Genomic DNA, 54,673 nt, shown 5'->3' on the forward strand with positions numbered 1-54,673 from the left:
GCGTCGGCGAGCACGACCGCGTTCTTCTCCATGGCCTTCTTCAGGGCCTCGATGTCGTCACGCAGCCGGGCGGCCCGCTCGTACTCCATCTCCTCGGCCGCCTCGCCCATACGCTTCTCCAGGCGGCGGATGTAGGTGCCGGTGCGGCCGGCCATGAAGTCGCAGAACTCCTCGGCCAGTTCGCGGTGCTCCTGGGGGTCGACGCGGCCGACGCAGGGCGCGGAGCACTTGCCGATGTAGCCCAGCAGGCAGGGGCGGCCGGTGCGGGAGGCGTTCTTGAAGACGCCGGCCGAGCAGGTGCGCACGGGGAAGACGCGCAGCAGCAGGTCGACGGTGTCCCGGATGGCCCACGCGTGCCCGTACGGCCCGAAGTACCGGACGCCCTTGCGTTTGTGGCCGCGCATCACCTGCACGCGCGGGAACTCCTCGTTCATCGTCACCGCGAGGTACGGGTAGCTCTTGTCGTCGCGGTACTTGACGTTGAACCGGGGGTCGTACTCCTTGATCCAGGAGTACTCCAGCTGCAGTGCCTCGACCTCCGTGGACACCACGGTCCACTCCACGGACGCGGCGGTGGTGACCATCGTCCGGGTGCGCGGGTGCAGGTTCGCCAGGTCCTGGAAGTAGTTCGCCAGGCGCTGGCGCAGGCTCTTCGCCTTTCCGACGTAGATCACCCGGCGGTGCTCGTCACGGAACCTGTACACCCCGGGAGAGTCCGGGATCTGTCCCGGCTTGGGGCGGTAGCTGGAGGGATCGGCCATGTCTCACACCCTACTGGCGAGGGCTGACACCGCGACGGGCCTGTGGACAACGCCCGACGCGTCGCCCCGTTGCCTGGGGCTTCGAGGCATCCGGCGCCGGCCGTCCGGCCCGCGGGTCTCGGCCAGGCGCGCGGGGCCGTTGAGCTTCAGGTGTTGTCGGGACTTGGTCAACACGCTTCAATGCGGGGGAACTCGGGGCCGTGAACGACGGCGTACGGATGTGAAGACGCCCCGACGCCGACGGGGTGACCCCGACACTCAGCGCGAACCCGGCCCGACCAGCCGTAGCGAGCATTCACAGAAAGGCCCCTGCATGCCGCACGCCACACAGCACGCGGACGTCGCCGCCGTCGCCACCGCGGAACTGGACTCGGCCCTGCGAGGCGGCCCCTTCCACGTCGCGCTGCGCGCCGCCATCGCCGCCCGCGGACTGCCGCTGCAGCGCGTGCAGCACCATCTTTCGCGCCACGGGGTCAAGGTCGGTGTCACGAGCCTGAGTTACTGGCAGCAGGGCGCCCGGCGACCGCAGCGACCGGAGTCCCTGCGGGCCGTGCGGGTCCTGGAGGAGATCCTCCAGCTGCCGGAGGAGTCCTTGATCCGACTGCTGGCCGAGACCGACGGGGGCGGGCCGGGGCAACGGCCCGGGAGCCGGTCCTACCGCTCCCTCGTGGAGGCCTCGGACGTCCTGGACCGGCTCCTGGCCGAGCTGCGCCTGCCGCCGGACGGCGGCCTGCACACCCTCGGGCACCACGAGCTGATACGCATCGGGCCGCACCGCGAGCTGGCCGGACGGGAGTCGCACCACATCGTGCGCGCCCACAAGGACGGCGTCGACCGCTTCGTGGCCGTCCACCACGGCGACCCGGGGTGCGCGCCGGAACGCATGCGGGTGCACGCCGTGGAGAACTGCCGCACGGGACGCGTGCGCGTGCACCGGGACAGCGGTGTGCTCGTGGCCGAGCTGCTGTTCGACACGCGGCTGCGGGCCGGGGACACCTTCCTCTTCCGCTACGACGTCGAGGACGGCACCGCCGGTGTCTCCCGTGAGTACGTCCGGGGCTTCGGACCGGCCGGCGGCCAGTACGCGCTGCAGGTGCGCTTCGACGCGCGCGCCCTGCCCGTACGCTGCCACCGCTTCGCCCAGCACTCACCGGCCGCGCCCCGCAGCGGCCGCCAGGAACTCCCCCTCAGCGGCCGCCACCACTCGGTCCACCTCGTCGAACCGCGGGTGCGCACCGGGGTCGTGGGCATCGGGTGGGACTGGGAGTGACCCGCGCCTGAGTCCGGCCCTCAGGCCCGCGGCCCGGCGACGATCTTGCCGTTCCTGGACTCCACCGGCAGCTCGTGCAGCGGCTCGGTGGCGGGCGAGCGCAGCACCTTGCCGGTCCGGGCGTCGAACTGGCTGCCGTGGCAGGGGCAGACCAGCGTCGTCCCCTGCAGCCTGTCGATCGGGCATCCCGCGTGCGTGCAGATGGTGCTGTACGCCTTCAGCGAGCCGTTCTCGGCCCGGCTGACCACGACGTCGTGCTCCCGGTACAGCTGGGCTTGCCCCTTGGCGACCTCGCCGTCCTTGCCGAGTTCGACCGGTGCGGTCGGCGTGGCGGGCGCCGTGGTGCCGCCGGCCGCTCCGCAGGCGGTCAGGCCGAGCCCGGCGACGGGGGTGAGCGCCGCTCCGCGCAGGACGGTACGACGGCTCGGGGAAGGGCGGCCGGGCATGCGGTTCTCCACTGTTCGGGGGTGGTGCACGTCGACGATATCGGCGGCCGGTTCTTCCCGGTTCGGCGGGGTTGGGGTGAGGTGAGCCGGGGTTGACCGCACGTAAACGCTTGCGCAAACGTTTACGTGCGTCGCCTGATGGGATACGTTCCGCGCCGGAGGGCTGCGGAGGCCAAGGCGCGCGGGCCGCGAGCCGCGCAGGCGGAGGGACCCAGAGGTCCGTGGGAGGGGAGACGCCATGCCGACGATGGCCGACGTGGCGCGCAGCGCCGGGGTGTCCGTGGCCACCGTCTCGCACGTCCTCAACGACACCCGGCCGGTCCTCCCCCGCACCCGTCAGGCGGTCCTGGACGCGATCGACCGGCTCGGCTACACCCCGAACACTCTCGCCCGCTCCCTGGTGACCTCGCGCACCCGCTCCATCGGGCTCGCGGTGTCGGCGATCAGCAACCCCTACTTCACGGAGATCCTCCAGGGCGTCGAGGCCGCGGCCCTGGAACACGGCTACAGCCTCCTCATCGCCGATCCGCACGACGACCCCGAGCACGAACGCAAGGTCGTCCAGCTGCTGCACGAGCGACGCGTGGACGGCATGATCGTCGCCCCTTCCGCGAACCCGCGCGAGCTGGTCGCCTACCTCGCACGCCACGAGGTCCCGGCCGTCTTCCTCGACCGGCTCGTCGACCCACCGGCCGACGGCGCGCCGCGCTGTGACCAGGTCTGCGCCGAGAGCGCCGAACCGACCGCCCGGCTCGTCACCCACCTCGCAGAGCTCGGTCACCGCCGTATCGCCCTGGTCGCCGGCCTGCCCGGGCTCAGCACCACCGGCGAACGCGTCGCCGGTTACCGCCAGGGCCTGACCGCCGCCGGGCTGCCCCACGACGAACGCCTCGTCGTGCACGGCGACTCCGAGTCGCGCGGCGCCGAACGCGCCACGTCGGCCCTGCTCTCCCTGGCCGCCCCGCCCACCGCACTGGTCACCGCCAACAACGCGATGACCATCGGCGCGCTGCGCGCCCTGCGCGACCACGGTCTGTCCGTGCCCGACGACATCGCCCTGTGCTGCTTCGACGACTTCGCCTGGGCGGACCTCTTCTCGCCCCGGCTCACCGCGGTCGCCCAGCCGAGCAGGGAGATCGGTGCCCAGGCGGTACGGCTCCTCCTGGACCGCCTCGCCGCCCCGGAACGCCCTGCCCGTACCCTGCGGCTCCCGTGCGCCGTCGTCCACCGCAGCTCGTGCGGCTGCCCGCAGGGGGCACCTCCCACACCGCCCGATCAGCTCCCGCAGTCCTCGCACTCCTCGCAGTTCTGGAAAGGAACCGTCTCGTGATCGTCGTCGCCGGTGAGGCCCTGATCGATCTGGTACCGCAGGGCACGGGTGCCCTCGCGGCACTGCAGCCGGCGCTCGGCGGCGGCCCCTACAACACGGCCGTGGCCCTCGGCCGCCTCGGCTCCCCCACCGCCTTCTGCTCCCGCACCTCGTACGACGCCTTCGGCGAGGCTTTGTTGCACGGGCTCCGACAGGCGGGCGTGGACGTGTCCGCCGTGCAGCGCGGCACGGAGCCGACCACGCTCGCGGTCGCCACCGTCGACGGCACCGGCTCGGCCGCCTACTCGTTCTACGTCGACGGCACCGCCGACCGGTTCTTCGCGGCGCCCGAGTCCCTGCCCGCAGGGACGCGAGCCGTGTCCTTCGGCACCTGCTCGCTCGTCCTGGAGCCCGGCGCCACCGCCTACGAGACGCTGCTGCGGACCGCGGCTTCCCAGGGTGTCTTCACGGCACTCGACCCGAACATCCGGACGGGGCTCATTCCGGACGCGGACGCGTACCGGGCGCGTTTCAAGAGCTGGCTGCCCTCGGTGTCCCTGCTGAAGCTGTCCGAGGAGGACGCCCGCTGGCTGGGCGGCACCCCGAAGGAGTGGCTGGCCGCCGGACCGGCGGCCGTGGTGATCACCCACGGCGGGGACGGGCTCACCGCCTTCACGCAGGGGGGCGCGGTGTACCCGGTGCCGGGCGAGATGGTCGACGTCGTCGACACGATCGGCGCCGGCGACACCGTGAACGCGGCCCTGCTGCACGGCCTCGCCGCGCAGGACGCCCTGTCCGCCCAGGCACTCGCGGATCTGGGCCGCGACGGCTGGACCCGACTGCTGGGGTTCGCGGCGCGCGCGGCCGCGATCACCTGCTCCCGGGCGGGCGCCGAGCCGCCGTACGCGTCCGAAGTGGGCGAGCTGTAGCGGCAGTTCGTGGACCTGGACCCGCGGTTCGTCGGACCGTCGGGCCAGGACTGCTGATCATGGAACGAGCGGCGCCCCGCAGGGAGTTCCTGCGGGGCGCCACAGCGGTTCTCACGCCATGTCCGGACAGCCGGTTCAGGCCTTCCGCGCCCGCGTCGTCTTCTTCGCGGGAGCGGCCTTCTTCGTGGCCGTGTTGTCGGCCCTGGCCGTGGCCGTCTTCTTCGCCGGTGCCTTGGCCGCCACGGTCTTCTTGGCCGCCGTCCGGCGCGGAGCCGGCACCGAGGCCGCGTCGCTGACGCGGTCGGCGCCGAGGACCTCGCGCAGGAACTTGCCGGTGTGGCTGGCCGGGACCCCCGCGACCTCCTCGGGCGTGCCCTCGGCGACGACGAGTCCACCGCCGGCGCCGCCTTCGGGCCCCATGTCGATGATCCAGTCGGCGGTCTTGATCACGTCGAGGTTGTGCTCGATGACGATGACGGTGTTGCCCTTGTCGACCAGGCCGGCCAGGACCTTCAGCAGCTTGCTGATGTCCTCGAAGTGCAGACCGGTGGTCGGCTCGTCGAGGACGTAGACCGTGCGTCCGGTGGAGCGCTTCTGCAGCTCGCTGGCGAGCTTCACGCGCTGTGCCTCACCGCCGGACAGCGTGGTCGCGGACTGGCCGAGCCGGACGTAGCCGAGACCGACGTCGTTCAGCGTCGTGAGGTGGCGGTTGATCGCCGGAACGGCCTCGAAGAAGTTCATGGCCTCTTCGATCGGCATGTTCAGGACCTCGGAGATGGACTTGCCCTTGTAGTGGACCTCCAGTGTCTCCCGGTTGTAGCGGGCGCCGTGGCAGACCTCGCACGGGACGTAGACGTCCGGCAGGAAGTTCATCTCGATCTTGATGGTGCCGTCGCCCGCGCAGTTCTCGCAGCGGCCGCCCTTGACGTTGAAGGAGAAGCGGCCGGGCTGGTAGCCGCGAACCTTCGCCTCGGTGGTCTCGGCGAACAGCTTGCGGATGTGGTCGAAGACACCGGTGTACGTCGCCGGGTTCGACCGCGGGGTACGGCCGATGGGCGACTGGTCGACGTGCACGACCTTGTCGACGAGGTCGTCGCCGTCCACACGCGTGTGCCGTCCGGGTACGCTGCGCGCGCCGTTCAGCTCGCGGGCCAGGTGCGTGTACAGGATGTCGTTGACCAGCGTCGACTTGCCGGAGCCGGACACACCCGTGACGGCGGTGAAGACGCCGAGCGGGAAGGACACGTCGATGTCCTGCAGGTTGTTCTCGCGGGCGCCGTGCACGGTGAGCCGGCGGGACGGGTCCTGCGGACGGCGGATGTCCGGGACGGGGATCGCCTTCTTGCCGGACAGGTACTGGCCGGTCTGCGACTCGGCGTTGGCGAGCAGTTCCTTCAGGGAGCCGCTGTGCACGACCTTGCCGCCGTGCTCGCCCGCGCCGGGGCCGATGTCGACCACCCAGTCGGCGACCTTGATGGTGTCCTCGTCGTGCTCGACGACGATGAGCGTGTTGCCCATGTCGCGCAGTCGGACCAGGGTCTCGATCAGCCGGTGGTTGTCGCGCTGGTGCAGTCCGATGGAGGGCTCGTCCAGCACGTACAGCACGCCGACGAGGCCGGAGCCGATCTGGGTGGCCAGGCGGATGCGCTGGGCCTCGCCGCCCGAGAGGGTGCCGGCCGCGCGGTTCAGCGAGAGGTAGTCCAGGCCGACGTCGACCAGGAACCGCAGCCGCTCGTTGACCTCCTTCAGCACCCGCTCGGCGATCTTCTTGTCGCGGTCGCTCAGCTTGAGCTCGCCCAGGAAGTCCGCGCAGTCGCTGATGGACATCGCGGAGACCTCGGCGATCGACTTCTCCATGATCGTGACCGCGAGGACGATCGGCTTCAGACGCGTGCCCTCACAGCTGGGGCAGGGCACCTCGCGCATGTAGCCCTCGAAGCGCTCACGGCTGGCGTCGCTCTCGGCCTCGCTGTGCCTGCGCTTCACGAAGGGCACGGCACCCTCGAAGGGCGTGGTGTACACGCGCTCGCGGCCGTACCTGTTGCGGTAGCGCACCTCGATCTGCGTCTTGTGGCCGTACAGCAGGGCCTTCTTGGCGCGCTGGGGCAGGCCCGCGAAGGGGATGTCGGTCCGGAATCCCAACGCGTCCGCGAGGGCGCCGATCAGACGGCCGAAGTAGTCCTTGGTGTGTCCGTGCGACCAGGGGTGGATGGCGCCCTCGTCGAGCGTCTTGTCCTCGTCCGGGACGATCAGCTCGGGGTCGACCTCCATGCGGGTGCCGATGCCGGTGCACTCGGGGCAGGCGCCGAAGGGCGAGTTGAAGGAGAAGGAGCGGGGCTCCAGCTCCTCGAAGGACAGGTCGTCGTACGGGCAGTACAGGTGCTCCGAGTACATGCGCTCGCGCTCGGGGTCGCCCTCGGGGAGGTCGACGAAGTCGAGCACGACCATGCCGCCGGACAGCCCCAGGGCGGTCTCCACGGAGTCGGTGAGGCGGCGCTTGGCGGAGTCCTTCACCGTGAGGCGGTCGACGACCACCTCGATGGTGTGCTTCTCCTGCTTCTTCAGCGTGGGAGGGTCGGAGAGCTGGATGGTCCCGCCGTCCACGCGCGCGCGGCTGTACCCCTTGGTCTGCAGGTCGGCGAAGAGGTCGACGAACTCGCCCTTGCGCTCCCGCACCAGCGGGGACAGCACCTGGAAGCGGCTGCCCTCCGGCAGTTCGAGGACCTTGTCCACGATGGCCTGCGGCGACTGGCGCGAGATCGGGCGACCGCACTCGGGACAGTGCGGCTTGCCGATGCGGGCGAAGAGCAGGCGCAGGTAGTCGTAGACCTCGGTGATGGTGCCCACCGTCGAGCGCGGGTTGCGCGAGGTCGACTTCTGGTCGATGGAGACCGCCGGCGACAGGCCCTCGATGAAGTCGACGTCCGGCTTGTCCATCTGGCCGAGGAACTGTCGGGCGTACGAGGAGAGCGACTCGACGTAGCGCCGCTGCCCCTCGGCGAAAATGGTGTCGAAGGCCAGCGAGGACTTGCCCGACCCCGACAGGCCCGTGAAGACGATGAGCGAGTCGCGCGGCAGGTCGAGCGAGACATTCTTCAGATTGTGCTCGCGCGCGCCACGGACGATGAGACGGTCGGCCACGCCGGTCCGCACCTTTCTTGAGAGAAGTGACAGGGGCGGGGCCCCCGTGCTTCTTCAGACTAGGGGGAGCCACTGACAACGCCGGTCGGATTCCCGGATGGATAACAATCCCCGGCCCTCCAGCATGCCCGACGCCACCGCCGACCATATAGCACGCGCATTCGATTTACGGCACGGCTTCACCACCTTCACCCAAAGGTGTGGCCGGGCTAGGGTCAGCACCATGATTGATCACGGTCATGACCTGGCGTCTGTACGTGACGCGACGGACCGGCTGCTCACCGCAGCCGCCGAACTGGACAACGCCTCGGTGGCCGAGCCGTCACGGCTTCCCGGCTGGAGCCGCGGCCACGTCCTCGCCCACCTGGCCCGCAACGCGGAGGCCCTCGTGAACGTCCTGGAGGGCCGGCCCATGTATCCGTCGGCCGAAGCACGCGACGCCGACATCGAGCGGGACGCCCCGCGCCCCCTGGACGTCCAGCTCGCCGACCTGCGGGAGAGCGCGGCGCGCTTCCAGGAGGCGGGGGCCGTACCGGCCGACTGGTCGCGCACGGTGGAGCTGCGCAACGGGGTAACCGACTCGGCGTCGCAGGTGCCGTTCCGCCGCTGGGCCGAGGTGGAGCTGCACCATGTGGACCTCGGCACCGGGTACGAGCTGGAGGATCTGCCCGCCGAGTTCGTGCGGCGGGAGATCGACTTCCTCGCCGAGCGCTTCTCGGGGCATCCGGAGGTGGCCGCCGCCCGGCTGACGGACGGTACGCGCGCGTGGCGCACGGGACGGGAGGCGGCGGCGCCGGAGGTCACCGTCACCGGCTCGGCGCCGGAGTTGCTCGGCTGGCTCGCCGGGCGGCGCGACGGCTCGGGGCTGACGGCGGAAGGCGGCGCGCTGCCGAAGCTCCCGCCGCTGTGACGGGCCGGAGTCCCCGCCGTGGTTCTGCCGTGCCCGCACGGCCCTTTGCGGGGACTCCGGCGCGCTCCCCCGCTATAGGCTGACCGCCATGACGTACAGCGGACAGGTGACGGTCGGCGGCCCGGCGGACGTGCACGAGCTCAAGGACCTGATGATCACCAAGATCGCGGTCGGCCCGATGGACAACAACGCCTATCTGCTGCGCTGCCGTGCCACGGACGAGCAGTTGCTGATCGACGCGGCCAACGACGCGCACACCCTGCTCGGCATGATCGGCGACGACGGCATCGCCTCCGTGGTCACCACGCACCAGCACGGCGACCACTGGCAGGCACTCGCGCAGGTCGTCTCGGCCACCGGCGCCCGCACCTACGCGGGCCGGGACGACGCCACCGGCATCCGGGTGCCGACCGACGTCCTCGTCGACGACGGCGACACCATCCGGGTGGGCCGGGTGGAGCTCACCGCGCGCCACCTCGTGGGGCACACCCCGGGTTCCATCGCCCTGGTCTACGACGACCCGCACGGGCATCCCCATGTGTTCACGGGAGACTGCCTGTTCCCCGGCGGCGTCGGCAACACGCGCAAGGATCCCGAGGCGTTCGCCAGCCTGATCCACGACGTGGAGACGAAGATCTTCGACGTGCTGCCGGACGAGACCTGGGTCTACCCGGGACACGGCAACGACACCACCCTGGGCGCGGAGCGCCCGCACCTTCCGGAGTGGCACGCGCGCGGGTGGTGAACGTTGGGCCGGCCCGGCCGAGGGGGCGCGCTTCGGTGCGCGCGCCCCGTGTGAACCCTTCGCACGCGCCGGTGTCATGCGCGCGCTCCCGGTGTACTTGGTTGCGCAGTCAACTGGAGGGAGCCCCGCACAGGATGACGGCTCCTGCGCGGTACGGGGCCGCCGGTCTTTCGAATCCCCGCCCTCGGCCGGCGGCCCCGGCGTCCGTCGGGAACTGTTCACAGGACTGCAACACCCGTTCCCACTATGCGGACAATTACGGTCGTGACCTCGACAAACGGGGCGATCGGCTGTCAATCTCCCGCCATGCATCTCGCCCCCAGCGCACTGCGCCGCGCCGTAGCCGCGGCAACGATCACCCTGCTCGCCACCGCCGTCGGCTGCGCTCCGCAGCCCGAGGGGAAGGCGGCCGCCTCGCCGTCCGGGTCGGCCGGAAACACCTGCGCCAAGGGCAAGTTGGCAACCAAGACGTCCGGCAAGCTGACGATCGCCACCGACGAGCCTGCGTACGAGCCGTGGTTCAAGGACGACAAGCCCGCCAACGGCCAGGGCTTCGAGTCGGCGGTGGCGTACGCGGTGGCGCAGCAACTCGGGTACGCCAAGAGCGCGGTCGTCTGGCAGAGCGTGCCCTTCAACAAGGCCTTCGCGCCCGGTGCGAAGACCTTCGACTTCGACATCAACCAGGTGTCCATCAGCGACGAGCGCCGAAGGGCCGTGGACTTCTCCTCCGGCTACTATGACGTGCGCCAGGCCGTCATCGCCCTCAAGGGCTCCAAGGCCGCGAAGGCGACCAGCATCGCGGACCTGAAGAACCTCAAGCTGGGCGCCCAGGTCGGCACGACCAGCCTGAACTACATCACCGACGTGGTGAAGCCGAAGCAGCAGGCCGCCGTCTACGCCAAGAACGACCAGGCCAAGTCCGCGCTGAAGAACGGTCAGGTGGACGCCATCGTCACCGACCTGCCCACCGCCTTCTACATCACGGCGGCCGAGGTCACCAACGCCAAGATCGTCGGCCAGTTCGAGAACCAGGGCCGTACGCCGGAGCAGTTCGGGCTGGTGCTCGACAAGGACAGCGCGCTCACCTCGTGCGTGTCGGGCGCGGTCGACGCCCTGCGCAAGGACGGCACGCTGGCGAAGATCGAGAAGCAGTGGCTCTCGGACGCCGTCGACGCACCGGTGCTCAAGTGACGGTCGCCAAGGAGGAGTCCGGCCGGGAGAGCGCGGACGGCAAGGGTGGGCTGCCCGGCGGAGGCGACGGATACGTGCCGTCGCAGCGGCGTGTCGAGCGCGAGGCCTCCAAACGCGCGCGTGCCCGTCGCGCGACGGCGGTCGCCGCGCTCTCGACCCTCGTCACGGCCGTCGTCCTCTACCTGGTGGTCGTCAACGCGCCGGGCTGGCCGCGCACCAGGGAGACGTTCTTCAACGGGCAGTACGCGCGCGAGGCGTTCCCCAAGGTCCTCGAAGGGCTGTGGCTGAACGTCCGGCTGCTGCTGGTCTGCGGCGTGGCGGTCCTGGTCCTCGGCATGCTGATCGCCATCGCGCGCACGCTGCGCGGTCCGGTGTTCTTCCCCCTCAGGGTGCTCGCCGCCGCGTACACCGACTTCTTCCGCGGGCTGCCCCTGCTCATCAACCTGATGATCGTGGTCTTCGGCGTCCCGGCGCTGCGCCTCCAAGGCGTGACCGTCGACCCGGTCCTCCTCGGCGGTACGGCGCTCACGCTGACCTATTCGGCGTACGTGGCCGAGGTGTTCCGGGCCGGCATCGAGTCCGTGCATCCCTCGCAGCGCGCGGCGGCCCGTTCGCTGGGTCTGACCAACCGGCAGGCGCTGCGGTACGTGGTGCTGCCGCAGGCCGTGCGCCGTCAGGTGCCGCCGCTGCTGAACGACCTGGTGTCGCTGCAGAAGGACACGGGGCTGGTCTCGATCGGCGGCGCGATCGACGCCGTACGGGCGGCCGACATCATCGTGGGCCGCAGCCTCAACTACACGCCGTACATCGTGGCCGGGTTGGTCTTCGTGGCGCTGACCATTCCGATGACCCGCTTCACGGACTGGGTGACGGCCCGGATGGACCGCAGGCAGGCCCAGGGAGGATCGATATGAGCGACACGCCCGTGCTGCGCATGGAGTCCGTGCGCAAGACGTTCGGCGGCTCGGTGGTCCTGCGGGACGTCGACCTGGAGGTCGCTCCGCACACGGTGACCGCGCTGATCGGAGCGTCCGGTTCCGGCAAGTCGACGCTGCTGAGGTGCGCGAACCTCCTGGAGGAGATCGACGACGGCGCGATCTGGCTGGACGGCGAGGAGATCACCGACCCCCGCGCCGACCAGGACGCGGTTCGGCGCCGTATCGGCGTGGTCTTCCAGGCGTACAACCTCTTCCCGCACATGACGGTCCTGGAGAACATCACGCTCGCCCCGCGGCGAGTGCACGGCGTCTCCCGTGCGGAGGCCGAGGAACGCGCCAGGGAGCTCCTGGAACGGCTCGGGCTGTCCGGGAAGGCGGGCGAGTACCCGGACCGGCTGAGCGGCGGTCAGCAGCAGCGTGTGGCGATCGTGCGCGCCCTCGCCGCACGGCCCCGATTGCTGCTGTTCGACGAGATCACCGCGGCCCTCGACCCGGAACTGGTCGGCGAGGTCCTGACCGTCGTCCGCGACCTCAAGGACGACGGCATGACCATGGTGCTCGCCACGCACGAGATGGGCTTCGCCCGCGATGTCGCCGACCAGGTCTGCTTCCTGGACGCGGGTGTCGTCCTGGAGCGCGGAAGTGCCGAACAGGTCTTCGGCGACCCGCAGCAGGAACGCACTCGGCAGTTCCTGAAGCGGATCGTGGAGGCGGGGCGCCTGTAAGGGGCGCGCGCCATGGCGGCCGGGGCTTACGCCTCGGCCCGCGCCGCCCCCACCAGCGCCACGACCCGCTCCACGCCGAACACGTATCCCTGCACGCCACACCCCGCGATGACCCCGTCGGCGCGCAGCGAGACGTAGGAGTGGTGCCGGAAGGACTCGCGCTGGTGGATGTTGGAGATGTGCACCTCCATCACCGGCAGCCCGTCGCAGGTGTTGAGCGCGTCCAGAATCGCGACCGAGGTGTGCGAGTAGGCCCCCGGATTGATGACGATCCCGCAGTGGTTCGTCCGCGCCTCGTGGATCCAGTCGACCAGTTCGCCCTCGTGGTTGGACTGCCGGAAGTCCACGGTGCCGCCGTGCGCGGCCGCCGCCTTGACGCACAGGGCCTCGACGTCGGCCAGGGTCTCCCTGCCGTAGATCTCCGGCTGGCGCTGGCCGAGGAGGTTCAGGTTGGGCCCGTTGAGGATCATGATCGGGGCATTGGCCAGGCTGCGGGGCACGGTTCCTCCGGTCCGGTGCGGGTGGGCTGCTCGGACCCGGTTTATCACGCTGCGCCGTGCACCCGGCGGCCCGTACCCTCCCGCCATGACGACGATCTCGTATCCGCCCAAGCCCACGCCCGGCGACCGCATAGCCGTCATCTCTCCGGGCAGCGGCCTGCCCGGGCTGTTCCCGCGCCCCCACGAACTGGGCCTGGAGCGGCTGCGCAAGGAGTACGGCCTCGAACCGGTGGAGTATCCGGCCACCCGCACGATGGGTTCGACGCCCCGGGAGCGGGCCGACGACATCCACGCCGCGTTCGCCGACCCCGACGTCAAGGCGGTCATGGCCTCCATCGGCGGTGACGACCAGATCACCGTTCTGCCGCTGCTGGACCGGGAGTTGATCCGGGCGAACCCCAAGCCGTTCTTCGGGATGAGCGACAACACGAACCTGCTGGCGTACCTCTACAACACCGGAATCGTCGGATACCACGGCGCGACGGTGATGACCGCCCTGGGCCGTCCCGGCGCCATGAACGAGCTGACCGCCGACTCGCTGCGCGCCGCGCTGTTCACCTCCGGCCCCTACGAACTGCGGCCCGCCGACCGCTGGACCGACGTCAACCGCGACTGGGCCGACCCCGCGACCTTCGAGGCCGAGCCGGAGACCGTCCCGGGCGCCGGCTGGACCTGGGTGAACGCCGACCGGGTGGTGGAGGGCCGCAGTTGGGGCGGCAACCTGGAGATCCTCGGCTGGCTGCTGATGGCCGACCGCGAGGTAGCGCACGACCTGAGCGTGTACGACGGCTCGGTGCTGTTCCTGGAGACCTCCGAGGAACTCCCCAGCGCCACCGAGGTCTTCCGCACCCTGCGCAACATGGGCGAGCGCGGCCTGCTGCGACGTTTCTCCGCCCTTTTGATGGGAAGGGCCAAGACCTGGTCCTTCGAACGCCCCAACAGCCCCGAGGAAGGCGCGCGTTACGCCGCGGAGCAGCGCGAGGCCGTGCTGCGCGCCATGCGTATGTATGCCTCCGACACCCCGATCGTCTTCGACGTGGACTTCGGCCACACCGATCCCCAGCTCGTCATCCCTTACGGCGGCACCGTCCGCGTCGACGGCCCCGCCCGGCGCATCACGGTCACCTACTGACAAGCGGACGCCTCCGCACGCCCCCGTAACCGGTGGTCACGGTGGGTAGTTGACGCGGCATGCACGACGTACGCTCCGTAAGGCCGCCTTCCATGCTGCGACTCGCGACCGCCTCGCTCGCCGGCACGGCCATCGAGTTCTACGACTTCTTCGTCTACGGGACGGCGGCCGCGCTGGTGCTGGGGCCGCTGTTCTTTCCGACCTTCTCGCCGGTGGCGGGCACGCTGGCCGCCTTCGGGACGTTCGGGGTGGGATTCGTCGCCCGCCCCCTGGGATCGGTGCTGTTCGGGCACATCGGGGACCGGCGTGGCCGTCGCCCGGTCCTCGTCGGTTCCCTGCTGCTGACCGGCGCCTCGACGGTCGCGGTGGGCTGCGTGCCTTCGTACGGCTCGATCGGCGTGGCCGCCCCGGTGCTGCTGCTGGTGCTGCGGTTTCTGCAGGGACTGGGGGTCGGCGGGGAGTGGGGCGGGGCCGTGCTGCTGACCGCGGAGCACGCGCCCGCCGAACGGCGCGCCCTGTGGTCGAGTTTCCCGCAGGTCGGTCCCGCCCTGGGGTTCCTGCTCGCCAATGGCGTGGTGCTGGCCCTGTCCGCCGCGCTGCCCGAGGCGCAGTTCGCGGCGTGGGGCTGGCGGGTGCCGTTCTGGACGGCGGGGCTGCTGGCCGCTGTGGGCCTGTGGCTGCGGTCGTCGCTCGCCGAGAGCCCCGGTTTCCTCGGCCTCGACGACCACGCGCGCGTGCCGCTCGCGGAGGTCGTGCGCGAGCACTGGCGACTCGTCCTGCTGACGGCCGGAGCTCTCGCGGTCGGGTACGCCATCTTCTACTCGGTCACGACCTGGTCCCTCGCGTTCGGGACGGAGCGGCTCGGGGTGAGCCGTACCCTCATGCTGACCTGCGTCATGGCCGCCGTGGTGGTGAAGGGTGCGCTCACACCGGTGGCCGCGCTGCTCGGGGACCGCTTCGGGCGGCGGCCGATGTGCCTGGCCGGCTGCACCGCGGCAGCCCTGTGGATGTTCCCGATGGTCGGCCTGCTCGCGACCGGTGAACCGTTGCTGATGTTCCTCGGCTTCCTGGGCGCCCTGTTGGCTTTCGTCACCATGTTCGGCGTGATCGCGGCGTATCTCCCCGAGCTGTACGAGCCCCGGGTGCGCTGCACGGGCGCCGCCGTCGGCTACAACCTCGGCGGGGTGCTCGGGGGCGCCCTCACGCCGATCGCGGCGACGGCGCTCGCCGGGCACGGGGGCCGGGTGCCGTGGGGTGTCGGCGCCTATCTGACCGGGATCGCGCTGCTGAGCCTCGGCTGCTTCGCGCTGCTGCCGGAGACACGGCCGGTGCGGCCCGGGGTGGTGGAGCCGGTCACCGGATGAGGCGTGCGGGCACGTTCTACGGGTTGATCGCCAGTTCCAGGTACGCCGCGAGCAGGACGAGATGGACGCCTCCCTGCAACGGGGTGGCCCGGCCGGGCACGACGGTCAGCGAACTGACCGCCACCGTCAGGGCGAGCAGCACCATGTGGGTGGAGCCGAGGCCGAGGACGAGCGGGCCGGAGAGCCAGACGGAGGCCAGGGCGACCGCGGGGATGGTCAGTCCGATGCTCGCCATGGCGGAGCCCAGCGCGAGGTTCAGGCTGGTCTGCACGCGGTCGCGGCGGGCCGAGCGCAGGGCGGCGATGGTCTCGGGGAGCAGCACCAGGAGGGCGATGATCACACCGACGACGGCATGGTGCAGTCCTGCGGCCTCGACTCCCGACTCGATCGCGGGCGACACCCCCTTGGCGAGACCCACCACACCGATCAGGGCGAGCCCGAGCAGGCCCAGGCTGATCCAGGCGGTACGCGCGGAGGACCCGTGGGCGTGGTCGTCGGCGGTGATCACCTCGCCGTGGTGGGTGATGGGCAGGAAGTAGTCGCGGTGCCTCACGGTCTGGGTCGTGACGAACAGGCCGTAGAGGATCAGCGACGAGACCGCCGCGAAGCTCAACTGCACGGCGGAGAACTCCGGGCCGGGCTTGCTGGTGGTGAACGTCGGCAGAACCAGGCTGAGCGTGGCCAGGGTGGCCACGGTCGCGAGGGCGGCGCCGGTGCCCTCGGGGTTGAACACGGCCGTGCCATGGCGGAGGGAGGCGACGAGGAGGCAGAGACCGACGATGCCGTTGCACGTGATCATCACGGCCGCGAAGACCGTGTCCCTGGCCAGGGTCGAGCTCTTGTCGCCGCCGTCCACCATCAGGGTGACGATCAGCGCCACCTCGATGATGGTGACGGCGATGGCCAGAACGAGCGAGCCGAACGGCTCACCGACGCGGTGGGCGACCACCTCGGCGTGGTGCACGGCGGCCAGGACGGCCCCCGCGAGGACCAGGGTCACCACGGCGACCACGGCGCCCGGCAGATCGCGCCCCCAGGTGAGGACCAGCAGGACGACCGCCAGTACCGGCACGAAAAGCGTCCACCCGGTGGTGAGCGACCTGAGCCGAGCGATCATGGAGCGATCCTCGCAGAGGGGCACAGCCCCCGCTTTCCGGCATGGCGGGGCCTGGCGCACATCACTTGCGGTCATCCCTTCCAGGTCGCAGTCGGTGAAGGACGGTGGCCGGGTGCACTACGCGGTCACCCGCTGCGCGAACTCGGCCGTCTCCGGGGCGTCGTTGTCGGCCATGGCCTCCTCGCTGTTCCTCCGTCGGGCGTGGTCAGGCTTGGATGCTGTCCTTCGGAGCGCCTTCGCCCCGCGACTGCGCGGCCTCGGCCGCCGCCTGCTTCCTTGACGCCCTCAGGCTGGTTATCGTCGTGACGATCAGAACCGAGCAGATCACGCCCAGGGAAACCGGTATGGAGATCTCCGGGACGTGCACACCCGACTCGTGCAGCGCGTGCAGCACCAGCTTGCCGCCGATGAAGCCCAGGATGATCGACAGGCCGTAACTGAGGTGGACCAGCTTCTTGAGCAGGCCGCCGATGAGGAAGTACAGCTGCCGAAGACCCATCAGCGCGAAGGCGTTCGCGGTGAACACGATGTACGGGTCCTGGGTCAGACCGAAGATCGCGGGGATGGAGTCGAGGGCGAACAGGACGTCCGTGGTGCCGATCGCGAGCATCACGACCAGCATCGGCGTCATGACCCGCTTGCCGTTCTGCTGGATCCACAGCTTGGTGCCGTGGTAGCGATCGGCGACACCGAACCGACGCTCGGCGGCCCGGAGCAGCTTGTTCTCCTCGAACTCCTCCTCGTCCTCATCGGCCCTGGCCTCCTGGATGAGCTTCCAGGCGGTCCAGATCAGGAAGGCGCCGAAGAGGTAGAACACCCAGGAGAAGCTGGCGAGGATCGCGGCGCCCGCGGCGATGAAGACCGCCCGCAGGACCAGGGCTATGAGCACGCCGACGAGCAGCACCCGCTGCTGGTACTGCGAGGGCACGGCGAACTTCGCCATGATCAGGACGAAGACGAAGAGGTTGTCGACGCTCAGCGACTTCTCCGTGATGAAGCCCGCGAAGAACTCGCCGCCGGCCTGGCCGCCGCCGAAGAGGAGCAGCCCGAGCCCGAAGAGCGCGGCGAGGGCGATCCAGACGACGGTCCAGATCCCGGCTTCCTTGATCGAGACGTCGTGCGGTTTGCGGCCGATGAAGAAGTCGACCGCGATGAGGGCGGCAAGGCCCACGATGGTCAGGACCCACAGGGTCGGGGAAACATCCACTGCGCCTCCGGCATACGTAACGGCAAAGGTCAACGTCGTCGCTACCGGAGGTCTCTTCCACCTAGGCACGGGGCCCTGGGCCGACGCCCCGGGATCTGGTTGATCCGTACTGACGGGTGCGCCGCAGCAGGTAGGGAGTACTCCCCTCCGTGAGGAAAACAGTACCCCATTCACCAAGGAAGAGTAAAGATAAAAGTAAAGGAAAAACAAAATTAGCAGGCTAGAGCCACTTTACCAGTGCTTGGCTCGGGCAGCGGCGACCTTTACGAGCACCTGCTGCAGGATCTGGCTGCCGGGCGGCACGAGGGCCGGCTCGTACGTCCAGGCATGGCCGACCCACGGATCCGCGAGATGGTCGTCGGGCAGCGGCGTCAGTCGCAGCAGCGAACGCCACAACGGATCGAGCAGAGGACTGTAACCGGCGGCGTCCTCACGGTCCGCGACCATCATCAGGTGCACGCCGACGGCAGGTCCCTCGTCCGCCAGGTAGCGCAGCTGGGTCACCGCCCGGTCGTCGAACCCGTGCGGGAAGTCGTTGACGATCAGCAGCTGCCCGGCGGTGTCCACACCGGGCGGGAGGGAGTCGGCCGCTCGGCCGCGCACCGCCATCTGCACCAGGTCGACGCGCTCGGTGAGCCGGGTCAGGACGTCCGCGACGCCCGCCGCGCCCAGGGCCGGCGGCGGGGCGAGCACGCCGGCCCGCACCAGCGGCGCGAGCGCCTGGGCCGCGGATCCCGCCGGGTCGACGACATGCACGGTGAACTCGCCGGCCGGATGGACCGCGAGCAGCCGGGCCGCGAGGGCCACCGCCGTCTCCGTCGCGAGGTGGCGCAGCTCATGGGCGTCGGCGGACGATTCGTCGTACGTCCCGGCCGCTCCGGCGTCGATCCACAGCCCGCGTTCCAGCGGCAGCCGTACCAGCATCGGGATGCGCAGCAGCTCGCTCTCGGGCAGGTGGAGGTCGCCCAGGCGCAGCGCCATGGGCGTCTCCATCGGCACCCGGTAGCCGTGCCACACCGGGTTGTCCCAGCGGGCGTAGGCGGGTGGCAGCGCGGGTTCGACGACGTCGGACTCGGCGGACAGCTGGGCGAGATCGCGGTCGAGGGCCGCGCGGGCCTGGTCGACCAGGTCGGCGTGCTTGGCGCGGGCGGCCTCGCGCGCGGCCTCACCCTGGCCGCCGAGCCTGCTGCGCGGATCGGCCAGGGCCTGGTCGAGTTCCTTCTCCAGCCGCGAGTCGGCGAAGTCGACGGCGCTGCGGTACGCGGCCGTGGTGCGGGCCAGGTCCTCGAACATGCCCCAGACCTGGTTGTAGAGCCGCTCGTCCATGGACCAACCGGTCGCGTCCCCGGCGACGGGCGGCGCGGGCTGTCCGGGCGGTGGTGGCGACGCCGAAGGCGGTGGCGGCGGGGCGGCCGCCTGCCGGGCCGGATGGCGGTAGTCGATCGGGCCACGGGACGTGGAGCCCGAGGGTTCCGTGGCAATGGAAGGGTCCGCGGGCGGGATTTCCGGCCGCGGCACGCTGCCCGTGGAGGTGTCCTGAGCGCTGTGGGGCGAGGCCGACGGTCCTGGGACGCCGGGAAGTCGGGGCCCGTGGGGGTTCGTCGAGGGCTGCGGGGCCGTCTGCCGCGTACGGTCACCGTCCGCAGGCCGCTGCCACGGTACCGGCACCGACCGGGCCACGCTCCGGCTCGCCGCCTCGTCGACCTGGCGGGCGAGGCGCCGGGCATCGGGCAGTCCCTGGTCGCGGAAGAACTCGGCGAGGCCCCCGGCGTACCCCTGGCCCACCGCGCGCACCTTCCAGGCTTCCTGCCGGCGGTACAGCTCCAGGGCGACGACCGCCGACTCGGCGTCCAGACCGGCGATGGTGTAGGTGGCGACCTCGGTGCCGTCCAGGCCGGTGACGGCGACGAAGGGAGCGGCGACGACGCCGAAGCTCTGGGGACCTCCCATGGGCAGGGCGAGCAGCACATCGACGCGGTGCACGGCCTCGGGCAGGGAGTCCAGGTCCACCGTGAGGCGGTGATCGGCGGCCGCTTGCCGGGAGACCTCGAGGCCGGGCAGGGCGGGCGCGCCGGGATGGGCGATCCATTCGACGCCACGGGACTTGCCGTTGTCGTCGCTGAGCGCGGCCGTGGCGACCACCGGCGTGCCGGCCGAGATCCGGATCTCCAGACGGGCCTCGGAGAGCGGATGGTTCTGTCCCCGCACCAGCTCGGCCGTCATCGCCCCAGCCCCCCTGTGTCGCTGCCGTCGTCCCGTGGCCGGGTGGTCCTACAGGTGCGGCAGGATCGACGGCATCAGATCCTGGAAGGTACGTCCGTTGGCGGGAGTGCCGAGGGCGGTCAGCGTCCAGCCGGAGCCCGCGCGGTGCACCTTTGCCATGATCTGGGCGGTGTACGCGCCGCCGCCCGCGAGCGTGTAACGGGCGAGCTCCTGGCCGTTGGTCTCGTCGACCAGGCGGCAGAACGCGTTCTGCACCTCCTGGAAGGTCTGGCCGGTGAAGGAGTTCACCGTGAAGACGATCTGGTCGATGTGGACCGGGACGCGCGCGAGGTCGACGAGGATCGCCTCGTCGTCGCCGCCCTGGCCGACACCGCCGACGAGGTTGTCACCGGTGTGCCGCACGGAGCCGTCGTCGCTCACCAGGTGCCGGAAGAAGACGACGTCGACCGGCTGCTTGTCCGCGAACAGCACGGCGGAGGCGTCCAGGTCGATCTCGCGCGTGCGCGAGCCGAACAGACCGCGGCGGGGAGCCGCCTGCCAGCCGAGACCCATGCGCACCGCGGTCAGGCTGCCCCCGTCGTTCTTCTGCAGACTGATGGCCTGACCCTTGGTCATGTTCACGGTCACGGCTGGTTCCCCTCTCGAACTGTCCCCTGTTGCCGCGGAGTCCGCGGTTGACCAGAACCCTACGCAGAGGCACTGACAGTGCCGAAGCCCGGCTCGTGCTTTGTGGCGGTCTTGCAACACAGTGCGCATGCGCCGGGCCCGGCGACTCCCCAGGAGGTCAGGCCAGGCCCGCCTCCCTCATCTGACGCAGCTCCTTCTTCATCTCGGAGACCTCGTCACGCAGCCGGGCCGCGATCTCGAACTGGAGGTCCGCTGCGGCGGCACGCATACGGGCCGTCATCTCCTCGATCTGCTCGGCCAGTTCGGCCGCGGGGCGGTCGGTCGGGACCGTGTCCTTGGCCTTGCCCCTGGCGGACCTTGCGCCACCGGCCGCCTTGCCGCCCAGTGCGGGTACGGGTGCCTTGGCGCCCTTGCCGTCCTTCGACTTGCGGTAGCCCGAGCCGAGCAGCTGTTCGGTGTCGACGTCCTCCCGGGCGATCTGGGCCACGATGTCGTTGATCTTCTTGCGCAGCGGCTGCGGGTCGATGCCCCGCTCCTTGTTGTACGCGACCTGCTTCTCCCGGCGCCTGTTGGTCTCCTCGATGGCCTTCTCCATCGCCGGGGTGATCTTGTCGGCGTACATGTGGACCTGGCCGGAGACGTTCCGCGCCGCGCGGCCGATGGTCTGGATCAGGGAGGTGCCGGAGCGCAGGAAGCCCTCCTTGTCGGCGTCCAGGATCGCCACCAGCGACACCTCGGGCAGGTCGAGGCCCTCACGCAGGAGGTTGATGCCGACCAGGACGTCGAACTCGCCGGAGCGCAGCTCACGCAGCAGCTCGACACGGCGCAGAGTGTCGACGTCGCTGTGCAGGTAGCGCACCTGGATGCCGAGTTCCAGGAAGTAGTCGGTGAGGTCCTCGGCCATCTTCTTGGTGAGGGTGGTGACCAGGACGCGCTCGTCCTTCTCGGTGCGGGTGCGGATCTCGTGCACCAGGTCGTCGATCTGACCCTCGGTCGGCTTGACCACGACCTCCGGATCGACGAGACCGGTGGGACGGATGATCTGCTCGACGGCGCCGTCCGCGCGCGAGAGCTCGTACTTGCCCGGGGTCGCGGACAGGTAGACCGTCTGTCCGATGCGCTCCTGGAACTCCTCCCACTTCAGCGGGCGGTTGTCGAGGGCGGAGGGCAGGCGGAAGCCGTGGTCGACGAGGGTGCGCTTGCGGGAGGCGTCGCCCTCGTACATGGCGCCGATCTGCGGGACCGTGTTGTGCGACTCGTCGATGACCAGGAGGAAGTCGTCGGGGAAGTAGTCCAGCAGGGTGTTGGGCGGGGAGCCGGGCGAGCGGCCGTCGAAGTGCATCGAGTAGTTCTCGACGCCGGAGCAGGAGCCGATCTGGCGGAGCATCTCGATGTCGTAGGTGGTGCGCATCCGCAGGCGCTGCGCCTCCAGGAGCTTGCCCTGCTTCTCCAGCTCGGCCAGGCGTTCGCCGAGTTCCTTCTCGATGTCGTTGATGGCCCGCTCCATGCGCTCGGGGCCGGCGACGTAGTGGGAGGCGGGGAAGATGTACAGCTGCTGGTCGTCGCTGATGATCTCGCCGGTGACCGGGTGGAGCGTGGAGAGGGCCTCGATCTCGTCACCGAACATCTCGATGCGGACCGCGAGCTCCTCGTAGACCGGGAAGATCTCGATGGTGTCGCCGCGGACGCGGAAGGTGCCCCGGGTGAACGCCAGGTCGTTGCGCGTGTACTGGATGTCGACGAAGCGGCGCAGCAGCTGGTCGCGGTCGATCTCGTCACCGACGCGGAGCGGGACCATGCGGTCCACGTACTCCTGTGGCGTGCCGAGGCCGTAGATGCAGGAGACAGAGGCGACCACGACGACGTCGCGGCGGGTGAGCAGCGAGTTGGTGGCGGAGTGACGCAGCCGCTCGACCTCCTCGTTGATCGAGGAGTCCTTCTCGATGTAGGTGTCCGACTGCGGGACGTAGGCCTCGGGCTGGTAGTAGTCGTAGTACGAGACGAAGTATTCGACCGCGTTGTTCGGCAGCAGCTCGCGGAACTCGTTCGCCAGCTGGGCGGCGAGGGTCTTGTTCGGCGCCATCACGAGCGTGGGGCGCTGGAGCTTCTCGATCATCCACGCGGTGGTGGCGGACTTGCCGGTGCCGGTCGCGCCCAGCAGGACGACGTCCTTCTCACCGGCCTCGATGCGCCTGGCCAGCTCGGCGATGGCCGCCGGCTGGTCGCCACTGGGCTGGTAGGGGCTGACGACCTCGAAGGGCGCCACCGTGCGTTCGATGTTGGAAACGGGCCGCATGGGATCCACCGTACGACCCCCCACTGACAATGGGGTCCGGTCAGCGGTTCTGTGGGGTTCGGGCACCGCGTCGGCCGACCTCCCGGACCGGGCGGGGCACGGGGTGGTGGACGGTGGGGTGTGCCGGGACGCCCGGCTTGTGCTCCACGGGGGTCCAGTCGGGCTTGCCCATGACCATCAGCGGGTCGAACATCACGACCACACCGGCGAGCAGCAGGAAGGCGAGCGGCCCGACCAGCATGGGCCACAGCAGCGTGGCGGGCGGCTCGCCGGAGGTCGGGGCGGACGTGCCGTGGAGGTGGACGCTGAGTGCGGCCATGCCCGTGTAGTGCATGCCGCTCACGGCGAGCCCCATGACGAGGCTCGCGCCCACGCTCCACAGGAACCCACGGACCTGTCCGGCCGCCCACAGGGCGGCGGTGGCGGCGGCCATCGCGATGACGACGGAGGCGGCCACGGTGAACGTGTTGTACTCCAGCCGTCCGTTCAACCGCATCGCGGCCATGCCCAGGTAGTGCATGGAGGCGATGCCGAGTCCGGTGATCGTGCCGCCGGTGAACAGGGCTGTTCCCCTCGCACCCTTGTAACCGACGATGAAGATCCCGATCCCGACCATGACGACCGCGACCCCGAGGCTCGCGAACGTCATCGCCTTGTCGTAGTGGATCGGCGCCTGCAGGACCTTGAACCCCATCATCGCGACGAAGTGCATGGTCCATATGCCGGATGCGATGGCCGCCGAGCCCAGGGCCAGCCAGCCGGGGCGCCAGGAGTGGGCGACGAGCATGGATCTGGTGGTGCAGCGCAGGCCGAGGGCGCCACCGAGGGAGGCCATGAGAAAGGCCACCACCGGTGTGACGAGTCCGTAGCTGAATCCGTCGACCGTGCCTTGCATGCGCGGCTGCCCTTCCCGCCCTCTTGTGTCCGTGGACCTTCTGAAATGTGCCCCCACCCGGAACCGTCCGGCGGTGGGGGTGAGGCAGAGAGTATGACCCGCACCGGAATGGTCGAACGATTTTCCGGCAAAGAAACACGTCGTTGCCCCAGTTGTGCGGCACCGGTGAGCGCACTCGGGCAACTCCATTTCAATGTGTGAGCATTCTGCACCGCCGCATCACTTACGCTCTGCTGTCACAGAGGAGCTGTACGTGATCGTCGTCGGGAGGAGTGCGCATGTACGCGCGCGTAGTCGCCGCCATCGCCACCGCGCTGTTGGGAGCCACCGCGTTCCTGTCGCCGAGCTCCGACGCCCGGGCGGGCGGTGTCGCCGAGGGGACCGGTCCGCTGGTCATCGGCCACCGGGGGGCCGCCGCGTACGCTCCGGAGAACACCCTGGCGTCCATCGACAAGGCGGCCGCGATGGGTGTCTCCTGGGTCGAGAACGACGTCCAGCGCACCAAGGACGGGGAACTCGTCGTCATCCACGACGACAGCCTGAAGCGCACGACGAACGCCGAAAAGGTCTTTCCGCACCGGGCGCCCTGGAAGGTGAAGGACTTCACGGCCGCGGAGATCGCGCGCCTGGACGCGGGGAGCTGGTTCGGTGCACCGTACGCGGGCACGCGCGTGCCGACGCTGACGCAGTACCTGCGAGAAGTCGGGCACAACCACCAGAAGCTGCTCCTGGAGATCAAGAACCCGCAGCTGTACCCGGGCATCGAGAAGCAGATCATGAAGGTCCTGGGCGACGAGGGGTGGCTCGACCGGCGGCATCTGAACGGGCGGCTGATCGTGCACAGCTTCAGCGCGGACAGCCTGCGGATCGTCCATGACCTGAAACCGGCCGTCAAGACGGCCTTCCTCGGTACTCCGTCCGTGCGGGATCTTCACAAGTACGCGGCCTTCACCGACGGGATCAATCCTTCCTGCGGTTCGATCTCGGCAGGGTACGTCTTGGCCGTGCACGCGTTGACGGGACCCCACGGCAGGCCACTGAAGGTGTTCGCCTGGACCGTCGACGACGCGGCCACGGCCCGCCGGGTCGAGCGGTACGGCGTGGACGGCGTCATCACCAACAAGGCCGACGTCGTCCGGGCTGCGCTGCAGGCACCCTGAGCCCCTTTTGCGGCACGGGGCGTTGTCAGTGGCGGGTCGTACGGTGGGCGCATGGACAGCCATGGGCGGTACGAGCAGCAGGTCGTGTGGGCGGTGGTGGGCACGGAGATCGGTCCGCTGCTGCTGGCCGCGACCGGCGAGGGCCTGGTCAACGTCGTGTTCCACGCCACGGGCGCCGTGCGCGACAAGGCGCTCGACCGGCTGGCGTCGCGGCTGGGCACCGAGCCCGTCGAGGCACCGGACTCACCCTTGCTGGCCGAGGCGATACGCCAGGTCGAGGCCTATTTCGCGGGCCGGCGGCGCGACTTCGAGCTGCCGCTGGACTGGTCGCTGATCTCCGGGTTCAACCGCCGGGTGCTGCGCGAGCTGGCGTCCGGTGTCCCTTATGGCGCGGTGGTGGGCTACGGCGATCTGGCCGGGCGGGTGGGGCAGCCGGGTGCGGCCCAGGCGGTGGGCGTGGCGATGGGCTCCAACCCGCTGCCGGTCGTCGTTCCGTGCCACCGGGTCGTCGAGAGCGACGGCGGCATCGGCGGGTTCGGGGGCGGCCTGGAGACGAAGCGGAAGCTGCTCGCCCTGGAGGGCGTGCTGCCCGAGCCGCTGTTCTGAGGTCAGTCGTAGTGCCGGGCCTCCAGGACGTTCCCGTCCGGGTCGCGGAAGTAGAAGCTGCGCCTTGCTTTCCCGCGGGCGCCGAAGGAGTCGTAGGAGATCTCGGAGACAGGGACGGCGCGTTCCGCGAGGCGGCTGTGGAGGGTGTCGAAGTCGTCGCCGGGCAGGGCTATGCAGACGTGGTTGACCGCGTGGCCCGCGCTGTCGGCGGCGCCGGGCAGCATCGTCATGTGCTCGGCCATGGAGTGCGGCATGAGGTCGAGGATGGTCTCCTCGTTGAGCCGTACGGAGGGAAAGGAGACGTTGCCCGCGGCGAACTCGGCGAGCCGCAGGGGCCGCAGTCCGACCGCCTTCTCGTAGAAGCCGGCCGAGGCGACGGGGTCGCGCACCCACAGGACGACGTGGTCGAGACGTGCCGTGTTGTCCGTCATGGACCCCAGGCTGGTGTCGTCCACCACAGGCCGCAAGGGTTTGCCCGGGCTCGCGTCTCGCCAGAGATGAGAAGAACCGGACGACAGGAGGCAGACGCGTGGTGCTGGTGGTGTCGGAAGAAGTACGCGAGGCGCTCGACGCGCGTCGACCTGTGGTGGCTCTCGAGTCCACGATCATCGCCCATGGGCTGCCCCGCCCGCGCAACCTGCAGGTGGCGCTGGAGCTGGAGGGGGTCGTACGGCGGGAGGGCGCCGTTCCCGCGACGATCGCGGTGCTGGACGGACGGCCTCACGTCGGCCTTGACAAGGAGCAGTTGGAGCGGGTCGCCAACGAGGACGGCATCCGCAAACTGGGCCACCGGGACCTCCCGCTCGCGCTGGCGTCCTCGGCGAGCGGGGCGACGACGGTCTCGGCGACGGCGCTGCTGGCGGCCCTGGCGGGCGTGCGGGTGTTCGCGACGGGCGGGCTCGGCGGAGTGCACCGGGAGTGGACCCTCACGCAGGACGAGTCGGCCGATCTGGGGCTGCTGGCCCGGACACGGATCACGGTGGTGTGCGCGGGCGTGAAGTCGATCCTGGACGTGCCGGCGACGCTGCAACGCCTGGAGACGCTCGGCGTCGCCGTGGCCGGGTACGGTACGGACCGCTTCCCCGGCTTCTACTTGTCGGACTCGGGGCATCCGGTGGACTGGACGCTCGACAGCCCCGCGCAGGTGGCGCAGGTCATGCGGGCGCAGGACGCGCTGGCGGGGCCCCAGTCGGCGCTGATCGTCGCCAATCCGGTGCCCGAGGAGGAGCAGTTGGATCCCGCACTGCACGCGCGTGTGCTCGCCGACGCGCTGCAGGCCTGTGAGGCGGAGGGCGTCACCGGGCAGGCGGTCACGCCGTTCCTGCTGGACTACCTGGTCCGGCACACCGATGGGGCGTCGCTGACCGCCAATCTGGCAGCAGTGCGCGGCAACGTGGGACTGGCGGCACGGATCGCGGCGGCCTGGACGGGAGCGTGACACCGATGCCGGGCGGGGCGCCGGGCGGCGAGGGAAGGGAAGCGGGCGCCGACCCGTCACCGGCCGGTGCGCTGCTCGTCGTCGGGGACGTGATCACGGACGTCGTCGCCCGGCACCGTGGGCCGCTGGCCGCGGGAACCGACACCGCTGCCGTGGTCCGGACAGTGCCCGGTGGCGCGGGTGCCAATGTGGCCTGCTGGGCGGCCCACTGGAGCTGCGCGGAGGTACGCCTCCTTGGGCGAGTGGGCACGGACGCGGCGGCCTGGCACGAGCGGGAGCTGGCCGCGTGCGGGGTACGGCCCCTGCTGGTCGTCGATCCGGAGGCCGCGACCGGCACGGTGATCTGCCTCGTCGACACCGGCAATTCGGCCGAGCGGACGTTCCTGACCGACAGTGGGGCGTCGTTGCGGCTGGCCCCCGAGGACTGGTCGGATGCGCTGCTCGAGGGTGTCGCACGGCTGCATCTGTCCGGCTACCTGCTGTTCTCCGAACCGAGCCGCGCCCTGGTGAAGGTGGCGTTGGAGTCGGCACGCGCGTGTGGAGTGCCGGTGAGCCTGGATCCGGCGTCGGCGGGGTTCCTGACGGCTCTGGGCGTCGACCGTTTCCTGGAGCTCGTCGAAGGCGTGGACCTGCTGCTGCCGAGCCGCGACGAGGCATGCCTGCTCACGGGGTTGCCCGATCCGGCGGACGCGGCGGCCAAGCTGAGCCGGCACATCCCGCTCGTGGTCGCCAAGCAGGGGGCACAGGGCGCGCTGGTGGCCCGTGGGGGCTCGGTGTCCGCCCACGTCCACGCCGCCCCGGCGACGCCCGTGGACACGACGGGCGCGGGCGACGCGTTCACCGGCGCCTTCCTGGCCGCCCTGCTCTCGGGAGCTGATCCGCACACTGCGGCACAGGAGGGCTGCCGAGCGGGCGCGCTGGCCGTCGAGCGGGTGGGGGGCCGGCCACCGGAGCGGAGGTGAGACAGGTCGCCGATGGCGCGGCGACCAGTGGCGCGGGCACGCGGAACTGCAGGACGGGATGCTGGGCACCCGTCTGCTACGGCTTCCCCGCGCGGCTGCCCGCAGGGTGATCGCCGCCGCCTGGGGACTGCACCTGCTCCCCGCCTCGCCCCCGGCGGACCCTGCATGCCTCCGGCCCGGACGGTCTGCGCTCTCCGCGCTCCTTCAGCCCCCGCCTGTCCGCCCCACTTATCCCTTGCGTCCCCACGCCGAGATCATCGGTGCCGTGGCCAGGTCCATTCCACCGGCCGCCACGTTCGCCAGGTGACGGTCGATGTCCTCGTCCGTGGCAAGTCCGGCCTCGACGAGTTGGGAGCGGATCTGCCGGACGGTCGCGGACTCGAGGGCCGCGCAGGCCGGTGAAGTCAGCGGGAAGTAGGCATCGGCTTCGACACGGTGCAGGCCGGCCTCGCGCAGGAGGCGTGGCAGGCGGCGGCCGTAGGAGAGGTCGGCGCCGCGCTCGGCGAGGAGTTGCCGGAAACCGTGCCGCAGCCGGTTGGCGAGGCGCTGTTCGGGGCCGTGTTCGTCGGGGCAGAGCAGGGGCTGCAGCGCGGGGTCGGCGTCCTCGACCAGGATGCGGCCGCCCGGACGCAGGGACTTGACCATCGACCGCAACGCCCGTTCGCGGTCGGGGACATGGACGAGGACGAGCCGTGCGTGCACCAGGTCGAAGCCGTCCCCCGGCGGCTCCTGGGCCGCCACGTCGTGGACCCGTACCTCCACCGGCGGGCGGGCCACGGGGGCGAGCAGTGTGGTGTCGATGTCGGTGGCCACGACCTTTCCGGTCGGGCCGACCTTCTTGGCGAGCCAGCTCACCACCGAGGTGCCACCCGCGCCGACCTCCCAGCAGCGCCAGCCGGGGCCGATGCCGAATCCTTCGAGGTGCCGGAAGGTCGTGGGGTCGAAGAGGGTGGCGAAGGCGTCGAAGCGTTCGGCTGCCTCGGACTGCCGGTTGTCGAGGAGATACCCGTCGGATCGCGTCATGCCGCGATCATCCCAGTTGCGCGGCTTGTCGGGAGCGGTCGACGCGAGGCCCGCGACGAGATGGCCGCCTCGCGCCCCGGCGAAACGCTTTTCCACAGCCGGGAACAAAGCGGAACATCCTCTTCCCGCAGGCTCGACCGTCGCTTACCAGAACCTGGCAGACTGACCGGCCAAGGCGCGGGAAGGCGGCACCTCGCAGGCACCCGGCGCCGAGTCCGGGAGATCCACCCAAGGAGATCCAGATGTCCATGGCAGGGAATCTGCGCAAGGTCACGAACCTCGGCAGGGTCGGCGGCCTGCGCAAGGTGGCACGGCTGGCACGGCGGCGCCCCCGCGTCGACCTGAGCCACCCGGCCAGGTCCCCGCTGGGCTCATCGGTGGTGAACTGCGTGACCTACCGCGACGGCGTGCGGGTGCCCGGCGGCGGTGATCTGGTCGACACCGTGGAACGGGTGCGCAAGAGCGGTGACGGCTTCGTATGGCTGGGGCTGCACGAGCCGACGGACGATGAGTTCGCGGGCATCGCCGAACTCTTCGACCTGCATCCGCTCGCGGTCGAGGACGCGGTCGAGGCCCACCAGCGGCCGAAGCTGGAGCGGTACGGCGACACGCTGTTCGCGGTGTTCAAGACCGTCTGCTACGTCGAGCACGAGCAGCTGACGGCGACCAGCGAAGTGGTGAACACCGGCGAGATCATGGTGTTCGTCGGCGAGGACTTCGTGATCACGGTCCGGCACGGGATGCACGGCTCACTGGGCCCCCTGCGCGAGGGTCTGGAGGCCGATCCCCGGCAGCTGGCGAAGGGACCGGCGGCGGTGCTGCACGCCATCGCGGACCACGTGGTCGACGACTACCTCAACGTCACGGACGCCGTCCAGGCGGACATCGACCAGGTGGAGGCGGACGTGTTCGCGGAGAACGGCGCGCGGGCCGACCCCGGACGGATCTACCAGATGAAGCGTGAACTCCTCGAGCTGAAACGGGCCGTGGTGCCGCTGACCCGCCCGATCGAGGATCTCGCGACCCGGCCGATCCGGGTGGTCGACCCGGAGATACAGGCCTACTTCAGGGATGTGCTGGACCACCTCATGCGGGCGAAGGAGCAGATCGCCGCTTTCGACGAGCTGCTCAACTCGATTCTGCAGGCCCATCTCGCGCAGGTGACGGTCGCGCAGAACGAGGACATGCGGAAGATCACGGCCTGGGCGGCGGTGATCGCCGTGCCGACGATGGTCTGCGGGGTGTACGGCATGAACTTCGACAACATGCCGGAGTTGCACTGGAGGTTCGGCTACCCCCTGGTCATCGTCCTCATATCCGCGGCGTGCCTGGCGCTGTACCGCGGTTTCCGGCGCAACGGCTGGCTGTGAGAGGTCCGACCGGCAGGCTCAGCGGGTCGTGGTCCTGGCGTAGACGCTGTGGGCGAAGTCGGCGATCTGGTCCTCCGTCAGATGGCGGGCCAGGTCGGCCTCGCTGATCATGCCGACCAGCCGCTTGTTCTCGATGACGGGCAGCCGGCGGATCTGGTGGTCCCGCATCTCCCGGAGCACGTCGTCGACGTCGGCGTCCGCGTCGATCCAGCGCGGGGTGCCCTGGGCCATCTCACCGGCGGTGACCTTGGCCGGGTCGTGACCCATGGCCACGCAGCCGACGACGATGTCGCGGTCGGTGAGGATGCCGCAGAGCCGCTCGTTCTGGTCGCTGATGGGCAGGGCTCCGACGTTCAGCTCGCGCATCAACTGGGCCGCGCGGTCCAGGGTCTCGTGGGCCGGGATCCACTGGGCGCCACGGTGCATGATGTCTCCGGCGGTGGTCATGGGGTACCTCCCGGTGCCGGGCGGCCGGCGCGGCACGGGACGCACCGCGGAAACCGGCGCCCTACATTCTCGCCGCGCGGCGGGACGAGCGCACCCGGAACAGAAACCGATGCGGTCAGCCGCTCCACGCCGGGTGGCGCGGGTCGTCGGCGCGGACCAGGACGTCGGCCGTGCCGGCCGGGTCGGTCTCCGCCTCGTAGCGCTCGTAGGCGGGGAGGGTCCAGTGGTCGGCCTCCGGGGTGCGGCGGCGCAGGGCGCCTGGGGAGAGGAGGACGTGGACGGTCAGGTCGAAGGGGAACCAGTGGCGCAGCAGGAGGGGGCCGTGCAGCAACAGGAAGCCGCCGGGCGGGAGTTGGACATAGGAACTGCGGGTGGCGCGGTCGGTGGCCGGATCCCAAAGGTCCGGCAGGACGCGGCCGTCGCCGCCGGGCTCGAGGGGGCCGAAGACCTCGCGCCACAGGGCGGCGGTGTCGTACCAGCCGTTGTAATAGGCCTCCACGTCCTGGTGGCCGTACTCCAGGCGGAGCGAGGCGGGGCGCAGGAAGCCTTCCGTACCGACGCTCAGCGAGGGGCGGCCGCGTATGCGCAGCGCCTCGGCGACGCGCTCGGCGAGGTCTGCGGGCCGGGCCGCGGGGGCGCCGTCGAAGGCGACGCGGGGCCAGAGGGCGCCGTCGTCCGGCTGCAGGTCGAGCAGGCGCTCGGCCAGGAGGTCGCCGAGCCGGTCCCAGGTGATCGCTTCGAGTCGCACAGAGCCCATGATGCGTCAGGTACCGGCCGGGACGCGTCGCGCTCGGGCGGGGCCCCGCGGTTCAGGACACGTCCCGTTCGTGGGTACGGCGGGCAGCGAGCAACAGGGGCAGGTGGGTCTCGCACCAGGCGCGGGCGGCGTCGAGGAGGGGAACGAGGGTCGGCGACCTGCTCGGGGCGGACGGGCGGCCGGTGATGGACGATCCCGGGGCGTTCCCGGCGGAGATACGGCCGTTCGCGGTGGCGCACACGGCGGGGCTCGCATGGCTGCGGTCGACGCCGGCCCGGTCGACTGGGTGACGCTCACGCCGGGCGGCGGGCTGGAGGACGGCGCGGCATGTACCGGACGGTCCCGACTGGGCGGTGACCGGGCGCCGGAGGGCGGCTCGACGTTGTCGTACGCGGATCCCGCGGTGGCCGTGCTCGACGAGATCGACAGGCCGACACGCGACCGTACGCGGGTGTCGGTGATCGGTGATGACGGTGACCGGATCGGGTAGGTCAGGGTCACGGGACGGGGAAGGGAACACGCATGGCGCAGCTGGCGACTCCTCCACCTCGTACCGGGCTTCTCGCCATCCAGCCGCTGAGGCGGCGGCAGTGCGGGGAGTGCCATGCGGGACCGTTGTCGCTGCTGGTGCTCGAGGAGGGGGCGCCGCGGTGTCTCGACTGCGCCGATCTCGGCCATCTGGTGTTCCTGCCGCGCGGTGACACGGCGCTGACGCGGAGGGCGCGGGAGGAGAGCGCGTTGTCGGCGGTGGTCGTGCGGTTCAACCGGCGCAAGGCGCGGTACGAGCGGCAGGGCGTCCTGGTCGAGGAGGCCGGACTCGCCCGTGCCGAGGAACGGTGCCTGGCGGACGCGGAGGCCCGGCGGCGGCGCCGGGCACGGGACGCCAGGCGTCGGGCCGATGAAGACGTGCGGTTCGCGGAGGCCTTCGCGGCGGAGATACGGCGGCACTTTCCCGGGTGCCCCGACGAGCGGGCGCGGGCGATCGCCGCGCACGCGTCCCTGCGGGGCAGCGGGCGGGTGGGGCGGAGTGCGGCGGGCCGGGCCTTGTCGGAGGGGGCCGTGGTGTCGGCGGTCGTGGCGTCCGTGCGGCATGTGGAGACGCCGTACGACCAGTTGCTGATGAGCGGGGTGCCGCGGCACGAGGCCCGGCGGCGGATCAGGGCGGGGGTGGAGACGGTGCTGGACGGGTGGCGGGCGACGGGGACGGAGGCAGGGGTAGGGGTAGGTGGTGGCTGAGGGCCGGCGGTGCGGGCGCACCGGCGACGCGGATCCGGACATCGGCATGTGCGCTCGCGCGGTTCGGCCATGTTCGCCGAGCGCGGGTGGGAGCGGGGCGCCGGGGAGATCCCGGCCAGATACGGGGAGTTGGCGTTGACGTGATCGATGGACCGTACCTCTGGTTGACGGTGTTGGGTGTGCTCGGGACCGGACTCGTGGCGGGGGTGTTCTACGCGTTCTCGACGTTCGTGATGCGGGGACTGGCCGCGTTGCCGCCGGCGCAGGGCGTCGCCGCGATGAACGCGATCAACGTGGCCGCGGTGATGCCTGCGTTCATGATCGTGTTCGTGGGGTCGGCCGTGCTGTGCGCGGTGATCGGCGTGGTGACCTTCGTGCTGTGGCCGGGCGACGGGAAGGTGGAGCTTCTGCTGGGCAGCGCGCTGTATCTGTTCGGGTCCTTCGGGGTGACCATGGTCGCCAACGTGCCGCGCAACGACGCGCTGCTCAAGCTCGACCCGGGCACTCCGGAGGCGGCGGCGTACTGGCCGTCGTACGTACGCGAGTGGACCCTGTGGAACCACGTCCGGATGGTGGCCTCGGCGGGCTCGGCGCTGGCGTACGTGCTGGCGCTGACCTGAGGGCAGAAAGCACTTTCCGTCCCCTCTGCGGTGATGCCCGGCACGTCGTATCGTGGCCGAAAGAGTGCCGCCCGATGACGCACGGCCCGTCGTACGCGTACGCAAGGAAGACGGCCATGGCCGATCCCAAGGGATTCATGACCACCCCTCGCCGGGACTGGCCCCGCCGGCCGGTCGCGCAGCGGGTGCGGGACTGGAACGAGGTCTATGTCCCGGGGGCGCTGCTGCCCATCATCGACAAGCAGGCCGACCGGTGCATGGACTGCGGCATACCGTTCTGCCATGACGCGTGTCCGCTGGGCAATCTGATCCCCGAGTGGAACGACCTGGTCAGCCGGGACGACTGGCGAGCGGCGGCCGACCGGCTGCACGCCACGAACAACTTCCCCGAGTTCACGGGGCGGTTGTGCCCGGCACCGTGCGAAGCCGGGTGCGTGCTCGCCATCAACCAGCCCGCGGTCACCATCAAGAACGTCGAGGCGGCCATAGCCGACCAGGCCTGGGAACTCGGGTTCGCTCCCCCGCGTCCGCCCGAGCGGCTGTCCGGGCGGACGGTCGCGGTGATCGGGTCCGGGCCGACGGGACTGGCCGCGGCGCAGCAGCTGACGCGGGCCGGGCACACGGTCGCCGTGTACGAGAAGGACGACCGGCTCGGCGGGCTGATGCGGTACGGGATCCCGGCGTTCAAGATGGAGAAGCATCATCTGGAGCGCCGCATCGAGCAGATGCGGGCCGAGGGGACGAAGTTCCGTACGTCGACGGCGGTCGGACGGGACGTGGGGGCGGTGGAGTTGCGTGCCCGGTACGACGCCGTGGTGATCGCGACCGGGGCGACTGCCTGGCGTGAACTTCCCGTCCCCGGGCGGGAGTTGGCCGGGATACACCAGGCGATGGAGTATCTGCCGCTGTCGAACCGGGTGTGCGAGGGGGACCTGGACAGCTCGCCGATGTCCGCCGCCGGCAAGCACGTCGTCATCGTCGGGGGCGGGGACACGGGAGCGGACTGTCTCGGTACGGCGGTTCGTGAAGAGGCGGCCTCCGTCACGCAGTTGGACATCTACGCCCAGCCGGCCACCGAGCGCGACGACGACGTCGAACCGTGGCCGACCTACCCGAAGATCTACCGGCTCTCCGCCGCGCACGAGGAGGCGCGCGATCTGGAGACGGCACCGACGGCGGACGCGGACGCGCGGCTGTTCGCGGCGTCCACGCTCCGCTTCACCGGGGACGAGAACGGGCAGGTGCGGTCGCTGTACCTCGTCGAGGTCGACGCGGCGCGGCGGCCGCTGCCGGGGACGGGGCGGACACTGCGAGCCGACCTCGTGCTGCTCGCGCTCGGGTTCTCCGGGCCGGCTCGGGACGACGGGCTGATCGACCAACTGGGACTGGCGATGGAGTCGCGCGGCACGATCACCCGGGACGCCCAGTTCGCGACGAACGTCCCCGGTGTGTTCGCCGCCGGTGACGCCGCCCGTGGGCAGTCACTGATCGTATGGGCGATCGCGGAGGGGCGAGCGGTGGCGGCGGCCGTCGACCGCTGCCTGACGGGGAGTTCGCAACTGCCGGCACCGATCGGTCCCTATGACCGGCCGATGGCCGTGTAGTGGCTCAGCCACGCCGCTCGTCCGTGCCGGCGACCTTTCCCGTCGACAGAGCCACCCTGTTCCAGGAGTTGATCGCGAGGATCAGGGCGAGGACGTGGGCCAGTTCCTCGTCGTCGAAGCGGGCGGCCGCCTCCGCGTAGACCTCGTTGGGGACGCCGGCGTCGGAAACCAGGGTGACCGCCTCGGTCAGGGCGAGCGCGGCCTGCTCGCGCTCCGTGAAGAAGTGCCGGGCCTCGCGCCAGACGGCCACCATGTGCAGCCGGTCCTCGCTCTCGCCGGCCTTGCGGGCGTCGTTCGTGTGCATGTGGAGGCAGTACGCACAGTGGTTCAGGTGCGAGGCACGGATCTGGATCAGTTCGACCAGGGCCCGATCGAGGCCCTCGCGGGCGGCGGCGTCGAAGCCGATGAGGGCGCGGAAGGCCTTCGGAGCGGCCTTCCCGAAGTCGAGCCGACGCTTTTCGGCCACCGGGGCCGCGCTTCGCGTGATGTCGATCGGGTGCGCCGTGTGCGTCGTGTTCGTCGTCATGTGCTCCAACCTACGAGGGGTAAAGACCCACTGTAGGGTGCATTTCCATGGGGGATTCGTGGGTCAGTTCCGCGGAGCGGATCGGGCTCGACCTGCATCTGGAACTGCCCGTGACGGGTGGGCGGCGCGCCGCGCTCACGGCGGCGCTGCGCGAGGCCGTGCGCAGCGGGCGGCTCGCTCCCGGTACCCGGTTGCCGCCGTACCGTTCGCTCGCCGCGGATCTCGGCGTCGCCCGCAACACGGTGGCGGACGCGTACGCGGAGCTGGTCGCGGAGGGCTGGCTCACGGCGCGCCAGGGCTCGGGCACACGGGTCGCCGAGCGCGCCGAACCGCTGCGACCCGCCGACCCCCTACGGCCCGCCGAGCCGCTGCGACCCGCCGGGCGAGGGCCCGCAACGGCACCTCCACGCACGCGTGGCCCGCGGACACCAGTAAGCCGGCGAGCCCCTCAGTCCTCCCCGCAGCCGTCCCCTGCCACCTCGCGCCACGACTTCCGCCAAGGCATCCCGGACGCGTCGGCGTTTCCGCGTGCGGAGTGGGTGGCGTCCTATCGGCGGGCCTTGCAGCAGGCGCCCAGCGAGGTGTTCGGACCAGGGGATCCTGCCGGGCGGGTGGAGCTCAGGGAGGCGCTGGCGGAGTATCTGGCGCGCGTGCGCGGGGTGCGGACCGAACCGGGTCGGATCGTGATCTGCTCGGGGTTCGCGCATGCCCTGCGTTTGCTGTTCGGGGGGCGCGAGCTGCGCGGGCCGCTGGCCGTCGAGGCGTACGGGCTGCCCTTCCACCGGGAACTGCTCACCGCCGCGGGCGTCAGGACCGTACCGCTGCCCTTGGACGAACACGGGGCTCGGGTCGAGCAGTTGGGGCGAGAGCGGGCCGTACTGCTGACTCCCGCACACCAGTTCCCGACCGGTGGTCCATTGCACCCGGAGCGGCGGGGCGCCGTGATCGACTGGGCACGCGCGCGTGGCGGCCTCGTGCTGGAGGACGACTACGACGGGGAGTTGCGCTACGACCGCAAGCCCGTCGGGGCCGTCCAGGGGCTCGATCCGGAGCGGGTGATCCTGCTCGGCTCGGTCAGCAAGAGCCTGTCACCGGCCGTGCGGCTCGGCTGGATGGTGCTTCCCGAGCGGTACGTCGACGGGGTGCTCGCCGTCAAGGGCGAGCGGGAGGCGTGGGCCAGCGTCCTCGATCAGCTGAGCCTCGCCGACTTCATCTCCTGCGGGGCGTACGACCGTCACGTCCGGCGTATGCGGCTGCGGTACCGCGGCCGCCGTGACCGGCTGGTCGCGGCGCTCGCCGAGCACGCGCCGCAGGTCGAGGTCAGCGGGGTCGCGGCCGGCCTGCACGCGGTGCTGCGGCTGCCGCCCGGCACGGAACGGTCCACCCTCAATGCGGCGAAGCGGCAGGGGGTCGCCCTCGACGGACTGGCCGGATTCCGCCATCCGGAGACGGCCATGGAATCCGGGGACGGACTGGTCGTCGGATACGCGACCCCCTCCGAACACGCCTACGGCGCGGCGTTGGAGGCGCTGTGCCGGGCGCTGGCGTCGAGCGGGGCGGGGACGGAGCCCTGATGGTATGTGACATACCACTGAAAGTTTCAGCGGTATGTCACATACCGACCCACCCCGACTCCTCCCCCATCACCTCAAACGCGCCGCTAGCCGCCGACCTCAACCATTGATTAACGTACCCATCGGATCAACACACCATCAGTTCAGCAGGAAGTCGGCCTCCCCCGCCTTGGCGCCCTCGATGAACGCGGTCATCTCGTCGGTGGTGTAGATCAGCGCCGGGCCGTCAGGGTCGGTGGACTGGCGGACGGCGATCCGTCCGTCGGCGAGCTTCATCGCCTCCAGGCAGTTGCCGCCGTTGCCGCCACTCCAGGGCTTGTGCCAGCCCTCACTGCCCAACTCCCGCGCGGGCATGCCGTTGTAGACGTGTTTGCGCGGCTTGATGCGATCCATTCACAGCTCCTTGCGGAGATCCTCGAGGATCTCCTTCGTGCGATGTGCCGTAGCGGCCTGCGCCGCCGTGCGGTCCATGACCTCGAGGTGGGTCGCCACCTCCGAGCGCGCGTCCAGGTAGACGGCGCCGGTCAGGTACTCGCTGTAGACCATGTCCGGCAGTTCTGACATGGCAAATCGGAACAGCACGAAGGGCCCGAACGTCCCGGGGTGCGGGCCGTTGAGGAACGGTGCGACCTGCAGCGTCACGTTGGGCAGCTTCGTGGTCTCGAGCAGTTTGTCGATCTGGGCACGCATCACCTCCGAGCCGCCGACGGGGCGGCGCAGCGCGGTCTCGTCGAACACGGCCCAGAACCGGGGCGCGTCCTGACGGGTGAGCAGTTCCTGTCGTTGTATGCGCAGCGCGACATGGCGCTCGATGTCGTCGGGGCTGGTCTGGCCGATCGCGCCCGACCTCAGCACGCCGCGTGCGTAGTCCTCGGTCTGCAGCAGGCCGGGGACGAAGTGCGGGTCATAGGAGCGGATCAGCGAGGCGGCGCCCTCCAGGCTGACGTACATGGAGAACCAGCCGGGCAGGATGTCGTGGAACCGCTGCCACCAGCCGGGCCGGTTGGCCTCTTCGGCCAACTGCACGAAGGTCTCGGCCTCCTCGTCGGAGACGCCGTAGGACTTCAGCAGCAGTTGCAGGTACGGGATTTTGAGGGCGACCTCGGCCATCTCCATGCGCCGGACGGTGGCGGGGGCGACGCGCAGGACCCTGGCGGCCTCCTCGCGCTTGAGTCCGGCGCGTTCCCGCAGGTCCAGCAGCCGTCGGCCGAGGACGACCTGACCGACCGTCGGCGCGGACCGCGGTTCGCTCACGCTCCACCTCCAGGCGGCCGAGGGCTCGAAAAAGACGCTGACAGCCATGCGGCGCCATTCGAAGACCCATTCGAAAGATCTGTACGGTTCTGTACCGATCTCCGTTGATCTCAACTGGCGCCGCTCGACGTGCTGTTGCGAGCAGTGTGCCATGGCCGTCCACAACGTCACACCGCACTCTGCAATTTTCAGAGTGACACTTGCCAAGTGTTCACGCCGGGGCGATAGTGGCAAGCGTGATTCCGTCCGCGCCCTTAGGAACAGACGCCGCCGAAGGCCACCCCCACAGCCTCGGTGCCGCCCCGGCAGCAGGCCCCGGAGGGGTCGCGGCCGAGCGCCGGTTCCGATTCGAGCTGGCCGCCCATCCGGGTTCTCCCGCGCAGGCCAGACGCCTGACGAGGGCCCGGCTGAACGGCTGGTCGGTGTGCGAGGACATCTGCGACACGGCGGCTCTGGTGATCACCGAGCTGGTCACCAACGCCCTGGTCCACACCGCGAGCAGCCACATCGTGTGCGAGTTGCACGACGGCGCGGACCTCGTGCGGATAGCCGTGCGTGACGAGGGCTGTGCGCCGGGTGCGCCCCACCCGTCGCGGGCTCGGCCCGAGGAGGAGCACGGGAGGGGGTTGCTCCTCATCGACACCCTCTGTCACGCGTGGGGGGCCCACGAACACGGACTGGGCCTGCTGGTCTGGGCGGAGCTGCCCCGCAAGACGGACGAGCCGCGACACGACTGCGGACCCTGCAACGACCTGGGCTGGGGAGCCAGGTCCCAGCCGGGGCCGGCCGATGGCCCGGACGACGAGGACGAACCGGACGCGCGCCACGGGACACGGGGAACGGGGATCACATGGGGTTGAGGGCCGGGTCAGGACGGCAGGTGCTGAGCCTGGACACGCTGGTCCGCCTCGAGCGCGGGCTGCACGCCCCGGGCACGCCCCGGCGACTGCCCGTGCCGGACGGGATGACGGCTCCGCTGGGCTGCGACGCGGTGGCGGTGCCCGCCCGCTTCGGCCCCTTGGTGCTGCCCCGGCTGCCCCGCGTGGGGTGCGTCTTCGCCGACGAGGCGCACTGGTGGTGGCTCGTCCCCTCCGATTCCGACTACGCCCTGGAGTGGCCCGCCCCCGCCCAGTACGCCGCCGGGGCGGTAGTTCCGGACGCCCCGGCGGTCCCCGGCCTGATCCACAGGCCGGACGGCACACTCCCGTACACCCCGCCGATCCCGTTGTACCTGGCCGTGTGCCGGGTGATGGGGACGACGCCCACCTGGTCACGTCCCGTCACCGCATAGTCGCGACGGCACCATGGTTGCGTAAACATCGGTCCGCCGCGGTGGTGATCGTCCGGCCGCCGCGGGGCGTACGCCCGCGCACCCGGCCTTCTCCCGCTCACGCTCTGCCCTGGTGGGACGCCGTCCCGGGATAGTGGCCGTTCGGCGGCGTGCGGACGCGGATCGGGGGGCACCGGCGGTGGGGAAGAAACGCGACTCGGTCAGCGCCGAGGTCTCCGAGTCGGAGCGGCTGCTGTTCGGCGGCCCGCTGCGCTATGACATGGGCTGGAACCAGCACCGCGAGGCCTTCCTGGAGCTGGACTTCCGGGCCCTGGTGACACGGCTGCCCGCCCTGCTGGGCTCCAGCCTCCGGCTGGCCTGGCAGGCCGACCGGCGGGCGGCGCGGATCGTGCTGGCCGCCGAGGCGGGCCGGGGCGCAGCGCAGGCGGTGACCCTGCTCGCCATGAACAGCGTGCTCGGGCGGCTGATCGCCGGCGGCCAGATCCAGGACCGGTTGCGCGGCGCCGTACCGGTGCTGACCGCCCTGGCCGCCGTCACCCTGTTCGGGGCGCTGCTGCGGGCCGCGTCGACGTATGCGACAGGGCGGCTCGAGCCCAAGGTGGAGCGGGTGGCCACCGAGCTGTATCTGGAACGGGCGGCGAGTGTGGAGCTCGCCGCGATCGAGGACCACGCCTTCCACAAGCTGCTGGACACCGCGCAGTACGGCGCCGGCTCGGCCCGCCGGATGATCTCGTACGCGACGCGCGCGGTGAACGCGCTGATCTCGCTGATCGCGGCGGCGAGCGTGCTGACCGTGCTGCATCCGGCGCTGCTTCCGCTGCTCGTGACGATGACGCTGCCGAGCGCCTGGAGTTCGCTGCGCAACGCCCAGCGCCGCTACGAGTCCTTCCACACGTGGGTGCAGCACGCGCGGGCCGGCCATCTGATCAGCGGTCTGCTCACCGAGCCGGCCGCCGCGCCCGAGATCCGCGTGCACGGCGTCGGCCCCTTTCTGCTGCGGCACTTCCACGCCATGTCGGAGACGGCGGAGGCGGAACAGGCGCGGCTGGCCCGGCTGGCGGCGCGCACCGGTCTGATCGCGGGGGCCTGGACGGGCCTGGCGACCGTGGCGACGTACGCGACGCTGGCCGGGCTGCTGCTCGCCGGGGCGATGGCGCTGTCGGTGGCCGGTACCGCGGTGATCGCGATCCGGACGGGTTCGTCGAGCCTGGACAACCTGGTGCTGGCGGTGAACTCGCTGCACGAGGAGGCCCTCTTCGTCGGCGATCTGCAGAAGCTGTACGTCGAGGCGGCCGAACGGGCCATCCCGGTCGGCGGCGACCCGCTGCCCGAGGAGCCGCGGGAGATCCGCTTCGAGAACGTCAGCTTCAGCTATCCGGGCGAGTCGGCCCGCCCCGCCCTCGACGACGTCACCCTGAGCATTCCGCTGGGCCGCATCGTGGCGCTGGTCGGCGAGAACGGCTCCGGCAAGACGACCCTGGTCAAGCTGCTGGCCGGCCTGTACACCCCGGACCGGGGCCGGATCCTGTGGGACGGGGTGGACGCGGCCCGCGCGGACCGGCAGCGGCTCGCCGAGCGGATCGCGATGGTGGCCCAGGACTTCAAGCGCTGGCCGTTCACCGCCCGGGTGAACGTGGCGATCGGACGTTCCTCCGCGCCGCTGACCGAGGAGCGGATGGCCGCCTCGCTCGCCGAGGCGGGCGCCGAGGACGTGGTGGCCGACCTGCCGCACGGCCTGGACACCCTGCTCGCCCGCCAGTTCAGCGGCGGGCACGAGCTGTCCGGGGGCCAGTGGCAGCGGCTCGGCATCGCGCGCGCGGCCTACCGGCGCGGCCGGATCCTGGTGGTGGACGAGCCGACGGCGGCGCTGGACGCGCGGGCCGAGCTGGAGGTCTTCGAGAAGATCCGCGCCCTGGCCTCGACCGGCCAGACCGTGATCCTCATCACCCACCGGCTGGCGTCGGTGCGCCACGCGGACCTGGTGCACGTCCTGCACCAGGGCCGGCTCGCGGAGTCCGGCACCCCGGACGAGCTGCTGGCCTGCGGCGGGATCTACGCGGAGCTGTACTCGCTGCAGGCGGAACAGTTCACGGCACCGGTGCCGAAAGCGGGGTGAGGTGACACCCGTAGGGAAGGTCGGAGGGAGTGAACGCCCGCCCTGGGGGCGGGCTCACGTCAGGCGACCACGTCCGCTGCCGTGTCGCTGCGTACGATCACCAGGAACGTGTCCGTCGCGAGGTCCATGACGACCTCCGCGGGCAGTCCTTCGAGCCGTCGCGCGTGCGCGAACTCCTCCGCCGGCCACGAGCCTCGCGGCCCACCTGCGGGAAAGCGTTCGAGCACTGTTCGCCCGTTCACCATCTCGCACCTCCATCAGCTTTGTGCTTGTAGGAGTTAACGCCTTCGGGGTCGAGAAAGCCTCGCTCAGTTGCTGGACTGAGACGTAGTTGACACTTGTTCAACGCGGAGTGTGAGGATCCGGTCACTTTGCGACGATCTCCGTCGCTTTCCGTACCAGCTTCCGCACTTTGCGTGTACGGACCCGGTGCCGCCGGGCGCTACCCCGCCAGCGGCAGTTCGGGCAGCGGTACGAAACTCCGCTCGCGCCCCAACTCCTCCAGCAGCCCGGCGAGTTGCTCGATGTCGCGCGGCGACAGCCGGCCCGAGTCGTCGAGGTGGACCGCACAGGCGGTGGTGGCGTCCACGAGCCGTTCGAGAGTGGCGACCACGCTGTCGGCGCCCTTCGAGTGCCGGGCCAGCGGCGGGAGCTCGGCGGCGGTCAGGGCGATGGCGGAACGGGCTTCGGCCAGCCGCCGATAGGCCTCGCGGCGCAGGGTCCAGCGGGCGGTACGGTCGTCCGACCCGCCCAGGACGTGCGTGAGGTACGCCTGCGCGGCGGCGCCCGCCGCCGTCAGCCGGGCCCGTACTCCCCCGCCCCGCTGCCCCGGCATCGGCAGATGCCCGACGACCAGCACGATCGCGCAGGCCAGCAGCGTCTCCCCGATTCGGCTGACAGAGGCCTGCGGTTCCCCGCCGACCATGACGAGGGCGAGGACGAGCACGGTCACGACGGCGGTCTGCGCGGCGAAGTGCCGGGTGGCGACGGGTATCAGGGCGCCGCTCACCGCCACCAGGACGACCAGCCCTTCCGGCCGGGGCAGCACGGCGGCGAAGCCGGCGAAGAGCAGCGCCCCGAGCACGGTCCCGGCGGCCCGGCACAGCACACGGGACACGAGCGGCCCGAGGTCGGGCTTGACCAGGAACACGGCGGTGGCCGGCAGCCAGTACCAGTGCGCGTGCTGCCCGTACCACCGGGCGTGGTGCAGATACTGGGCGACGGCGACGCTGGCCCCGAAGCACAGGGCCACCCGCAGCCCGTACTCCCGGCCACCGGCACCGAACACCAGCCGCAGCACGCTCGCCGCCGTCCGCCTGCGGGTGTGCAGGTCGGTCGGCTTCCCCCGGTCGAAGGCGTCGGCGGCGTGCAGGAGCGCGTCGTCCAGGGCACGCAGCGCGGGGGCGGACCGATGGGGCGCGGGCAGGGGCCCGGTGTGCGTGTTCTCCCGTACGGCGACGGCGAGCCGCCGTGGCCCCTCGGACGTCCGCCCGCTCACCGCCTCCCCGGCCCACGCGAGCGCGGTCGCCGCCTCGGCGAGCGGCAACGCTGCGGCGTACTGCGCGTGCAGCCGCCGTTCGGCGGTGGACGAGGCGTACCGGCGCAACCGGGGCCCGGCGAGGGCGTCCTGCGCGTGGTCGAGAGCGGCGGTCAGCGCCTCCCTCCGGTCGACGGCGCTCTCGCTGCCCACCGCGTCGAGCAACTCGGCGACGGCGTCGTACACGGCGGCGACGGCGTCCCGCTCCCCGTCGAAGCGGAAGTCACCGGCCGTGGCCCCCGGCGTCGGCAGCACCAGCCGCAGCGCGAGCAGCCACCCGGCGCCGCACAGGAAGGCGAGGGCGCGCAGCCATCCCGGCTCCGGCCCCGGCATCCCGGCACCGATGGCCGAGCCGACGAGCATGTGCGTCCCGACGCCGGAGGCGACCGGCCCGACCGCGCTGATGCCACCGGCGACGAGCCCGAGAGCGGTGAGCAGGAAGGTCAGGGCGACGGCCCCGAGATGCTCGCCCCCGTACGTCCCGACGAGCAGCCCGCCCGCTCCCGCGAGCGCGGGCACGCCGATCCGCTTGACGGAGGCCCGCCGGCTGCCGGGACGGTCGTTGATCCCGGCGAGCATGGCGGCGATCGCAGCGATGACGCCCGGCGCGGTGCGGTCGAGCAGGACGGCGAGCAGGAGAAGCGGCCCGGCCGACAGCGCGCCCCTGATGACCGCGCTCCAGGGCACGGGCCCTCCCTGGGCACGGAAGGCGTGCGCCAGCCAAGGGGGCAGAGCGACGAACGTACGGGACACAGGGCTCCTGTCCGGACGAGGGCGGGGTGTGCCTTCGGGCGACGGTGGCCGGGGCTGCGGTGTGCCTCCACGGTAAACGGGTGAGCTGGAGCGAACGGGACGAATGTGTTTCGGAGATGTGACGGGTGACCGGAAAGACGGGTTCTTTATGAACGCAACTCTCCCCGACCACGCGGAAAACCAGATGCGGAACCGGTCGGCGGGCCGGACCATCGGTAGGTCGTCCTGCGTCCGCGTCGGCCCCTGCCCGCGTCCAGAACTGCCCCCGTTTCAGCACCCGTTCAAGGAGCCGCCCCGTGATCCATCGTGTGACCGTCCCAGGACTGTTCCCGCCGCCCCGTTACGCCCACGGGTCCGTCGTCGAGGCGGGTGCGCGGCTCGCGTTCCTCGCCGGGGCCGTGCCGCTCGACGGGGAGGGGAGGCTGGTCGGTGAGGGGGATCCGGTGCGGCAGGCCGAGCAGGTACTGGTGAACCTCGGCGAGCAACTGCGCGCCGTCGGCTCCGACCTGGCGCACGTCGTGGCGACGGACGTGTACGTCGTCGCCGGTGAACCCGCCGTGCTCACCGCCGTCTGGGACGTCGTGGAGGCGTCCGGGCTGAGTGCGGGGCCGCACTCCTCGACGCTGCTCGGCGTCGCCTGCCTCGGGTACCCCGGGCAACTCGTGGAGATCACCGCTACCGCTGTCGTGCCCGAGATGGAGGCCCGCCGGTGAACGCCGCCGAACCCGGACAGCCGGCCGACCACGTCGTCCTGCGCCGCGCCGGCGCCACGGACGCCCGGCCCGCGGCCGATGTCTGGCTGCGTTCCTTCGCCGCCGCGCTGCCGACGGTCGTCAGTCCCCGGTCCGCCGACGAGGTGCGGGGCTACTTCCGGGACGTCGTGGTGCCCTTCCGGGAGACGTGGGTCGCGGATGCGGGGTACCGGGACGGGATCGTCGGGGTCATGGTGCTCGCCGACGACGAGCTCTCCCAGCTCTATCTCGCCCCGGGCTGGCGTGGACGCGGTCTCGGGGACCGGTTCGTCGGGCTGGCCAAGGAGCGCAGTCCGCAGGGTCTCACCCTGTGGACCTTCCAGGTCAACAAGCCCGCTCACCGGTTCTACGAGCGGCACGGTTTCGTCGCCGTCGAGTACACGGACGGGAGCGGGAACGAGGAGCGGGAGCCGGATGTGCGGTACGTGTGGCGCCCTTGAGCCCGGGAGCGCGGGCCCGCACACCACGACCCCCGCAGAAACCTTCTACTCCTCCTCACCTCCCGCCGAGCCCGCCGAAGGCAGTCGCTCGCGGATCTCGTCCATCACCGTGGAGTCCGTGAGCGTCGTGACGTCACCGAGGTCGCGTTTCTCGGCGACGTCCCGCAGCAGGCGGCGCATGATCTTGCCGGAGCGGGTCTTGGGGAGTTCGGCGACCACCAGGATCTGCCGCGGCCGGGCGATCGGGCCGATCTCCTTGGCGACGTGGGCACGCAGCTCGGTCGCCACCTGCTCGGCACCCGTGGGCCCGACGTCCTGTGCGTCGCCGCGCAGGATGACGAAGGCCACGACGCCCTGGCCCGTCGTCGGGTCGGTCGCGCCGACCACGGCCGCCTCCGCGACCATCGGATGGGAGACCAGGGCCGATTCGACCTCCGTGGTGGAGATGCGGTGCCCGGAGACGTTCATGACGTCGTCGACCCGGCCGAGCAGCCAGATGTCACCGTCCTCGTCCTTCTTCGCGCCGTCCCCGGCGAAGTACGTCCCGGGGAAGCGCGACCAGTACGTGTCGATGTACCGCTGCTCGTCGCCCCAGATGGTGCGCAGCATGCCCGGCCACGGGTCGGTCAGGACCAGATAGCCGCCGGAACCGTCGGGCACCGGTTTGCCCGTGTCGTCGACGACGTCGGCCGCGATGCCCGGCAACGGCCGCAGGGCCGAACCCGGCTTGCAGACGCTCACGCCCGGCAGCGGGCTGATCATCTGCGCGCCGGTCTCCGTCTGCCACCAGGTGTCGACGACCGGACAGCGGCCGGAGCCGATGTGCTTGCGGTACCAGATCCACGCCTCCGGGTTGATCGGTTCACCGACCGAGCCCAGCAGCCGGAGCGACGAGAGGTCGAACTCGGCCGGGAATTCGGCGCCCCACTTCATGAAGGTGCGGATCGCGGTCGGGGCGCAGTAGAGGATCGAGACGCGGTACTTCTCGATGATCTCCCACCAACGGCCCTTGTGCGGGGTGTCCGGGGTGCCCTCGTACATCACGGACGTGACGCCGTTGGCGAGCGGGCCGTACACGATGTACGAGTGGCCGGTGACCCAGCCGATGTCCGCCGCGGTCCAGAACACGTCCCGCTCCGGTTTGACGTCGAAAACCGCCCAGTGCGACCAGGCGACCTGGGTGAGATAGCCGCCGGTGGTGTGCAGGATGCCTTTCGGGCGGGCCGTCGTACCAGAGGTGTACATGATGTACAGCGGGTGTTCGCTGTCGAAGGCCTCCGCCTCGTGTTCGGACGACTGTCCGTCCACCAGGTCGTGCCACCACACGTCCCGCCCGTCGGTCCAGTCGACGTCCTGTCCGGTGCGCCGGACGACCAGCACGCTGCGTACGTCCGGGCACGCGTGCAGCGCCTCGTCGACCGCGGGTTTCAGCGCCGATGGGTTGCCCCTGCGGTAGCCGCCGTCCGCGGTGATCACGACTCGCGCGTCGCAGTCGAGGATCCGGCCGCGCAGCGCCTCGGCGGAGAAGCCGCCGAAGACCACGGTGTGCGGGGCGCCGATGCGGGCACAGGCCAGCATCGCCACCACCGTCTCCGGGATCATCGGCAGGTAGATCGCCACCCGGTCGCCGGTCCGCACGCCGAGCGACTGCAGGGCGTTGGCGGCCCGGCAGACCTCGGCCGTCAGGTCGGCGTAGGTGATGGTGCGGGTGTCCCCGGGCTCGCCTTCCCAGTGGAAGGCGACCCGCTCCCCGAGGCCGGCCGCCACGTGCCGATCCAGGCAGTTGTACGCCGCGTTCAGGCGCCCGCCCGTGAACCAGCGGGCGAACGGGGCACGGCTCCAGTCGAGCACCTCGTCCCAGGGCCGTGCCCAGTCCAGCCGGCCGGCCGCCTCGTCCCAGAAGGCGAGGCGGTCGGTGTCGGCGCGTTCGTAGTCCGCCGCGGTGGCGTTCGCCGCGTCGGCCAGCTCCGGGGGCGGCGGGAACCGTCGCTCCTCACGGAGCAGGTTGGAGAGTGTTTCGCCACCGGAGTCGGTCATGCGTGGGCTCCGAAGGGACCGCGGTGCGTGCGGTGGGGCCGAAGGTGTTCACCGAGGTTCGCCAAGACCGGCATGACGGCACGGTTGTACGTGGAGTTGGTGACGCCGGCGAAGGACGCGTACCACGCGCACACGGCCGTGAGCAGGCCCAGCCAGCCGCCCGCCTTGACGGTGTTCGGCGACTGCGCGAATTCGGCGATGCACAGGACGATGAACGTCGCGGACAACGTGACGAACACGGCGAGGATCGCCCCCGTCGTGCGGGTCGCGGCCACGGTCATGTACACCGTGAAGACCGCCCACACCAGCAGGAACAGCCCGCTGGCCTGGTGTGCGGTGGCCGCCGGCAGGCCGGGTACGACGAACTTCGCGTAGGCCGCGTACGACAGCCAGAAGGCGCCGAAGGAACCGAACGCGGTGGCGCCGAAGGTGTTGCCCTTGCGGAACTCCCACATGCCGGCGAGGAGTTGTGCGAGCCCGCCGTAGAAAAGCGCGAGCGGCAGGACGACGGCGACCAGTTTCTTGTCGGTGATGAGATTCGCGTTGAACGTGCTGAGAACGAACGTCGTCGCTGCGAAGGCGGCGAGGCCGAGCGGGCCGGGGTCCGCGATCTTGGCCTGTTCGGTGGTCGGAGTGCTCATTGCCTCTCCTCCTGTGATCCAGATCACAAGAATGTGAGATCCATTGTAGGCACCACCTATGGCGTACAGGCGCCGCACCCACAGTCGGCAATCGACGAACGGTGCCGACTGTGCGACGAACGGTCGTCCGGCGTCGTCGGGGGCGGAGACCGGGTTCCCCGGGCGCGGATCTCTAGTCGAGAACGTCCTCACCGCGATGCCGGTACGCCCACTCCGCCGCCCGCGCGGCAAGAGCCACCAGATCCGGCTCCCCCGTGTCACCGTCCAGGTGCCGATACTCCACCGCGGTCAGAATGACGACCCGCTCCGGCAGCCCCAGGTGGTCACGGAAGCCGCCGGCCAGGATGTCCGCAGCAGCCTCGTCGGCGCTAAGGCCACCGGCGTGCCGGGCGCGGATCAGAGCTTCCAGCTCCCGGTGGTAGGTGACATAGCAACGGACATCTTCCCTGCTCATCACCGCCCCGTGCCCCGGCACGACCACCTCCGGGTCCAAGGCCAGAATCGTCTCGCAGGCCGCGATGACATTGCCCAGCGGCCCGTTCCAGTGCACCGGGTGATCCCCGGCGAACAGCACGTCCCCGGCGCACACCACCCCCCGATCCGGAAAGTGCACCACCAGATCACCGGCCGAGTGCGCGGGCCCCACCTCGATCAGTTCGGCCGCAATATCGCCCACGGTCAGCTCGTACCGTCCGGAGAAGGTGACGGTCGGCGGAACGGACTCCACACCCTCGTACCGGTACCGCCCGAAGTGCCGACGCGCGTACCACCCCAGAGGCTGGTCGGCCGGGGTCTGATGGGTGAGGAAGTGCATCTGCTGCGGCGACGGCTCATGGCACAAGTGCTCGGCACTCGCCTTGGTCGCAATGATCTCGGCATCGGGAAAGCAGCCATTACCGAACGTGTGATCCCCATTGACATGCGTATTGACGATCGTCCGCACAGCACCGGGCAGGACCGTCTCAGCAGCACCCATCAGAGCCTCGGTCATCGCCTGGTCATAAGGAGTGTCGACGAGGGCCGCCTCCTCCCCCGAAACGATCAACAGACAGTTGGCGAATCCCCAGGTCCCGGTATACCCCGGGGCCCACAGATGCAGCCCGTCGGCAACCTGGATGAGTCCGTCAGGAAGTTTCATGCCGGCCATTCTGCCCGCGCCCGCCCACGCGCAGGAGCGGGTCGTGGCGGTACGGCGCAGCCCGCCGCCTACGCGTCCCGGGATCAAGATCCCCCCCGCCCCCAAACCCTCCGCTTAGGCACCGGCACCCCAAAACTCCCCACCCGGCTGGTCACCAACCCCAACCCCACCAACGACTCCGCCAGCTTCACCCCCGCCCCCACCCCATCGACAACCGGCACCCCCAACTTCTCGCTCACCGCCCGCTGCAACCCCGTCATCCCGGCACACCCCAGCACCAGCACCTCGGCCCCCGCCGAGAGGGCCCGCTCAGCCGCCGCCAAGAACGCCACCTCCGTACGATCGGCGTCACCGAGGTCGAGCACCCCGAGCCCCGTTCCGACGACCGCCGCACAGTTGCGCCCCACGCCCGCCAGCTCCAGGCTGTCCTCGATCTGCCCGCACGACCGCTCCAGCGTGGTCACGACGCCGTACCGCCGCCCCAGCAGACACGCCAGATGCGCCGCGGCCTCGGTGATGTCGACGACGGGCACGTCGACCAGCTCCCGTACGCCTTCCCGCCCGTGTTCCCCGAAGCCGGCCATCACGACGGCGTCGTAGGCGGGGCCCTCGTAGGTGCGCAGGAGATCGATGACGGCCGCCGCCGACAGGTAGCTGTCGAGCCAGCCCTCCGCGGACTCCGGCCCCCACCCGGGGGTGAGCCCGAGCACGGTGGTGCCCGGGCCAGCCGCGGCCCGGGCACCTCGTACGATCTCCGCGGTCATCTCCTGCGTGGTGTTGCAGTTGGTGACGACGATCCGCACGTCCGTCAGACCTCCACAGGTGCGGGAGCGGGCCCGGTGGCGGCGGTCCGCTCGGACCGGCAGATCAGCAGGTACAGCCCGGCGGCGAGCGCCGTGCCGATGAACCAGGAGTACGGGGCCACGTCGCTGAACGTCTTCACCAGCGCGAGGACCGCCGCGACCGCGGCCGAGGGCAGGAAGGCCGCCAGCGCCTTGGGGTTGACGCCCTTCTTGTAGTAGTAGCGCGAGCCGGGACGGGCGTCGAACAACTCCTCGACGTCCACCCGACCCCGCCTGACCCAGTAGTAGTCGACCATGATCACGCCGAACAGCGGACCCAGGAAGGCGCCCAGGCCGCCGAGGAAGTAGTTGACGACGGTCGGGTTGGAGAAGAGGTTCCACGGGGTCACGACCAGCGCGGCGACCGTGCTGATCATGCCGCCGACCTTGAAGGTGATCTTCTGCGGCCAGACGTTCGCCAGGTCGTACGCGGGCGAGACGAAGTTGGCGACGATGTTGACGCCCATGGTGGCCACCGCGAAGGTGAACGCGGCGATGACCAGCACCCAGGTGTTGCCGATCTTGGCGACCAGTTCCGCCGGGTCGGTGATGGCCGTGCCGAACACCTTCAGCGAGCCGGCCGTGACGATCACCGAGACGACCACGAAGGCGGTCGAGTTGATGGGCAGGCCCCAGAAGTTGCCGCGCCGCACGGTCCGGTAGTCCGGCGCGAAGCGCGAGAAGTCGCAGAAGTTGAGCATCAGCGTGCCGTACGTGGCGAGGATCAGCCCGATCGCGCCGAACCACTGCCGCCACTGCTCGCCGACCGACACCGGGTGCGGGGTGGAGGTGAGCGAGATGCTCCAGTCGGCCTTCCACAGCACCCACCCGGCCAGCGCGATCATCACGAGCCAGATCGCGGGACCGCAGAAGTCCTGGAACTTCCGTACCGATTCCATGCCCTGACTGATGATCAGTGCCTGGATCAGCCACAGGGACACGAAGGAACACCACCCCAGCGCGTCGAGCCCCAGGAACGAGTGGTGCGTCCAGGACTTCAGCCCCGGCCAGGCGGCCAGCAGCATCACGTTGACGGCGACGGAGGCGAGGTAGGTCTGGATGCCGTACCACATGATGGCGATCACGGCCCGGATCAGGGCCGGGATGTTGGCGCCCCAGACGCCGAAGCTGATCCGGCTGACGACCGGGAAGGGCACACCGTGCCGCTGCCCGATCCGGCCCATCCAGTTCATGCCGATGTAGATGAGCACGAAGCCGATGAGCAGCGCGGTGAAGACCTGCCACACGTTCATGCCGAGCACCAGCAGGCCGGCGGCGAAGGTGTAGTTGCCGAGGTTGTGGACGTCGGACATCCACATCGCGAAGAGGTCGAAGACCTTCCAGTTCCGCTTCTCGGCGGGCGCGAGGTCTTCGTTGGTGAGCCGGGGATCGGGGACGAACGCTGGGGCGCCGGTGGCTTCGGCGCGGTCGGCGAGGGACACGGGGCCTCCATGGGCAAGGGGACGGAGGACGGCAGCCGTTTGGTATACCAAACTGCCGACATGGTCCCGTCGTCAAGAGTTCAGACCGATGTCGCGGTTGTTAACGCTCGGTAAAAGCACCCCGGAGTCGGCGAAGATGGCTCCATGAGCTCCACGACGACGAAGATCGAACCTCTGGGCGCGGTCCGCGAGCGGGTCCTGGCGAGCCTGCGGCAGGAGATCATCGCGGGCACACTGGGCCCGGGTGACCGGCTGGTGGAACGAGACCTGGCCGAGCGCCTCGGGGTGTCCCGGGTGCCGGTCCGCGAGGCGATCCGCGCGCTGGTCGCCGAGGGGTTCGTGCACTTCGAGACGCCCCGCCGCACCGTCGTACGCCGTCTGACCCCGAACGACGTCCGGGAGCTGTTCGAACTGCGCGAGGCCCTCGAGGTGTACGCGGCCGGTCTCGCCGCCGCCAAGGCGACACCCGGCGACCTGGCCGAGGTCGAGGCGCTCCTCGACCGCGCCGCCGCCGCGACGAAGGACGAGGACGCCGAGGCGATCACCGACATCAACAGTCAGCTGCACGACCGGATCGTGGCGATGGCGGGCAACAGCCTGATCGTCGCCGCCCTGGAACCGGTCGCGGGCCGGCTGCGCTGGATGACCCGGCGGAACGAGGAGTGGCCCCAACTCCTCATCGAACACCGGGAGTTGTACGAAGCCATCGCCTCCGGCGACCCGGAGCGCGCGAAGGCGCACGCGCTGGCCCACGTGCGGACCAACTACCGTTCCACCGTCAGGCATCTGTTCGGCGAGGCAGAGGCAGAGACGGAGGCGTAGCACCCACGGTTACGCACCGCCTGACGACAACGTCGGATCACCCGCGGGCGTACTTGTCGGTGGCCGCCACGAGTGCCTCCGCGATGGTGGGAGCGCCGGTGGTGTGGCCGACGTCGTCCACGACCACCAACTCGCTGCCGGGCCAGGCGTGGTGGAGCCGCCAGACGATGCCGAGCAGGTTGCCGAAGTCGAGGCTGCCCTGGACCAGGGTGCCGGGAATGCCCTTCAACTGCGGGGCGTCCCGCAGGACCACGCCCTCGTGGGGGCCCTCGCCCAGAAAGTGGCCGTTGCCCCAGTAGTGGGTGACGGTGCGGGCGAAGCCCCTGCGGAACTCCGCGTTTTCGTACCGCTCGACGGACCGCGGCGGCGCCGGAATGATCGCCGTCTCCCAGTCGGTCCAGGCCCGCGCGGCCCGCTCCCGCACAGCGGGGTCCGGCGACTCGAGGAGCCGGTTGTAGGCGGCGGCGAGGTTGCCGTCCCGTTCGTCCTCCGGCACCCCGGCCCAAAACCGTTCGAAGGCCTCGGGGAAGAACTGGCCGAGTCCCCTGGTCAGCAGGGCCGTCTCGGCGTCGGAGCCGGTGGCGACCCCGGTCAGCACCAGCTCGCTCACCCGCTCCGGATGCGTCTGTGCGTACCGCAGCCCCAGCACGGACCCCCACGACACGCCCCACACCAGCCACCGCTCGATCCCCAGGTGCCGGCGCAGCAGCTCCAGATCGGCGATGAGGTGGGCGGTCGTGTTGACGCTCATGTCGGTGTCGTGCGCGCTCGCCCGGGGCGTGGAGCGTCCGGCACCACGCTGGTCGAGGAGCACGACGCGGTAGAGGGCGGGGTCGAACAGGCGCCGGGGATACGGGCTGCAGCCGGACCCGGGGCCGCCGTGCAGCACGACGGCGGGCTTGCCGTGCGGGTTTCCGCAGGTCTCCCAGTACACGCGGTTGCCGTCGCCGACTTCGAGCAGGCCGTGGTCGTACGGTTCGGTCTCCGGGTAAAGGGGCATCCGGGCACCGTAACGCTCCCCGTGGCCGCCCCGCCTCCTTATTTCACGGGGAGCTGTTTCACGGGGAGCCCCGCCACCTCCCCCGCCGTCCGCAGCACGTCCCGCAGCATCTCGGGGGTGAGCTTGCCGGTGAAGGTGTTGCGCTGGCTGACGTGGAAGCAGCCGAAGAGGTCGAGGCCGTCCAGCGGCACGCGGATGCCGTGTCCGAAGACGGGCCGTGGCCGGGGCACCGTCCAGCCCGCCTCCGTGAACGCGGGCAGCGCGGCCTGCCAGCCGAAGGCGCCGAGCACCACGGCCGCGCGCAGGGTCGGCCGCAGCAGCTTCAGTTCCTGGACGAGCCAGGGCCGGCAGGTGTCCCGCTCGCCGGGGGTGGGCTTGTTCTCGGGCGGGGCGCAGTGCACGGGCGCGGTGATGCGCACGCCGTGCAGGGCGAGGCCGTCGTCCGCCGCGACGGAGGTCGGCTGCGAGGCCAGCCCCACGTCGTACATCGCCTGGTACAGCACGTCTCCGGAGCGGTCGCCGGTGAACATGCGGCCGGTGCGGTTACCGCCGTGCGCCGCCGGCGCGAGGCCGATGATCAGCAGCGAGGCGTCGACGGGCCCGAAGCCGGGTACCGGGCGCGCCCAGTACGTCCAGTCCTGGAACGCCGCCCGCTTGACCCGCCCGACCTCCTCGCGCCACTCGACGAGCCGAGGACAAGCGGCGCATCCGGCGATCCGACGGTCGAGCTCGGCCAGGCTGTCCATGCGTCAACGGTACGGCGGTGGAGCTCCCGAGCCGCTGCGGGGCCCGCCGACGGTCCGGCGCCGAGAGGACCGGGGCGGAAAACCGCCAGGGGGCACACGCGAGGGAGGACTAAGGTCGGGGGCATGGGTTTGGAAGGTCACGAGGAGACGAGCGGCCAGGTCGCCCCGATGGAGACCGCCACTGCCGGCGGCAGCGAGGGTGCGCCCGGTGGTTCCGGAGTGTCAGCGGCTGCCGGCGATCCCCAGGTCGCCGCCGTGATCGCCGCCGCCGAGGCGGCCGGACCGACGGCCGGCGAGAGCGTGCGCGTCGACAGCTGGATCTGGGCCGTCCGTCTGATCAAGACCCGCTCACTCGGCGCCGCCGCCTGCAAGGGCGGACACGTGCGCGTGAACGGCCAGAACGTGAAGCCCTCGCACTCCCTGCGGGTCGGCGACGAGGTACGGCTGCGCCACGAGGGCCGGGAGCGGATCGTGATCGTCAAGCGCCTGATCCGCAAGCGGGTCGGCGCTCCGGTGGCGGTTCAGTGCTATGTCGACAACTCCCCTCCCCCGCCGCCCCGCGAGGCCGTGGCACCCATCGGCATCCGCGACCGTGGCGCGGGCCGCCCCACCAAGCGCGACCGCCGCGATCTGGAACGCCTGCGCGGGCTCATGGGAGGCGGTGGCACGGCACGACCGGGCGGACGCTGACCCGGCCCGGGCATACGGCGGTGGGGGGGGGGGCGGGGCCCCGGGGGGGCCCCCCCCCGCCCCCCCCCCCGGGGGGCGGGCCGGGGGCGGGGGGGGGCGCCGCGGGCACCGGCGCCCCCCCCC

At 70.9% G+C, this 54,673-nt stretch carries 54 protein-coding genes and 1 pseudogene (1 of these 55 cut by a window edge); 28 read left to right on the forward strand and 27 right to left on the reverse strand.

Going from position 1 to position 54,673, the window contains the following annotated elements; all coding sequences use genetic code 11:
- Positions 1-761: the start of an excinuclease ABC subunit UvrC gene (uvrC, locus tag ACIRVK_RS22750; protein ID WP_404249766.1), read on the reverse strand. Its footprint begins 1,312 nt before the window's first position; 761 of the gene's 2,073 nt are visible here — the first part of the coding sequence; the start codon lies at positions 759-761; its stop codon lies beyond the left edge, outside the window.
- Between the two features lie 313 nt (positions 762-1,074).
- Between uvrC and ACIRVK_RS22755 the strand changes: the two genes are divergently transcribed.
- Positions 1,075-2,031 carry a hypothetical protein gene (locus ACIRVK_RS22755; protein ID WP_404249768.1) on the forward strand — a complete coding sequence of 319 codons (957 nt, stop codon included), beginning with the start codon at positions 1,075-1,077 and terminating at the stop codon, positions 2,029-2,031.
- A gap of 20 nt (positions 2,032-2,051) precedes the next feature.
- Here ACIRVK_RS22755 and ACIRVK_RS22760 read toward each other — a convergent pair whose 3' ends face one another.
- On the reverse strand, positions 2,052-2,477 hold the full coding sequence (locus ACIRVK_RS22760) for a Rieske (2Fe-2S) protein (protein ID WP_404249770.1): 426 nt from the start codon (positions 2,475-2,477) through the stop codon (positions 2,052-2,054).
- 238 nt (positions 2,478-2,715) lie between these two features.
- Between ACIRVK_RS22760 and ACIRVK_RS22765 the strand changes: the two genes are divergently transcribed.
- Both ACIRVK_RS22765 and ACIRVK_RS22770 read left to right on the forward strand, forming a co-directional pair.
- The gene (locus ACIRVK_RS22765) at positions 2,716-3,807 is read left to right on the forward strand and encodes a LacI family DNA-binding transcriptional regulator (RefSeq protein ID WP_404249772.1); all 1,092 of its coding nucleotides are present in this window, start codon (positions 2,716-2,718) and stop codon (positions 3,805-3,807) included.
- Positions 3,804-4,715 (forward strand): carbohydrate kinase, encoded by a 912-nt coding sequence (locus ACIRVK_RS22770; RefSeq protein WP_404249774.1) that lies wholly within the window; start codon positions 3,804-3,806, stop codon positions 4,713-4,715. The genes ACIRVK_RS22765 and ACIRVK_RS22770 overlap by 4 nt, the downstream gene beginning before the upstream one ends.
- Positions 4,716-4,850: 135 nt before the next feature.
- Here the strand turns inward: ACIRVK_RS22770 and uvrA are convergent, their stop codons facing one another.
- Positions 4,851-7,856 carry an excinuclease ABC subunit UvrA gene (gene uvrA, locus ACIRVK_RS22775; RefSeq protein WP_404249776.1) on the reverse strand — a complete coding sequence of 1,002 codons (3,006 nt, stop codon included), beginning with the start codon at positions 7,854-7,856 and terminating at the stop codon, positions 4,851-4,853.
- A 223-nt stretch (positions 7,857-8,079) separates the two neighbouring features.
- On the opposite strand from uvrA, the gene ACIRVK_RS22780 reads away from it, so the two are divergent.
- The 5 genes from ACIRVK_RS22780 to ACIRVK_RS22800 all read left to right on the forward strand — a co-directional run bounded on the left by ACIRVK_RS22780 (position 8,080) and on the right by ACIRVK_RS22800 (position 12,365).
- Complete coding sequence (locus tag ACIRVK_RS22780; RefSeq protein WP_404249778.1) at positions 8,080-8,766, forward strand: maleylpyruvate isomerase family mycothiol-dependent enzyme; 687 nt, start codon at positions 8,080-8,082, stop codon at positions 8,764-8,766.
- 88 nt (positions 8,767-8,854) lie between these two features.
- Complete coding sequence (locus tag ACIRVK_RS22785) at positions 8,855-9,511, forward strand: MBL fold metallo-hydrolase (protein WP_404249780.1); 657 nt, start codon at positions 8,855-8,857, stop codon at positions 9,509-9,511.
- Positions 9,512-9,817: 306 nt separating this feature from the next.
- Entirely contained in the window at positions 9,818-10,702 is an 885-nt protein-coding gene (locus ACIRVK_RS22790) for an ABC transporter substrate-binding protein (RefSeq protein WP_404249782.1), read from the forward strand.
- The gene (locus ACIRVK_RS22795) at positions 10,699-11,616 is read left to right on the forward strand and encodes an amino acid ABC transporter permease (protein WP_404249784.1); all 918 of its coding nucleotides are present in this window, start codon (positions 10,699-10,701) and stop codon (positions 11,614-11,616) included. Before ACIRVK_RS22790 ends, ACIRVK_RS22795 begins: the two co-directional genes overlap by 4 nt.
- Positions 11,613-12,365 carry an amino acid ABC transporter ATP-binding protein gene (locus ACIRVK_RS22800; RefSeq protein WP_404249786.1) on the forward strand — a complete coding sequence of 251 codons (753 nt, stop codon included), beginning with the start codon at positions 11,613-11,615 and terminating at the stop codon, positions 12,363-12,365. Before ACIRVK_RS22795 ends, ACIRVK_RS22800 begins: the two co-directional genes overlap by 4 nt.
- Positions 12,366-12,391: 26 nt before the next feature.
- Here the strand turns inward: ACIRVK_RS22800 and aroQ are convergent, their stop codons facing one another.
- Positions 12,392-12,865, reverse strand: a complete 474-nt coding sequence (aroQ, locus tag ACIRVK_RS22805; RefSeq protein WP_404249788.1) for a type II 3-dehydroquinate dehydratase — start codon at positions 12,863-12,865, stop codon at positions 12,392-12,394.
- Between the two features lie 85 nt (positions 12,866-12,950).
- Between aroQ and ACIRVK_RS22810 the strand changes: the two genes are divergently transcribed.
- On the forward strand, positions 12,951-13,997 hold the full coding sequence (locus ACIRVK_RS22810) for a S66 peptidase family protein (protein ID WP_404249790.1): 1,047 nt from the start codon (positions 12,951-12,953) through the stop codon (positions 13,995-13,997).
- Between the two features lie 92 nt (positions 13,998-14,089).
- Positions 14,090-15,361, forward strand: coding sequence for an MFS transporter (locus ACIRVK_RS22815; protein WP_404249792.1), 1,272 nt, complete (start codon positions 14,090-14,092; stop codon positions 15,359-15,361).
- 16 nt (positions 15,362-15,377) lie between these two features.
- Here the strand turns inward: ACIRVK_RS22815 and ACIRVK_RS22820 are convergent, their stop codons facing one another.
- The 6 genes from ACIRVK_RS22820 to ACIRVK_RS22845 all read right to left on the reverse strand — a co-directional run bounded on the left by ACIRVK_RS22820 (position 15,378) and on the right by ACIRVK_RS22845 (position 23,726).
- Entirely contained in the window at positions 15,378-16,478 is a 1,101-nt protein-coding gene (locus tag ACIRVK_RS22820) for a calcium:proton antiporter (protein WP_404249794.1), read from the reverse strand.
- Between the two features lie 205 nt (positions 16,479-16,683).
- Positions 16,684-17,685: a TerC family protein gene (locus tag ACIRVK_RS22825; RefSeq protein ID WP_404249796.1), complete on the reverse strand. Its 1,002-nt coding sequence runs from the start codon at positions 17,683-17,685 to the stop codon at positions 16,684-16,686.
- A gap of 231 nt (positions 17,686-17,916) precedes the next feature.
- Complete coding sequence (locus tag ACIRVK_RS22830; protein ID WP_404249798.1) at positions 17,917-19,908, reverse strand: TerD family protein; 1,992 nt, start codon at positions 19,906-19,908, stop codon at positions 17,917-17,919.
- A 48-nt stretch (positions 19,909-19,956) separates the two neighbouring features.
- Positions 19,957-20,535: a TerD family protein gene (locus ACIRVK_RS22835; RefSeq protein ID WP_208780527.1), complete on the reverse strand. Its 579-nt coding sequence runs from the start codon at positions 20,533-20,535 to the stop codon at positions 19,957-19,959.
- A gap of 157 nt (positions 20,536-20,692) precedes the next feature.
- A complete protein-coding gene (uvrB, locus tag ACIRVK_RS22840; RefSeq protein ID WP_404249800.1) occupies positions 20,693-22,831 on the reverse strand; it encodes an excinuclease ABC subunit UvrB in 2,139 nt (712 codons plus the stop codon).
- 40 nt (positions 22,832-22,871) lie between these two features.
- Positions 22,872-23,726, reverse strand: a complete 855-nt coding sequence (locus ACIRVK_RS22845; RefSeq protein ID WP_404249802.1) for an MHYT domain-containing protein — start codon at positions 23,724-23,726, stop codon at positions 22,872-22,874.
- Between the two features lie 278 nt (positions 23,727-24,004).
- Between ACIRVK_RS22845 and ACIRVK_RS22850 the strand changes: the two genes are divergently transcribed.
- The gene (locus ACIRVK_RS22850; RefSeq protein ID WP_404249804.1) at positions 24,005-24,886 is read left to right on the forward strand and encodes a glycerophosphodiester phosphodiesterase; all 882 of its coding nucleotides are present in this window, start codon (positions 24,005-24,007) and stop codon (positions 24,884-24,886) included.
- A gap of 51 nt (positions 24,887-24,937) precedes the next feature.
- The gene (locus ACIRVK_RS22855) at positions 24,938-25,492 is read left to right on the forward strand and encodes a methylated-DNA--[protein]-cysteine S-methyltransferase (RefSeq protein ID WP_404249806.1); all 555 of its coding nucleotides are present in this window, start codon (positions 24,938-24,940) and stop codon (positions 25,490-25,492) included.
- A gap of 2 nt (positions 25,493-25,494) precedes the next feature.
- On the opposite strand, the gene ACIRVK_RS22860 is transcribed toward ACIRVK_RS22855, so the two are convergent.
- The gene (locus ACIRVK_RS22860) at positions 25,495-25,923 is read right to left on the reverse strand and encodes a VOC family protein (protein WP_404249808.1); all 429 of its coding nucleotides are present in this window, start codon (positions 25,921-25,923) and stop codon (positions 25,495-25,497) included.
- 101 nt (positions 25,924-26,024) lie between these two features.
- Here ACIRVK_RS22860 and ACIRVK_RS22865 point away from each other — a divergent pair, with 101 nt between their 5' ends.
- The 3 genes and pseudogenes from ACIRVK_RS22865 to ACIRVK_RS22875 all read left to right on the forward strand — a co-directional run.
- Entirely contained in the window at positions 26,025-26,930 is a 906-nt protein-coding gene (locus tag ACIRVK_RS22865) for a pseudouridine-5'-phosphate glycosidase (protein ID WP_404249930.1), read from the forward strand.
- A gap of 5 nt (positions 26,931-26,935) precedes the next feature.
- Positions 26,936-27,892: a carbohydrate kinase family protein gene (locus ACIRVK_RS22870; protein WP_404249932.1), complete on the forward strand. Its 957-nt coding sequence runs from the start codon at positions 26,936-26,938 to the stop codon at positions 27,890-27,892.
- Positions 27,893-27,932: 40 nt separating this feature from the next.
- Positions 27,933-28,067 (forward strand): annotated as a pseudogene (locus tag ACIRVK_RS22875) (NAD-dependent epimerase); the annotation flags it as partial.
- 53 nt (positions 28,068-28,120) lie between these two features.
- Here ACIRVK_RS22875 and ACIRVK_RS22880 read toward each other — a convergent pair.
- A complete protein-coding gene (locus ACIRVK_RS22880; RefSeq protein WP_404249810.1) occupies positions 28,121-28,915 on the reverse strand; it encodes a methyltransferase domain-containing protein in 795 nt (264 codons plus the stop codon).
- A gap of 242 nt (positions 28,916-29,157) precedes the next feature.
- Between ACIRVK_RS22880 and ACIRVK_RS22885 the strand changes: the two genes are divergently transcribed.
- The gene (locus ACIRVK_RS22885; RefSeq protein ID WP_404249812.1) at positions 29,158-30,285 is read left to right on the forward strand and encodes a magnesium and cobalt transport protein CorA; all 1,128 of its coding nucleotides are present in this window, start codon (positions 29,158-29,160) and stop codon (positions 30,283-30,285) included.
- 18 nt (positions 30,286-30,303) lie between these two features.
- On the opposite strand, the gene ACIRVK_RS22890 is transcribed toward ACIRVK_RS22885, so the two are convergent.
- From ACIRVK_RS22890 to ACIRVK_RS22900, 3 genes are all read right to left on the reverse strand, one after another.
- Complete coding sequence (locus tag ACIRVK_RS22890) at positions 30,304-30,732, reverse strand: CBS domain-containing protein (protein WP_404249814.1); 429 nt, start codon at positions 30,730-30,732, stop codon at positions 30,304-30,306.
- A gap of 115 nt (positions 30,733-30,847) precedes the next feature.
- Positions 30,848-31,489, reverse strand: a complete 642-nt coding sequence (locus ACIRVK_RS22895) for a uridine kinase (protein ID WP_404249816.1) — start codon at positions 31,487-31,489, stop codon at positions 30,848-30,850.
- A gap of 52 nt (positions 31,490-31,541) precedes the next feature.
- Complete coding sequence (locus tag ACIRVK_RS22900) at positions 31,542-31,730, reverse strand: hypothetical protein (protein WP_404249818.1); 189 nt, start codon at positions 31,728-31,730, stop codon at positions 31,542-31,544.
- Between the two features lie 12 nt (positions 31,731-31,742).
- Here ACIRVK_RS22900 and ACIRVK_RS22905 point away from each other — a divergent pair, with 12 nt between their 5' ends.
- From ACIRVK_RS22905 to ACIRVK_RS22920, 4 genes are all read left to right on the forward strand, one after another.
- Positions 31,743-31,979: a hypothetical protein gene (locus ACIRVK_RS22905; protein ID WP_404249819.1), complete on the forward strand. Its 237-nt coding sequence runs from the start codon at positions 31,743-31,745 to the stop codon at positions 31,977-31,979.
- Between the two features lie 32 nt (positions 31,980-32,011).
- Positions 32,012-32,725: a DUF2293 domain-containing protein gene (locus ACIRVK_RS22910; RefSeq protein ID WP_404249821.1), complete on the forward strand. Its 714-nt coding sequence runs from the start codon at positions 32,012-32,014 to the stop codon at positions 32,723-32,725.
- A 140-nt stretch (positions 32,726-32,865) separates the two neighbouring features.
- Complete coding sequence (locus ACIRVK_RS22915; protein ID WP_404249823.1) at positions 32,866-33,345, forward strand: DUF1772 domain-containing protein; 480 nt, start codon at positions 32,866-32,868, stop codon at positions 33,343-33,345.
- Between the two features lie 116 nt (positions 33,346-33,461).
- Positions 33,462-34,949 carry a glutamate synthase subunit beta gene (locus tag ACIRVK_RS22920; protein WP_404249825.1) on the forward strand — a complete coding sequence of 496 codons (1,488 nt, stop codon included), beginning with the start codon at positions 33,462-33,464 and terminating at the stop codon, positions 34,947-34,949.
- Between the two features lie 4 nt (positions 34,950-34,953).
- On the opposite strand, the gene ACIRVK_RS22925 is transcribed toward ACIRVK_RS22920, so the two are convergent.
- Positions 34,954-35,475, reverse strand: coding sequence for a carboxymuconolactone decarboxylase family protein (locus ACIRVK_RS22925; protein WP_404249827.1), 522 nt, complete (start codon positions 35,473-35,475; stop codon positions 34,954-34,956).
- A gap of 47 nt (positions 35,476-35,522) precedes the next feature.
- On the opposite strand from ACIRVK_RS22925, the gene ACIRVK_RS22930 reads away from it, so the two are divergent.
- Positions 35,523-37,049 carry a PLP-dependent aminotransferase family protein gene (locus tag ACIRVK_RS22930; protein ID WP_404249829.1) on the forward strand — a complete coding sequence of 509 codons (1,527 nt, stop codon included), beginning with the start codon at positions 35,523-35,525 and terminating at the stop codon, positions 37,047-37,049.
- Positions 37,050-37,187: 138 nt separating this feature from the next.
- On the opposite strand, the gene ACIRVK_RS22935 is transcribed toward ACIRVK_RS22930, so the two are convergent.
- Complete coding sequence (locus ACIRVK_RS22935) at positions 37,188-37,442, reverse strand: DUF397 domain-containing protein (protein ID WP_404249831.1); 255 nt, start codon at positions 37,440-37,442, stop codon at positions 37,188-37,190.
- Positions 37,443-38,303 (reverse strand): helix-turn-helix transcriptional regulator, encoded by an 861-nt coding sequence (locus tag ACIRVK_RS22940; RefSeq protein ID WP_404249832.1) that lies wholly within the window; start codon positions 38,301-38,303, stop codon positions 37,443-37,445.
- A 227-nt stretch (positions 38,304-38,530) separates the two neighbouring features.
- On the opposite strand from ACIRVK_RS22940, the gene ACIRVK_RS22945 reads away from it, so the two are divergent.
- The 3 genes from ACIRVK_RS22945 (at position 38,531) to ACIRVK_RS22955 (ending at position 41,710) form a co-directional block, all read left to right on the forward strand.
- A complete protein-coding gene (locus ACIRVK_RS22945; RefSeq protein WP_404249834.1) occupies positions 38,531-39,163 on the forward strand; it encodes an ATP-binding protein in 633 nt (210 codons plus the stop codon).
- Positions 39,154-39,594, forward strand: a complete 441-nt coding sequence (locus ACIRVK_RS22950) for a hypothetical protein (protein ID WP_404249836.1) — start codon at positions 39,154-39,156, stop codon at positions 39,592-39,594. The genes ACIRVK_RS22945 and ACIRVK_RS22950 overlap by 10 nt, the downstream gene beginning before the upstream one ends.
- 178 nt (positions 39,595-39,772) lie before the next feature.
- On the forward strand, positions 39,773-41,710 hold the full coding sequence (locus tag ACIRVK_RS22955; protein WP_404249838.1) for an ABC transporter ATP-binding protein: 1,938 nt from the start codon (positions 39,773-39,775) through the stop codon (positions 41,708-41,710).
- Between the two features lie 59 nt (positions 41,711-41,769).
- Here the strand turns inward: ACIRVK_RS22955 and ACIRVK_RS22960 are convergent, their stop codons facing one another.
- Positions 41,770-41,952, reverse strand: coding sequence for a hypothetical protein (locus ACIRVK_RS22960; RefSeq protein WP_404249934.1), 183 nt, complete (start codon positions 41,950-41,952; stop codon positions 41,770-41,772).
- Between the two features lie 200 nt (positions 41,953-42,152).
- Positions 42,153-44,000, reverse strand: coding sequence for an FUSC family protein (locus ACIRVK_RS22965; RefSeq protein ID WP_404249840.1), 1,848 nt, complete (start codon positions 43,998-44,000; stop codon positions 42,153-42,155).
- Positions 44,001-44,296: 296 nt separating this feature from the next.
- Here ACIRVK_RS22965 and ACIRVK_RS22970 point away from each other — a divergent pair, with 296 nt between their 5' ends.
- Positions 44,297-44,713, forward strand: a complete 417-nt coding sequence (locus tag ACIRVK_RS22970; protein ID WP_404249842.1) for a RidA family protein — start codon at positions 44,297-44,299, stop codon at positions 44,711-44,713.
- On the forward strand, positions 44,710-45,192 hold the full coding sequence (locus ACIRVK_RS22975) for a GNAT family N-acetyltransferase (RefSeq protein ID WP_404249844.1): 483 nt from the start codon (positions 44,710-44,712) through the stop codon (positions 45,190-45,192). Before ACIRVK_RS22970 ends, ACIRVK_RS22975 begins: the two co-directional genes overlap by 4 nt.
- Positions 45,193-45,237: 45 nt before the next feature.
- Here the strand turns inward: ACIRVK_RS22975 and acs are convergent, their stop codons facing one another.
- The 5 genes from acs to ACIRVK_RS23000 form a co-directional block, all read right to left on the reverse strand.
- Entirely contained in the window at positions 45,238-47,229 is a 1,992-nt protein-coding gene (gene acs, locus ACIRVK_RS22980; protein WP_404249846.1) for an acetate--CoA ligase, read from the reverse strand.
- The gene (locus tag ACIRVK_RS22985) at positions 47,226-47,870 is read right to left on the reverse strand and encodes an acetate uptake transporter (protein ID WP_404249848.1); all 645 of its coding nucleotides are present in this window, start codon (positions 47,868-47,870) and stop codon (positions 47,226-47,228) included. Before ACIRVK_RS22985 ends, acs begins: the two co-directional genes overlap by 4 nt.
- Positions 47,871-48,042: 172 nt before the next feature.
- Positions 48,043-49,008: an MBL fold metallo-hydrolase gene (locus ACIRVK_RS22990; RefSeq protein WP_404249850.1), complete on the reverse strand. Its 966-nt coding sequence runs from the start codon at positions 49,006-49,008 to the stop codon at positions 48,043-48,045.
- An 83-nt stretch (positions 49,009-49,091) separates the two neighbouring features.
- A complete protein-coding gene (locus ACIRVK_RS22995; protein ID WP_404249852.1) occupies positions 49,092-49,811 on the reverse strand; it encodes an aspartate/glutamate racemase family protein in 720 nt (239 codons plus the stop codon).
- Positions 49,812-49,816: 5 nt separating this feature from the next.
- Positions 49,817-51,292, reverse strand: coding sequence for an NCS1 family nucleobase:cation symporter-1 (locus ACIRVK_RS23000; RefSeq protein ID WP_404249854.1), 1,476 nt, complete (start codon positions 51,290-51,292; stop codon positions 49,817-49,819).
- 144 nt (positions 51,293-51,436) lie between these two features.
- On the opposite strand from ACIRVK_RS23000, the gene ACIRVK_RS23005 reads away from it, so the two are divergent.
- Positions 51,437-52,114 carry a GntR family transcriptional regulator gene (locus tag ACIRVK_RS23005; protein WP_404249856.1) on the forward strand — a complete coding sequence of 226 codons (678 nt, stop codon included), beginning with the start codon at positions 51,437-51,439 and terminating at the stop codon, positions 52,112-52,114.
- 37 nt (positions 52,115-52,151) lie between these two features.
- Here ACIRVK_RS23005 and pip read toward each other — a convergent pair whose 3' ends face one another.
- The gene (pip, locus tag ACIRVK_RS23010; RefSeq protein WP_404249858.1) at positions 52,152-53,114 is read right to left on the reverse strand and encodes a prolyl aminopeptidase; all 963 of its coding nucleotides are present in this window, start codon (positions 53,112-53,114) and stop codon (positions 52,152-52,154) included.
- Between the two features lie 38 nt (positions 53,115-53,152).
- Positions 53,153-53,860: a uracil-DNA glycosylase gene (locus ACIRVK_RS23015; protein ID WP_404249860.1), complete on the reverse strand. Its 708-nt coding sequence runs from the start codon at positions 53,858-53,860 to the stop codon at positions 53,153-53,155.
- Between the two features lie 168 nt (positions 53,861-54,028).
- On the opposite strand from ACIRVK_RS23015, the gene ACIRVK_RS23020 reads away from it, so the two are divergent.
- Positions 54,029-54,550: an RNA-binding S4 domain-containing protein gene (locus ACIRVK_RS23020; RefSeq protein WP_404249936.1), complete on the forward strand. Its 522-nt coding sequence runs from the start codon at positions 54,029-54,031 to the stop codon at positions 54,548-54,550.
- Positions 54,551-54,673 lie beyond the last annotated feature (123 nt).

This window comes from Streptomyces sp. NPDC101152, assembly GCF_044768275.1.
In the GTDB taxonomy this organism is placed as follows: domain Bacteria; phylum Actinomycetota; class Actinomycetes; order Streptomycetales; family Streptomycetaceae; genus Streptomyces.

Excerpts from the sequence above, each read along its gene's own strand:
- ACIRVK_RS22845 (WP_404249802.1), bottom strand. The coding sequence starts at position 23,726 with ATGCAAGGCACGGTCGACGGATTCAGCTACGGACTCGTCACACCGGTG.
- ACIRVK_RS22815 (WP_404249792.1), top strand. The coding sequence starts at position 14,090 with ATGCTGCGACTCGCGACCGCCTCGCTCGCCGGCACGGCCATCGAGTTC.
- ACIRVK_RS22925 (WP_404249827.1), bottom strand. The coding sequence starts at position 35,475 with ATGACGACGAACACGACGCACACGGCGCACCCGATCGACATCACGCGA.
- ACIRVK_RS22880 (WP_404249810.1), bottom strand. The coding sequence starts at position 28,915 with ATGACGCGATCCGACGGGTATCTCCTCGACAACCGGCAGTCCGAGGCA.
- ACIRVK_RS22870 (WP_404249932.1), top strand. The coding sequence starts at position 26,936 with ATGCCGGGCGGGGCGCCGGGCGGCGAGGGAAGGGAAGCGGGCGCCGAC.
- ACIRVK_RS22885 (WP_404249812.1), top strand. The coding sequence starts at position 29,158 with ATGTCCATGGCAGGGAATCTGCGCAAGGTCACGAACCTCGGCAGGGTC.
- ACIRVK_RS22810 (WP_404249790.1), top strand. The coding sequence starts at position 12,951 with ATGACGACGATCTCGTATCCGCCCAAGCCCACGCCCGGCGACCGCATA.
- ACIRVK_RS22800 (WP_404249786.1), top strand. The coding sequence starts at position 11,613 with ATGAGCGACACGCCCGTGCTGCGCATGGAGTCCGTGCGCAAGACGTTC.
- ACIRVK_RS22985 (WP_404249848.1), bottom strand. The coding sequence starts at position 47,870 with ATGAGCACTCCGACCACCGAACAGGCCAAGATCGCGGACCCCGGCCCG.
- ACIRVK_RS22855 (WP_404249806.1), top strand. The coding sequence starts at position 24,938 with ATGGACAGCCATGGGCGGTACGAGCAGCAGGTCGTGTGGGCGGTGGTG.
- ACIRVK_RS22785 (WP_404249780.1), top strand. The coding sequence starts at position 8,855 with ATGACGTACAGCGGACAGGTGACGGTCGGCGGCCCGGCGGACGTGCAC.
- uvrB (WP_404249800.1), bottom strand. The coding sequence starts at position 22,831 with ATGCGGCCCGTTTCCAACATCGAACGCACGGTGGCGCCCTTCGAGGTC.
- ACIRVK_RS22780 (WP_404249778.1), top strand. The coding sequence starts at position 8,080 with ATGATTGATCACGGTCATGACCTGGCGTCTGTACGTGACGCGACGGAC.
- ACIRVK_RS23005 (WP_404249856.1), top strand. The coding sequence starts at position 51,437 with ATGAGCTCCACGACGACGAAGATCGAACCTCTGGGCGCGGTCCGCGAG.
- ACIRVK_RS22820 (WP_404249794.1), bottom strand. The coding sequence starts at position 16,478 with ATGATCGCTCGGCTCAGGTCGCTCACCACCGGGTGGACGCTTTTCGTG.
- ACIRVK_RS22950 (WP_404249836.1), top strand. The coding sequence starts at position 39,154 with ATGGGGTTGAGGGCCGGGTCAGGACGGCAGGTGCTGAGCCTGGACACG.
- ACIRVK_RS23015 (WP_404249860.1), bottom strand. The coding sequence starts at position 53,860 with ATGGACAGCCTGGCCGAGCTCGACCGTCGGATCGCCGGATGCGCCGCT.
- ACIRVK_RS23020 (WP_404249936.1), top strand. The coding sequence starts at position 54,029 with ATGGAGACCGCCACTGCCGGCGGCAGCGAGGGTGCGCCCGGTGGTTCC.
- ACIRVK_RS22760 (WP_404249770.1), bottom strand. The coding sequence starts at position 2,477 with ATGCCCGGCCGCCCTTCCCCGAGCCGTCGTACCGTCCTGCGCGGAGCG.
- pip (WP_404249858.1), bottom strand. The coding sequence starts at position 53,114 with ATGCCCCTTTACCCGGAGACCGAACCGTACGACCACGGCCTGCTCGAA.
- ACIRVK_RS22890 (WP_404249814.1), bottom strand. The coding sequence starts at position 30,732 with ATGACCACCGCCGGAGACATCATGCACCGTGGCGCCCAGTGGATCCCG.
- ACIRVK_RS22850 (WP_404249804.1), top strand. The coding sequence starts at position 24,005 with ATGTACGCGCGCGTAGTCGCCGCCATCGCCACCGCGCTGTTGGGAGCC.
- ACIRVK_RS22765 (WP_404249772.1), top strand. The coding sequence starts at position 2,716 with ATGCCGACGATGGCCGACGTGGCGCGCAGCGCCGGGGTGTCCGTGGCC.
- ACIRVK_RS22910 (WP_404249821.1), top strand. The coding sequence starts at position 32,012 with ATGGCGCAGCTGGCGACTCCTCCACCTCGTACCGGGCTTCTCGCCATC.
- ACIRVK_RS22790 (WP_404249782.1), top strand. The coding sequence starts at position 9,818 with ATGCATCTCGCCCCCAGCGCACTGCGCCGCGCCGTAGCCGCGGCAACG.
- ACIRVK_RS22830 (WP_404249798.1), bottom strand. The coding sequence starts at position 19,908 with ATGACGGCCGAGCTGGTGCGGGGACAGAACCATCCGCTCTCCGAGGCC.
- ACIRVK_RS22920 (WP_404249825.1), top strand. The coding sequence starts at position 33,462 with ATGGCCGATCCCAAGGGATTCATGACCACCCCTCGCCGGGACTGGCCC.
- ACIRVK_RS22990 (WP_404249850.1), bottom strand. The coding sequence starts at position 49,008 with ATGAAACTTCCTGACGGACTCATCCAGGTTGCCGACGGGCTGCATCTG.
- ACIRVK_RS22935 (WP_404249831.1), bottom strand. The coding sequence starts at position 37,442 with ATGGATCGCATCAAGCCGCGCAAACACGTCTACAACGGCATGCCCGCG.
- ACIRVK_RS22905 (WP_404249819.1), top strand. The coding sequence starts at position 31,743 with ATGGCTGCGGTCGACGCCGGCCCGGTCGACTGGGTGACGCTCACGCCG.
- ACIRVK_RS22755 (WP_404249768.1), top strand. The coding sequence starts at position 1,075 with ATGCCGCACGCCACACAGCACGCGGACGTCGCCGCCGTCGCCACCGCG.
- ACIRVK_RS22860 (WP_404249808.1), bottom strand. The coding sequence starts at position 25,923 with ATGACGGACAACACGGCACGTCTCGACCACGTCGTCCTGTGGGTGCGC.
- ACIRVK_RS22895 (WP_404249816.1), bottom strand. The coding sequence starts at position 31,489 with ATGGGCTCTGTGCGACTCGAAGCGATCACCTGGGACCGGCTCGGCGAC.
- acs (WP_404249846.1), bottom strand. The coding sequence starts at position 47,229 with ATGACCGACTCCGGTGGCGAAACACTCTCCAACCTGCTCCGTGAGGAG.
- ACIRVK_RS22930 (WP_404249829.1), top strand. The coding sequence starts at position 35,523 with ATGGGGGATTCGTGGGTCAGTTCCGCGGAGCGGATCGGGCTCGACCTG.